This is a genomic window from Amycolatopsis sp. NPDC028719 (assembly GCF_055565395.1).
The window spans coordinates 155,153-207,165 of the sequence record NZ_JBVHUL010000016.1 but is presented as its reverse complement, the minus strand read 5'-3'; the positions used below and the strand labels follow the sequence as shown (position 1 = coordinate 207,165).

General features: G+C 71.3%; 46 protein-coding genes and 1 pseudogene. 27 read left to right on the top strand and 20 right to left on the bottom strand.

The features are described 5' to 3' along the window. Positions 1-139: 139 nt before the first annotated feature. Positions 140-1,063, bottom strand: coding sequence for an alpha/beta hydrolase fold domain-containing protein (locus ACZ4TR_RS46575; protein ID WP_465295246.1), 924 nt, complete (start codon positions 1,061-1,063; stop codon positions 140-142). Continuing rightward, complete coding sequence (locus tag ACZ4TR_RS46570) at positions 1,060-1,842, bottom strand: class I SAM-dependent methyltransferase (RefSeq protein ID WP_465295244.1); 783 nt, start codon at positions 1,840-1,842, stop codon at positions 1,060-1,062. The genes ACZ4TR_RS46575 and ACZ4TR_RS46570 overlap by 4 nt, the downstream gene beginning before the upstream one ends. A 200-nt stretch (positions 1,843-2,042) precedes the next feature. Here ACZ4TR_RS46570 and ACZ4TR_RS46565 point away from each other — a divergent pair, with 200 nt between their 5' ends. From ACZ4TR_RS46565 to ACZ4TR_RS46535, 7 genes are all read left to right on the top strand, one after another. Then, on the top strand, positions 2,043-4,304 hold the full coding sequence (locus ACZ4TR_RS46565; protein ID WP_465295242.1) for a discoidin domain-containing protein: 2,262 nt from the start codon (positions 2,043-2,045) through the stop codon (positions 4,302-4,304). A gap of 9 nt (positions 4,305-4,313) precedes the next feature. Then, on the top strand, positions 4,314-6,488 hold the full coding sequence (locus ACZ4TR_RS46560) for a discoidin domain-containing protein (protein ID WP_465295240.1): 2,175 nt from the start codon (positions 4,314-4,316) through the stop codon (positions 6,486-6,488). Positions 6,489-6,575: 87 nt separating this feature from the next. Then, positions 6,576-7,583 (top strand): LacI family DNA-binding transcriptional regulator, encoded by a 1,008-nt coding sequence (locus ACZ4TR_RS46555; RefSeq protein ID WP_465295238.1) that lies wholly within the window; start codon positions 6,576-6,578, stop codon positions 7,581-7,583. Positions 7,584-8,103: 520 nt separating this feature from the next. Next, positions 8,104-9,480 carry an ABC transporter substrate-binding protein gene (locus tag ACZ4TR_RS46550; RefSeq protein ID WP_465295236.1) on the top strand — a complete coding sequence of 459 codons (1,377 nt, stop codon included), beginning with the start codon at positions 8,104-8,106 and terminating at the stop codon, positions 9,478-9,480. Further along, positions 9,458-10,432, top strand: a complete 975-nt coding sequence (locus tag ACZ4TR_RS46545) for a carbohydrate ABC transporter permease (protein WP_465295234.1) — start codon at positions 9,458-9,460, stop codon at positions 10,430-10,432. The genes ACZ4TR_RS46550 and ACZ4TR_RS46545 overlap by 23 nt, the downstream gene beginning before the upstream one ends. Then, positions 10,429-11,298 (top strand): carbohydrate ABC transporter permease, encoded by an 870-nt coding sequence (locus ACZ4TR_RS46540; RefSeq protein WP_465295232.1) that lies wholly within the window; start codon positions 10,429-10,431, stop codon positions 11,296-11,298. The genes ACZ4TR_RS46545 and ACZ4TR_RS46540 overlap by 4 nt, the downstream gene beginning before the upstream one ends. Positions 11,299-11,332: 34 nt before the next feature. Then, positions 11,333-12,910: a glycoside hydrolase family 13 protein gene (locus tag ACZ4TR_RS46535; RefSeq protein ID WP_465295230.1), complete on the top strand. Its 1,578-nt coding sequence runs from the start codon at positions 11,333-11,335 to the stop codon at positions 12,908-12,910. A gap of 62 nt (positions 12,911-12,972) precedes the next feature. Here the strand turns inward: ACZ4TR_RS46535 and ACZ4TR_RS46530 are convergent, their stop codons facing one another. Further along, positions 12,973-14,307 (bottom strand): LVIVD repeat-containing protein, encoded by a 1,335-nt coding sequence (locus tag ACZ4TR_RS46530; RefSeq protein ID WP_465295228.1) that lies wholly within the window; start codon positions 14,305-14,307, stop codon positions 12,973-12,975. 96 nt (positions 14,308-14,403) lie between these two features. On the opposite strand from ACZ4TR_RS46530, the gene ACZ4TR_RS46525 reads away from it, so the two are divergent. Both ACZ4TR_RS46525 and ACZ4TR_RS46520 read left to right on the top strand, forming a co-directional pair. Beyond that, positions 14,404-15,858 (top strand): peptide ABC transporter substrate-binding protein, encoded by a 1,455-nt coding sequence (locus ACZ4TR_RS46525; protein WP_465295226.1) that lies wholly within the window; start codon positions 14,404-14,406, stop codon positions 15,856-15,858. Continuing rightward, the gene (locus tag ACZ4TR_RS46520; protein ID WP_465295224.1) at positions 15,855-16,436 is read left to right on the top strand and encodes a nucleotidyltransferase domain-containing protein; all 582 of its coding nucleotides are present in this window, start codon (positions 15,855-15,857) and stop codon (positions 16,434-16,436) included. Before ACZ4TR_RS46525 ends, ACZ4TR_RS46520 begins: the two co-directional genes overlap by 4 nt. A gap of 9 nt (positions 16,437-16,445) precedes the next feature. Here the strand turns inward: ACZ4TR_RS46520 and ACZ4TR_RS46515 are convergent, their stop codons facing one another. Continuing rightward, complete coding sequence (locus tag ACZ4TR_RS46515) at positions 16,446-17,324, bottom strand: LysR family transcriptional regulator (protein WP_465295222.1); 879 nt, start codon at positions 17,322-17,324, stop codon at positions 16,446-16,448. A gap of 70 nt (positions 17,325-17,394) precedes the next feature. Between ACZ4TR_RS46515 and ACZ4TR_RS46510 the strand changes: the two genes are divergently transcribed. After that, on the top strand, positions 17,395-18,399 hold the full coding sequence (locus tag ACZ4TR_RS46510; protein ID WP_465295220.1) for an SDR family oxidoreductase: 1,005 nt from the start codon (positions 17,395-17,397) through the stop codon (positions 18,397-18,399). Here the strand turns inward: ACZ4TR_RS46510 and ACZ4TR_RS46505 are convergent. Then, entirely contained in the window at positions 18,396-19,130 is a 735-nt protein-coding gene (locus ACZ4TR_RS46505) for an SDR family oxidoreductase (RefSeq protein ID WP_465295218.1), read from the bottom strand. The genes ACZ4TR_RS46510 and ACZ4TR_RS46505 overlap by 4 nt on opposite strands. A gap of 21 nt (positions 19,131-19,151) precedes the next feature. Between ACZ4TR_RS46505 and ACZ4TR_RS46500 the strand changes: the two genes are divergently transcribed. Beyond that, entirely contained in the window at positions 19,152-19,781 is a 630-nt protein-coding gene (locus ACZ4TR_RS46500) for a class I SAM-dependent methyltransferase (RefSeq protein ID WP_465295216.1), read from the top strand. A 45-nt stretch (positions 19,782-19,826) separates the two neighbouring features. On the opposite strand, the gene ACZ4TR_RS46495 is transcribed toward ACZ4TR_RS46500, so the two are convergent. Together ACZ4TR_RS46495 and ACZ4TR_RS46490 are read right to left on the bottom strand one after the other, a co-directional pair. Further along, a complete protein-coding gene (locus ACZ4TR_RS46495; protein ID WP_465295214.1) occupies positions 19,827-21,725 on the bottom strand; it encodes a S8 family serine peptidase in 1,899 nt (632 codons plus the stop codon). Between the two features lie 128 nt (positions 21,726-21,853). After that, positions 21,854-22,710, bottom strand: a pseudogene (locus ACZ4TR_RS46490) (NADP-dependent oxidoreductase). A gap of 59 nt (positions 22,711-22,769) precedes the next feature. Here ACZ4TR_RS46490 and ACZ4TR_RS46485 point away from each other — a divergent pair. Beyond that, positions 22,770-23,231: a GNAT family N-acetyltransferase gene (locus ACZ4TR_RS46485; RefSeq protein ID WP_465295212.1), complete on the top strand. Its 462-nt coding sequence runs from the start codon at positions 22,770-22,772 to the stop codon at positions 23,229-23,231. On the opposite strand, the gene ACZ4TR_RS46480 is transcribed toward ACZ4TR_RS46485, so the two are convergent. The 4 genes from ACZ4TR_RS46480 to ACZ4TR_RS46465 all read right to left on the bottom strand — a co-directional run bounded on the left by ACZ4TR_RS46480 (position 23,228) and on the right by ACZ4TR_RS46465 (position 26,544). Then, entirely contained in the window at positions 23,228-23,791 is a 564-nt protein-coding gene (locus ACZ4TR_RS46480; protein WP_465295210.1) for a nucleotidyltransferase family protein, read from the bottom strand. The genes ACZ4TR_RS46485 and ACZ4TR_RS46480 overlap by 4 nt on opposite strands. An 82-nt stretch (positions 23,792-23,873) precedes the next feature. Further along, positions 23,874-25,265, bottom strand: coding sequence for a dihydrolipoyl dehydrogenase (gene lpdA / locus ACZ4TR_RS46475; protein ID WP_465295208.1), 1,392 nt, complete (start codon positions 25,263-25,265; stop codon positions 23,874-23,876). 49 nt (positions 25,266-25,314) lie between these two features. Next, a complete protein-coding gene (locus ACZ4TR_RS46470) occupies positions 25,315-26,076 on the bottom strand; it encodes a lysophospholipid acyltransferase family protein (protein ID WP_465295206.1) in 762 nt (253 codons plus the stop codon). A 63-nt stretch (positions 26,077-26,139) separates the two neighbouring features. Then, complete coding sequence (locus tag ACZ4TR_RS46465; protein WP_465295204.1) at positions 26,140-26,544, bottom strand: nitroreductase family deazaflavin-dependent oxidoreductase; 405 nt, start codon at positions 26,542-26,544, stop codon at positions 26,140-26,142. Between the two features lie 229 nt (positions 26,545-26,773). On the opposite strand from ACZ4TR_RS46465, the gene ACZ4TR_RS46460 reads away from it, so the two are divergent. From ACZ4TR_RS46460 to ACZ4TR_RS46415, 10 genes are all read left to right on the top strand, one after another. Then, the gene (locus tag ACZ4TR_RS46460) at positions 26,774-27,814 is read left to right on the top strand and encodes a LacI family DNA-binding transcriptional regulator (RefSeq protein ID WP_364511819.1); all 1,041 of its coding nucleotides are present in this window, start codon (positions 26,774-26,776) and stop codon (positions 27,812-27,814) included. Between the two features lie 90 nt (positions 27,815-27,904). Further along, positions 27,905-29,038, top strand: coding sequence for a DUF993 family protein (locus tag ACZ4TR_RS46455; protein WP_465295202.1), 1,134 nt, complete (start codon positions 27,905-27,907; stop codon positions 29,036-29,038). After that, on the top strand, positions 29,038-29,850 hold the full coding sequence (locus ACZ4TR_RS46450; protein WP_465295200.1) for a sugar phosphate isomerase/epimerase family protein: 813 nt from the start codon (positions 29,038-29,040) through the stop codon (positions 29,848-29,850). Before ACZ4TR_RS46455 ends, ACZ4TR_RS46450 begins: the two co-directional genes overlap by 1 nt. A gap of 47 nt (positions 29,851-29,897) precedes the next feature. Next, positions 29,898-30,557 (top strand): IclR family transcriptional regulator, encoded by a 660-nt coding sequence (locus tag ACZ4TR_RS46445; protein WP_465295198.1) that lies wholly within the window; start codon positions 29,898-29,900, stop codon positions 30,555-30,557. 16 nt (positions 30,558-30,573) lie between these two features. Further along, positions 30,574-31,284 (top strand): response regulator transcription factor, encoded by a 711-nt coding sequence (locus ACZ4TR_RS46440; RefSeq protein WP_465295196.1) that lies wholly within the window; start codon positions 30,574-30,576, stop codon positions 31,282-31,284. Positions 31,285-31,286: 2 nt separating this feature from the next. After that, the gene (locus ACZ4TR_RS46435) at positions 31,287-32,585 is read left to right on the top strand and encodes a sensor histidine kinase (RefSeq protein WP_465295194.1); all 1,299 of its coding nucleotides are present in this window, start codon (positions 31,287-31,289) and stop codon (positions 32,583-32,585) included. Between the two features lie 234 nt (positions 32,586-32,819). Continuing rightward, positions 32,820-34,211 carry an amino acid permease gene (locus ACZ4TR_RS46430; protein ID WP_465295193.1) on the top strand — a complete coding sequence of 464 codons (1,392 nt, stop codon included), beginning with the start codon at positions 32,820-32,822 and terminating at the stop codon, positions 34,209-34,211. Then, entirely contained in the window at positions 34,208-34,963 is a 756-nt protein-coding gene (locus ACZ4TR_RS46425) for a carbon-nitrogen hydrolase family protein (RefSeq protein ID WP_465295191.1), read from the top strand. The genes ACZ4TR_RS46430 and ACZ4TR_RS46425 overlap by 4 nt, the downstream gene beginning before the upstream one ends. Beyond that, complete coding sequence (locus ACZ4TR_RS46420) at positions 34,960-36,651, top strand: flavin monoamine oxidase family protein (protein WP_465295189.1); 1,692 nt, start codon at positions 34,960-34,962, stop codon at positions 36,649-36,651. Before ACZ4TR_RS46425 ends, ACZ4TR_RS46420 begins: the two co-directional genes overlap by 4 nt. Positions 36,652-36,721: 70 nt before the next feature. Then, positions 36,722-37,366 (top strand): TetR/AcrR family transcriptional regulator, encoded by a 645-nt coding sequence (locus ACZ4TR_RS46415; protein WP_465295187.1) that lies wholly within the window; start codon positions 36,722-36,724, stop codon positions 37,364-37,366. Between the two features lie 108 nt (positions 37,367-37,474). Here the strand turns inward: ACZ4TR_RS46415 and ACZ4TR_RS46410 are convergent, their stop codons facing one another. Next, positions 37,475-38,206, bottom strand: a complete 732-nt coding sequence (locus ACZ4TR_RS46410) for a TetR/AcrR family transcriptional regulator (protein ID WP_465295185.1) — start codon at positions 38,204-38,206, stop codon at positions 37,475-37,477. A 67-nt stretch (positions 38,207-38,273) separates the two neighbouring features. Here ACZ4TR_RS46410 and ACZ4TR_RS46405 point away from each other — a divergent pair, with 67 nt between their 5' ends. Continuing rightward, complete coding sequence (locus tag ACZ4TR_RS46405) at positions 38,274-39,140, top strand: alpha/beta fold hydrolase (RefSeq protein WP_465295183.1); 867 nt, start codon at positions 38,274-38,276, stop codon at positions 39,138-39,140. Positions 39,141-39,489: 349 nt separating this feature from the next. Here ACZ4TR_RS46405 and ACZ4TR_RS46400 read toward each other — a convergent pair whose 3' ends face one another. Further along, on the bottom strand, positions 39,490-40,725 hold the full coding sequence (locus tag ACZ4TR_RS46400) for a PucR family transcriptional regulator (RefSeq protein ID WP_465295181.1): 1,236 nt from the start codon (positions 40,723-40,725) through the stop codon (positions 39,490-39,492). Positions 40,726-40,836: 111 nt separating this feature from the next. On the opposite strand from ACZ4TR_RS46400, the gene ACZ4TR_RS46395 reads away from it, so the two are divergent. Further along, positions 40,837-41,679, top strand: coding sequence for an SGNH/GDSL hydrolase family protein (locus ACZ4TR_RS46395; protein WP_465295271.1), 843 nt, complete (start codon positions 40,837-40,839; stop codon positions 41,677-41,679). On the opposite strand, the gene ACZ4TR_RS46390 is transcribed toward ACZ4TR_RS46395, so the two are convergent. The 5 genes from ACZ4TR_RS46390 to ACZ4TR_RS46370 all read right to left on the bottom strand — a co-directional run bounded on the left by ACZ4TR_RS46390 (position 41,669) and on the right by ACZ4TR_RS46370 (position 47,534). Then, complete coding sequence (locus ACZ4TR_RS46390; protein ID WP_465295179.1) at positions 41,669-42,187, bottom strand: pyridoxamine 5'-phosphate oxidase family protein; 519 nt, start codon at positions 42,185-42,187, stop codon at positions 41,669-41,671. The genes ACZ4TR_RS46395 and ACZ4TR_RS46390 overlap by 11 nt on opposite strands. Before the next feature lie 2 nt (positions 42,188-42,189). Continuing rightward, complete coding sequence (locus ACZ4TR_RS46385) at positions 42,190-43,173, bottom strand: LLM class F420-dependent oxidoreductase (RefSeq protein WP_465295177.1); 984 nt, start codon at positions 43,171-43,173, stop codon at positions 42,190-42,192. Further along, positions 43,170-44,363, bottom strand: a complete 1,194-nt coding sequence (locus ACZ4TR_RS46380; RefSeq protein ID WP_465295176.1) for an acetyl-CoA acetyltransferase — start codon at positions 44,361-44,363, stop codon at positions 43,170-43,172. Before ACZ4TR_RS46380 ends, ACZ4TR_RS46385 begins: the two co-directional genes overlap by 4 nt. 4 nt (positions 44,364-44,367) lie before the next feature. Then, entirely contained in the window at positions 44,368-45,987 is a 1,620-nt protein-coding gene (locus ACZ4TR_RS46375) for a class I adenylate-forming enzyme family protein (RefSeq protein WP_465295174.1), read from the bottom strand. A 74-nt stretch (positions 45,988-46,061) separates the two neighbouring features. Continuing rightward, on the bottom strand, positions 46,062-47,534 hold the full coding sequence (locus tag ACZ4TR_RS46370) for a carotenoid oxygenase family protein (RefSeq protein WP_465295173.1): 1,473 nt from the start codon (positions 47,532-47,534) through the stop codon (positions 46,062-46,064). Between the two features lie 138 nt (positions 47,535-47,672). Here ACZ4TR_RS46370 and ACZ4TR_RS46365 point away from each other — a divergent pair, with 138 nt between their 5' ends. Together ACZ4TR_RS46365 and ACZ4TR_RS46360 are read left to right on the top strand one after the other, a co-directional pair. Then, a complete protein-coding gene (locus ACZ4TR_RS46365) occupies positions 47,673-48,629 on the top strand; it encodes a winged helix-turn-helix transcriptional regulator (protein ID WP_364511865.1) in 957 nt (318 codons plus the stop codon). 82 nt (positions 48,630-48,711) lie between these two features. Beyond that, complete coding sequence (locus ACZ4TR_RS46360; RefSeq protein WP_364511867.1) at positions 48,712-48,897, top strand: DUF5302 domain-containing protein; 186 nt, start codon at positions 48,712-48,714, stop codon at positions 48,895-48,897. A 62-nt stretch (positions 48,898-48,959) separates the two neighbouring features. On the opposite strand, the gene ACZ4TR_RS46355 is transcribed toward ACZ4TR_RS46360, so the two are convergent. Beyond that, positions 48,960-49,913, bottom strand: coding sequence for an MBL fold metallo-hydrolase (locus ACZ4TR_RS46355; protein WP_465295171.1), 954 nt, complete (start codon positions 49,911-49,913; stop codon positions 48,960-48,962). Between the two features lie 84 nt (positions 49,914-49,997). Here ACZ4TR_RS46355 and ACZ4TR_RS46350 point away from each other — a divergent pair, with 84 nt between their 5' ends. Then, complete coding sequence (locus ACZ4TR_RS46350; RefSeq protein ID WP_465295169.1) at positions 49,998-50,945, top strand: LysR substrate-binding domain-containing protein; 948 nt, start codon at positions 49,998-50,000, stop codon at positions 50,943-50,945. Between the two features lie 224 nt (positions 50,946-51,169). Here the strand turns inward: ACZ4TR_RS46350 and ACZ4TR_RS46345 are convergent, their stop codons facing one another. After that, positions 51,170-51,955, bottom strand: coding sequence for a serine hydrolase (locus tag ACZ4TR_RS46345; RefSeq protein WP_465295167.1), 786 nt, complete (start codon positions 51,953-51,955; stop codon positions 51,170-51,172). Positions 51,956-52,013: the final 58 nt, after the last annotated feature.

The window sequence follows — 52,013 nt, the reverse complement described above, 5'->3', positions numbered from 1 at the left end:
GGACCTGGCTTTGGAACCTGGCCACCAACGCACCCAAGGGTGTGGGGGGGGACGCAAAAAAAAACAAGTGGGGGGGTGGGGCCTCCCAAAAAACCAACCGCCACATTGGGGCGCACGAACCGAGCCGGTGAACATCGCCCTAGCGGCCGAGCAGGTGGCGCAACCAGGTCAGCCGGGCGGCGCGCGCGGCCCGGCTGACCTGCGCTTCCGGGGCCAGCGCGTCGAAGCCGTGGAAACCCCCGGGCCACACGTGCAGCTCGGCCTCGCCGCCCGCCTGCCAGATCCGGCTCGCGTAGGCGACGACCTCGTCGCGGAACGTCTCCGCCGTGCCGACGTCCAGGAACGCCGGTGGCAGCCCGGAAAGGTCGGCGGCGCGGGCCGCGGCGGCATACGCCGGAACGTCGGCCGTGCCGCGGCGATCACCGAGGTAGGCCGTCCAGCCGACGTTGTTGGCCGTGCGGTCCCACAGGCCGCGACCGTCGAGGTCGACGGCGGACGGCGTGTCGTTGCGGTCGTCGAGCATCGGGCAGAGCAGCAGCTGGCCGGCGACTTCCGGACCACCGCGGTCGCGTGCGAGCAGGGCCGTGGCCGCCGCGAGCCCGCCGCCGGCGCTGATACCGCCGAGCACCACCGGGCCGGCGCGGTGCTCGACCGTCCACAAGAGACCGGTGTAGCAGTCCTCGACCGGCACCGGGTACGGGTGCTCGGGCGCGAGCCGGTAGCCCGGCGAGACGATCGTCAGGTCCGTTCCGCCCGCCCAGTCCAGCAGGTTCGGCACGTCCTGGCCGAGGTGGCTGCCGACGATCGTGCCGCCGCCATGCACGTAGTACAGGACACCCGCGCTCGTCGCCGGGGTCATCACCAGCAGCGGAACGTCCCCCGCGTACTCCTCGGTGACTTTGTACGCCGGGTACGCGGCGGCCAGCTCCTCGACGGTCCGGTGCTCGGCGGCGTTCAGCTCGCGGCGGCCGGGGATGTCCTCGAGCGAAGCCAGCGGCGGGCGGAGGGCGCGCAGGGTTTCGACGACCGGCGCCAGCTCCGGGTCGAACGGCGGCGGCGTCACGCCGTCGGGTCCGAAACGACGAGGACCAGCGAGCCTTCGAACGTCGGCTGCTCGCGCAGCCGCCCGTAGCGGCGTTCCCACGTGCCGTCGTCGAGGTCGTGCTGCAGCTCGGCGGCGAAGCGGTGGTGCACGCGGTCGTCGACGAAGCTCCACGCCGAGCACGACAGCCGCGCGCCCGGGTCGAGCAGGCGCTCCGGGCGGGCGTAGTAGGCCTCGTTGAAGCCGTCCGTGCAGTCGATCGGGATGGGCACGGGGACGATCGACGTGGGGCCGCCGAGGCCGTCGGCGATGTCGTCGACCGACGGGTAGCGGCGTGCCTCGGTCTCGATCACCTCGGGCGCGTAGTCGAGCAGCCAGAACCGCCGCAGCAGGGCCGGGTCGCAGGTCAGGATGGCGACCGGGCCGCGGGTGACCCGGCGCAGCTCCTTCAGCCCGGTCCACAGGTCGTTCCACTGGTGGACGCTGAACGTGCTCATCGCGCCCTCGAACGCCCGGTCCGGGAACGGGAGCTTCTCGGCGACGGCGTCGATCGCGGGCGGCAGGTCCGCCGGGCGCTGCGCGCGCATCGACGCGGACGGCTCGACCGCGGTCACTTCGCGGTCTTCGGGTTCGTAGGCACCGGCACCCGCGCCGACGTTGAGCACGGTCCGCGCGTCCCCGAGCGCGTCGAGGAGGTACTGGCCGATGCGGGGATCCGGCTTGCGGTAGTCGGTGTAGACCCCGCCGATCGCGCCGTAGTCCGCGTCCCCGGCGCTGCCGTCCGCACGTCGCTGGCTCATGACGGAAAACTATCAGCGCGCCTCCGAGCGCGAGATCGTTGCTCCGGCGGGCGTAAGCGAACGTCGGACATCCGGCGCAGCCGTCACTTCCTGTCGCAAAGTTGCGTAAGTTCGTTCAACTATTGCGATTTCTTGTCCAGGATTCGTATGATCCCGGTCACAGAGGTCCCCACCCTGCTGCGGAAAGGCCAGTGCCGCCCATGTCTCCCAGCTCTGTCTTCAGCGCGCCCGCAAACGCTCCGGATCGCTTCCGGGCCAAGAGATTCGCCACTCTCGCCGCCGCCGTGACCGCCGCGGCCGGCCTGACGATCGCCGCCGTGCCCGCCGGTGGATCGGCCCTCGCGGCCGGCCGCGGCGCGACCGTGCCCTTCCTCGAACAGGAAGCGGAGAACGCCGCGACGAACGGCTCGGTCATCGGCCCGAACCGCGCCGCGGGCACGCTCGCCGGCGAGGCGTCCGGCCGCAAAGCCGTGACCTTGTCCGGCCAGGGCCAGTACGTCGAGTTCACGCTCACCGCCCCGGCGAACTCGATCGACTTCCGCTACAGCCTCCCGGATGCGGCGAACGGGACGATTTCGCTGTACGTCGGCGGTGCCCACAACCGGGACATCGCGCTGACGTCGAAGTGGGCCTGGTACTACGGCTCGTACCCGTTCACCAACAACCCGGGTGACGGTCACGCGCACCACTTCTACGACGAGACCCGCGCGCTGCTCGGCACGTCCTACCCGGCCGGCACCAAGATCAAGCTGCAGGTCGACGCCGGCGACGTCACGCCGGCGACGATCGACCTGGCCGACTTCGAGCAGGTCGGCGCCGCGGCCACCCGGCCGGCGAACTCGGTGTCCGTCACCGACTACGGCGCCACCGCGGGCGACACGAGCGACGACGCTTCGGCGTTCGACTCGGCCGTCGCCGCGGCTCGCGGCCAGGGCAAGGAAGTCTGGATCCCGTCGGGAACCTTCACCCTCGGCCACCACATCACGGTCGACCAGGTGACGATCCGCGGCGCCGGGCCGTGGTACTCGGTGCTCACCGGGCCGCGCGCCGGCATCTTCGGCAAGGGCGAACCCGAGAGCTGCGGTACCTCGACCTACCCCGGCAACCCGGCCGTGCCCGGCACGAGCAGCGCCGTGAAACTCTACGACTTCGCGATCATCGGCCAGGTCGACGCCCGCGTCGACTGCGACCAGTCCAACGCCATCGGCGGGGCGCTGGGCGGCGGCTCGGTCGTGCAGAACCTGTGGCTGCAGCACACGAAGGTCGGGCTGTGGCTCGACGGGCCGTTCGACGGGCTCACCGTGGCCGGCAACCGGATCCTCGACCAGACCGCCGACGGGCTGAACCTGCACCAGGGCATCAGCAACGCCACGGTGACGAACAACTTCCTGCGCAACACCGGTGACGACGGCCTGGCCATGTGGTCCGAGCACGACGCCGACCACCACAACACGTTCTCCTTCAACACCGTGCTGCTGCCGATCCTCGCCAACAACATCGCGATCTACGGCGGGCACGACAACACGGTGTCCGACAACGTCGTGGCCGACAACCAGGACCAGGGCGGCGGCCTCCACATCGCCAACCGGTTCAGCGCGGTGCCGCTCTCCGGCACCACGACCGTCGCGCGCAACACCGCGATCCGCACCGGCGTCCTCGACTCGAACTGGCAGTTCGGCGTCGGCGCGCTGTGGTTCGACGGCCGCGACTCGGCGATCACCGGCCGGATCGACGTCACCGACCTCGACCTGCAGGACAACAACTACGAGGCCATCCAGTTCATCGACAGCGCCACCACGGACGTCCACTTCACCAACGTGCGGATCACCGGGGCGGGCACCTTCGCGTGGCAGATCCAGGCCAAGCCTTCGGGGTCCGTCAAGAACGTCGTCGCGACGGGGGTCGGGCGGGCCGGGGTCTACAGCTGCATGGGTCCGGACGCGCTCACCGGCCTCGCCGATCAGGGTGGCAACTCGGGCTGGTCGACGACGTTCTGCGGCTCGTGGCCGACGCCGGTCTACGGCTCGGACAACGGCGGCACGACCACTCCCCCGACCACCACGCCGACTCAGCCGACGGGGAACCTCGCGTTGCACAAGAGCGTCAGCGCGTCCGGTTCGCAGGGTGGGTTCCCGCCGGGCAACGCCGTCGACGGCGACGCGAACTCGTATTGGGAGAGCACGAACAACGCGTTCCCGCAGTCGCTGACCGTCGACTTCGGCGCCACGGTCAGCGTCTCGCGGCTGGTGCTGAAGCTGCCGCCCTCGTGGGGCTCGCGCACGCAGACGCTGTCGGTCGACGGCGTCAAGGCGTCGGCGACGTACGCCTTCGATCCGGCCTCGGGCAACGCGGCGACCGTGACCTTCCCGGCCACCTCCGCGCGAACCCTGCGCCTGACCTTCACCGGCAACACCGGCTGGCCCGCCGGGCAGCTGTCCGAACTCGAAGCCTATTCGTCCTGAGAGGTGATGATGTCCCGCATTCCCGCTCTCCTTGCCGCCGCGCTCGTCGCGTCCGGCCTGGCTGTGCTGTCCGGCAGCACTCCGGCCACGGCCGCGACCTGCCCGGCGACCGCGCCGGGCGGCGCGAGCGTGCCGTTCCGCACCGTCGAAGCCGAGTGCTCAGCGACGAACGGCTCGGCTGTCGGTCCCGACTACACGCAGGCGTCGATCGCCTCGGAAGCCTCCGGACGGCAGGCCGTGCGCATCACGACCGGCCAGTACGTCGAGTTCACGCTGCCCGCGGCGGCGAACTCGATCAACGTCCACTACAACCTGCCGGACGGCTCGTCCGGGCGGCTTTCGGTGACGGTCAACGGCACGAAGCTCGCGCTTCCCGTGACGTCGCGGTATTCCTATGTGGACACCAGCTGGATCCCCGGCGCGAAGACCCACCACTTCTTCGACGACGCCCGGCTGCTGTTCGGCCAGAACGCCGCGGCCGGCGCGAAGGTCCGGGTGTCCGCCGATTCCGGTGACGTCGGCCAGGCGACCATCGACCTCGCCGACTTCGAGCAGGTCGGCGGCGCGGGGACGAAGCCGTCGGCCGCTTTGTCGGTGACGGACTACGGCGCCACGGCCAACGACTCCTCCGACGACACCCAGGCGTTCCGCAACGCGCTTTCGGCGGCGCGCTCGCAGGGTCGCGAAGTCTGGGTTCCGTCGGGCCGGTTCGAGATCGGCTCGGCGCTGCAGATCGACCAGACCACCGTCCGCGGCGCGGGACAGTGGTACACCGTGCTGCACGGCAACAACATCTTCAACAACGGCAGCGCCTCCGGGAACATCAAGCTGTACGACTTCGCGGTGTTCGGCGACGTGACCGAACGCAACGACGGCAGCCCGGACAACGCGTTCCACGGTGTCCTGGGCAACGGCTCGGTCGTGTCGGGTCTCTGGATCCAGGACACGAAGTGCGGGCTGTGGCTGATGAACGGCGCGTCGTCGAACGTCACCATCGAGAACAACCGCATCCTGGACACGCAGGCCGACGGCGTGAACTTCGACGGCGCCGTCACGAACTCGACGCTGCGCAACAACTACCTGCGCAACAACGGTGACGACGGGCTCGCGCTGTGGTCCAACGGCCAGGCCGACTCGGGCAACTCGCTGGTCAACAACACGATCGTGCAGCCGAACCTGGCCAACGGCATCGCACTGTACGGCGGGTCGAACAACACGGTGAGCGGCAACCTCGTCCAGGACACCAACGCTCTCGGCGGCGGGTACCTGGTGGCGAACCGGTTCAACTCGGTGCCGCTTTCGGGCACGGTGACGCTGTCGAACAACACCGCGCTGCGGGCCGGCGCGCTCGACCCCAACTGGCAGTTCGGCGTCGGCGCGCTGTGGTTCGACGCGCGTGACCAGGCGATCACCGGCGTCACGATCCGGGTCACCGGGTTCACCGCGATCCAGAGCCCGTACGAGGCGATCCAGTTCATCGACGGCAACGGGCAGGGCAAGCAGATCCAGGGCATCACGATCGACGGCGTGACGGTGCAGGGCGTCGGGACGTTCGTGGCGCAGTCGCAGACGCAGGGGTCGGTGTCGATCAGCAACCTGACCGCGTCCGGCGTCGGCGTGACCGGGACGTACAACTGCCCGTACCCGACGTCGATCCCGCGGATGACGTTCGGCGGGTCGGGCAACAGCGGCTGGACCGGCACGTGGAGTGACTGCTCGAGCTGGCCCGCGCCGAACTCGGGCCCGCCGCAGCCGACGCAGCCGGGCACCAACATCGCGAAGGGCAAGGCGATCAGCGCGTCGGCTTCGCAGGGCGGGTTCCCGCCGTCGAACGCCAACGACGGCAATGCCGACACGTACTGGGAGAGCGCGAACAACGCGTTCCCGCAGACGCTGACGGTGGACCTGGGCGCGGCGGCGTCGATCAACAAGGTGACGCTGCGCCTGCCGCCGTCGTCGGCGTGGGGCGCGCGGACCGAGACGGTGACGATCTCCGGCAGCACGGACGGCGGTTCGTACACGACGCTGGTCGGTTCCCGCGGGTACGCGTTCGACCCGGCTTCCGGCAACACGGCGTCGGCGTCCTTCACGGCGACGTCCCAGCGTTTCGTGCGGCTGACGTTCACCGGCAACACCGGCTGGCCCGCCGGTCAGGTGTCCGAGTTCGAAGTGGCGGCTTCGTAGCTCGGTCGTCCGGCAAGCCCGTATCGGTCCCCGGGACCGGTACGGGCTTGTCATACTTTTGCGCGCAGTTGCTGTAAAGTTTCACGCATGACGCGTCGTCTTGCCGAAGTCGCCCGCCAGGTCGGGGTCAGCGAAGCCACGGTCAGCCGGGTGCTCAACGGCCGCTCCGGGGTGTCCGCCAGCACCCGGGCCGCCGTGCTCACCGCGCTGGACGTGATGGGCTACGAACGCCCCACCCAGCTGCGCGGCGAGCGGGCCCGCCTGGTCGGGCTGGTGCTGCCGGAGCTGCAGAACCCCATCTTCCCCGCGCTGGCCGAGATCATGGGCAACGCCCTCGCGCAGCAGGGGTTCACGCCGGTGCTGTGCACGCGGACCGCGGGCGGGGTGTCGGAGGCGGAATACGTCGAACTGCTCCTTCAGCAGCAGGTGTCGGGCGTGGTGTTCGCCGGCGGGCTGTTCGCCCAGGCGGACGCGGTGCACACGCACTACCACCACCTGGTGGAGCGCCGGCTCCCGACGGTGCTCATCAACGCGGCGGTCGACCACCTCGGGCTCCCCCAGGTCTCGTGCGACGACGCGGTGGCCGTCGAGCAGGTCGTCGGGCACCTGAGCTCGCTCGGGCACGAGAAGATCGGGCTGGTCCTGGGGCCGTCGGACCACGTGCCGTCCCGGCGCAAGCTCGCGGCGTTCCAGTCGTACGCGGCGAAGCTCGGGCTGCCGGTGCTGGACGAGCTGGTCGAGCACGGCATGTTTTCGATCGAGGGCGGCCACGCGGCGGCGGCCAGGCTGTACCCCCGCGGCGCGACGGCGGTGCTGTGCGCGAGCGACCTCCTGGCCCTGGGAGCGATCCGCGCGGCGCGTCGGCAGGGGTTGTCGGTGCCGGAGGACGTCTCGGTGGTCGGCTACGACGACTCGGCCTTGATGAACTGCACCGACCCACCCCTGACGACCACCCGCCAGCCGATCGAGGCAATGGGGCGCGCGGTGGTGGAGCTGCTGGTGAAGCGGATCAACGGGGGCGAGGTGGCGGCGGAGGAGCTGCTGTTCGCACCGGAGCTGGTGGTCCGGGGCTCGACGGCCCGCCGCACGGCTTAGCCCGCACCTTCCAGAGCGCGACGGCTTCCGAGCCGTCGCGCTCTTTTCGCGCCCGGCCGGGGCCCGCCCGCCCCCAAGCAGCCTCCGCCCTCTCCGGCAGGTTCCGGCAAGGTCACCCAGCCTGGCTGCCCCGGCGCCTGCCATAGGCGCGGCGCCCTGGGCAAACGTCTTGAATGGGTCATTCAGGACCTCTGGAGTCGGCTGCGGCGGTCGAGGCGGGCCCTGCCGAGGCGCGCAGCACCTGCGTCGCTTCGCGCGCCCGCCCGGCCACCACCTCGAGCGCCCCAAGGCGGCCTTGGTTGCGTCAGACGCACCCAAGGCCGCCTTCGGTGCGTCTGACGCACCGAAGGCCACATTGGGGCGTTCGGGCGTACCCACTCAACCCCGGACTCCGCAGCAGTCCACTCGCGGCCTGTTCGTAACTTGCAACTTCTCGTCGTCTTATTGCGTCGATCTGCTCTCACACTTTAGAGTGACCGCAATCACGTGACAGCCGTCGCGACCCGAGAAGAGGCTTGAGATGAGCAGTCCCTGGTCCCGAACCGTGCCCCGCCGGATCTTCTGCATGCTGGCCGCAGGTGGCCTCGCCCTGGGGGTGGCCGCCTGCGGCAGCGACTCCGGCACGGAGACCGCGGGGGGCAAGGTCAAGATCACGGTCACCGGGCAGCCGCCGACCAGCCAGCCGTTCGAGCGCAGCGTGTTCGACGCCGACGTCAAGGAGTTCGAGGCTTCCCACCCGAACATCGACATCGATCCGCACGAAGGCTTCATGGACCCGAAGACCTTCTCCGCGAAGCTCGCCGGCGGGCAGCTCGAGGACGTCTACTACGTCTACTTCACCGACCCCGCGCAGATCATCGCGCGCCGTCAAGCCGCCGACATCACGGAAGCCGCGAAGAGCGTTCCGCACATCAGCGACATCAAGCCGGAACTCCTCGACAACTTCCGTGACGCGAACGGCAAGCTCTACGGCCTGCCGACGATGAACTACACGATGGGCCTGGTCTACAGCCGCCCGCTGTTCCAGAAGGCCGGGCTCGACCCGGACAAGCCGCCGCAGACGTGGGACGAGGTCCGCGACGCCGCGAAGAAGATCTCCGCGCTGGGCAACGGCGTCGTCGGGTACGCCGACTACAGCAAGAACAACCAGGGCGGCTGGCACATGACCGGCTGGCTCTACTCGATGGGCGGCGACATCGCCCGCAAGGACGGCGACAAGTGGGTCGCCGACTTCGCCAACGACAAGGGCAAGCAGGCCCTGCAGTACCTGCACGACATGCGCTGGACCGACAACTCGATGGGCGCCAAGCAGCTCCTCGAAGCCACGGACGTGCAGCGCATGATGGGCGCCGGCCAGCTCGGCATGTACATGGCCGCCCCGGACAACGTTCCGGTGCTGGTCAAGCAGTTCAACGGCAAGTACGAGGACTACGGCATCGCCGGCATGCCCGGCGGCCAGGGCACGCTGCTCGGCGGCGAGGGCTACATGATCAACCCGAAGGCTTCCCCGGACAAGGTCAAGGCCGGCCTCGAGTGGATCCAGTGGAAGTACCTCAACCCGGACCGCTTCGAAAAGCACATCCAGCAGTACGTCGACGGCAAGCAGCCGGTCGGCCTCCCCGCCGAGCCGACCCCGGACGTCTGGACGGGCTCGGTCCGCGAGCAGCAGCTGGCGCTGAAGGCCAAGTACGCCAACGTTCCCGCGAAGAACTACCAGTCCTACGTGGACACGACCAGCAAGATCAAGGGCAGCATCGAGCCGCCGAACGCGCAGCAGATCTACGCCGCGCTCGACAGCGTCATGCAGGCGGTGCTCACGGACCAGAACGCGAACATCGACCAGCAGCTGTCGTCGGCTTCGGCGAAGGTCAACAGTGTCCTCGCCCAGGTCAAGTAGCCTTCTCGCCTGGCCCGCGACGTCTTCGTCGCGGGCCAGGCGGCCGGTCACCTCCCCCGGGGAACGCCGCCGGACCCGGATCAGGCGCAAGCTCAAGGAGAACCTCACCGCGTACGGCCTGCTCTGCGCCGCGCTCGTGGTGTTCGCCCTCTTCTCCTGGTACCCGATCGTGCGCGGTGTGCTGCTGAGCTTCCAGCAGGTCGACTTCGTCAACGCGCCGACGTGGGTCGGGTTCGACAACTTCAGCCGGCTCTTCGCGGACCCGCTGTTCGGCGTCGCCTGGCGCAACACGCTGCTGTTCACCGGGCTGGCGCTGGTCTTCGGCTTCGCCGTCCCGTTCCTCACGGCCGTGCTGCTCAACGAGCTCCGGCACGCGAAGGCGTTCTTCCGGCTCGCCGTCTACCTGCCGGTGATGCTGCCGCCGGTCGTGACGGCGCTGATGTGGAAGTGGTTCTACGACCCGGGTCCCGGTCTCTTCAACTCCGCGCTCGGCGCGGTCGGCCTGCCCGGCGGCCAGTGGCTCGACTCCTCCACGACGGCGATGCTGTCGCTGGTGTTCGTCTCGACGTGGGCCAACATGGGCAGCACCACGCTCATCTACCTGGCCGCGCTCGGCACCATCCCCGGCGAGCTCTACGAAGCCGCGGAGCTCGACGGCGCCGGGCTGTGGAAGCGGCTGCGGCACGTGACGTTCCCGCAGACGCGGTTCGTGCTGCTGGTGCTCCTGCTGCTGCAGATCGTCGCGACGATGCAGGTGTTCACCGAGCCGTACGTGATGACCGGCGGTGGCCCGGACGACTCGACGGTCACCGTGCTCCTGCTGCTGTACCGCTACGCCTTCGTCTACAACGACTTCGGCTCGGCGAGCGCGATGAGCCTGCTGCTGTTCGTGGCGCTCGGCGTGTTCTCGGCGTGGTACGTCCGGCTGACGCGGAAGGCGGACCAGTCATGAGGACCCTCGTCTCGCCCGGCGCGTTGCGCAGCCCGCGCGGCAAGGTCGTCTACGGTGTCGTCTTCGCGTGCACGCTCGCGGTGTTCGTCGTGGCCTTCATGTTCCCGCTGTACTGGGTCGTCACCGGCGCGATGAAGTCCCCGCAGGAGCTGGCGCAGACGCCGGCGACGCTCGTCCCGCACGAGTGGCACCCGGAGACCTTCGCCGACGCGTGGGACCAGCTGAGCCTGGGCAAGTACTTCCTCAACACGCTGATCGTCGCCGGCGGCGCGTGGCTGGCGCAGCTGGCCATCGACGTCCCGGCCGCGTTCGCGCTGTCGAAGCTGCGGCCGAAGTTCGGCAACGTCGTGCTCGGGCTGATGCTGGCCACGCTCATGCTGCCGGCCACGGCCCTGCTCGTCCCGACGTACGTGACGGTGACGGACCTGCCGCTGCTGCACCTCAACCTGATCAACTCGCCGACCGCGGTCTGGCTCCCGGCGGCGGCGAACGCGTTCAACATCTACCTGCTGAAGCGGTTCTTCGACCAGATCCCCGACGAGCTGATCGAAGCGGCGCGCATCGACGGCGCCGGGCCGGTGCGCACGCTCTGGCGGATCATCCTGCCGATCTCGCGGCCGATCCTGGCCGTGGTGTCGATCCTCGCGGTGGTCACCGCGTGGAAGGACTTCATCTGGCCGCTGCTGGTGTTCCCGGACACCGAAAAGCAGACGCTCTCGGTGATGCTGCAGCGGGTGGCGATCGACATGCCGCTCAACGTGCTCGTCGCCGGGATGGTGCTGGCCAGCCTGCCGATGGTGGCGCTGTTCCTGGCCTTCCAGCGGCAGATCCTCGCCGGGCTGACCGCCGGCAGCATCAAGGGCTGAGCCGGGTTTTCACGACGACTAGGAGGGCACTTTCGTGACCGACAAGACCGGCTGGTGGCGGAGCGCGGCGATCTACCAGGTCTACATCCGCAGCTTCGCGGACGGCAACGGTGACGGCGTCGGCGACCTCGCCGGCGTCCGCGCCCGGCTGGACCACCTGGCCGACCTGGGGATCGACGCGATCTGGTTCACCCCGTGGTACCCGTCGCCGATGGACGACGGCGGCTACGACGTCGCCGACTTCCGCGACATCGAGCCGCTCTTCGGCACACTCGCCGAGGCGGAGGACCTGATCGCCGAGGCGCACGCGCGCGGCATCCGGGTGATCATCGACATCGTGCCCAACCACTGCTCCGACGAGCACCGGTGGTTCCAGGCCGCGCTCGCGGCCGGCCCGGGATCGCCGGAGCGGCAACGGTTCTGGTTCCGGCCCGGCCGCGGGCCGGACGGCGCCGAGCCGCCGAACAACTGGAAGTCGCGCTTCGGCGGGTCCGCCTGGACGCGCGTGCCGGACGGCGAGTGGTTCCTGCACCTCTACAGCTCGCGTCAGCCGGACTTCAACTGGGAGAACCCGGACATCCGCCAGGAGTTCGAGGACGTGCTGCGGTTCTGGTTCGACCGCGGTGTCGACGGCTTCCGCATCGACGTCGCCGACGGGCTGGTCAAGGACCCGCGGCTGCCCGACGTCGACGACGGCGACGAGACGCCGTTCTCCGACATGGAGGGCCTGCACGAGATCTACCGGTCGTGGCGCAAGATCGCCGACAGCTACGGCGGCGAGCGCGTGCTGGTCGGCGAGATGTGGCTGCCGGACATGTCCCGCGCGGCGCGCTACCTGCGCCGCGACGAGCTGCACTCGGCGTTCAACTTCGACTTCCTGGTCTGCCCGTGGGAGGCGTCGCGCTTCCGGGACGTCATCACCCGGACGTTGCGGGCGCACGACGAGGTCGGCGCGCCGGCCGCGTGGGTGCTGTCGAACCACGACGTCACCCGGCACGTCACGCGCTACGGCCGCGCACGCGACACCGGGTTCAGCTTCGCGAACCGGCTGCACGAGCTGCCGGTGGACCGGGAGCTGGGCACCCGGCGGGCCCGGGCGGCGGCGTTGCTGACCCTCGCGCTGCCCGGCGGTCTGTACGTCTACCAGGGCGAGGAGCTGGGACTGTGGGAGGTCCTGGACATCGCGGACGAGCTGCGCCAGGACCCGGTGTGGGCCCGCACGAACGGCGCCGACCCCGGCCGCGACGGCTGCCGGGTGCCGATCCCGTGGTCGGGTGACGAGCCGCCGTTCGGCTTCGGCTCCGGGGGCGCGTGGCTGCCGCAGCCCGAGGAGTGGAAGGCCTACACGGCGGAAGCGGAGGCGGCGGACCCGGCGTCGATGCTGTCGCTGTACCGCGACGGCCTGCGGATCCGGCGTGACCTGCCCACGGGCGAGCTGGAGTGGCTCTCCCTCGGCGAGGGTGTGCTGGCGTTCCGGATCGGCCCGGACTTCACGTTCGCGCTGAACTTCTCGGCCTCGCCGGTGCCGCTGCCGGACGGCGAGGTCCTGCTGGCCAGCGGCCCGCTCGACGGCTCCCTGCCCACGGACACCGCGGTCTGGCTGCGCTCCTGAGAAAAGCCGTGAATGTCGCATTGAGGGACTTGGAGTCCCTCAATGCGACATTCACGGACTTGCTACTTCGTCAGCTGCAGGACGTCGATGCCGCGGGCGTTGTCGGCGACGTAGACGTACTTGCCGTGCCAGTACGGGGCCCACGCGCTCGCGTCGCCCGGGCGGTAGTACGCGATCTGACGCGGGTTCGTCGGGTCGCTGACGTCGAGGAACCGGGTGCCCTGCGCGTAGAACGACTGCACCAGGATCTTGCCGCGGACGTCGAAGTAGTGCGCGGAGCAGTCGTCGGACGCCGGGTCGCTGCCCTCCTGGCCGTTGACGCCCCACGTGCCGACGCTCTGCAGGCGGAACGGCTGCTCGGGCGTCGAACGCCAGCCTTCACCGTGGTACGAACCGGCGAGCGAAGAGATCGTCAGGACGCCGTCGCCCGCGCAGCCGTCGACGAAGTTCTCCTCCGTCGTGTAGATCAGGTCCTGGCCGCGCCAGGCGCCGTCGCCGACGCGGTGGCCGGCCGGGTGGAAGCTGTTGTGCATGAACCGCGAGGGCGCCGCCGTCTCGGCGATGCCGCCACCGGCGTACGGGATCGGCTCGTGCGCCGTCGCGCGGCGGACCTTGTTCGTCAGCGGGTCGCGGTGCACCCCGTCGGTCCAGTAGCCGCGCACGCCGCCGCGCCCGGACACCCAGGCCACGCCGTTGCCGTCCACCTGGACGTCGTGCACGTAGTCGGTCTTGCCGTCGTTGCGGGCCAGCTCGATCGGCTCCGGGTTCACCTTCGGGTGCCGCGGGTCGCGGATGTCGGTGACCCAGATCGGCCGCCCGCCCCAGTCGGCCGGCTGGTCGGCGGCCTTCGACGGGCCACCCGTCCACAGGTAGCGGCACCCGTCGACGCAGCTGGTGGTGTGCCCGCCGGGCGCCTTCACGTAACTGATGATCTTCGGCGCTTCGGGCTTCGCGACGTCGACGACGTAGATGCCGGACTCGCCGGTCTGCGTGGTGCCCCCGAACGCGCGCGGGTCGCGGGAGAGGAACACCAGCTTGCGGTCCTGGTCGACCTCGGTGTCCTCGGTCTCCCACAGGCCGGGCAGGCTGACCTGCCCGACCAGCTTCGGCGCGGCCGGGTTCTTCGTGAGGTCGTAGACCTTCAGCCCGAACTCGCCGGACACGACCATGACGTCGCGGCGGCCGTAGTCGAGGAAGTTGATCGAGATGGCGCCGGCGGCGTCCGGCACGCTGCCGACGGCCTTGACGTTCTTGATCGCCCCCGGATCGCCCAGGGTGCGGGCGGCCGGAGCAGCGGGTTTGTCGTCCTCGCCGCAGGCGGCGGCCGGGAGCCCGGTCGCGACCAGCGTGGCGCTGACGGTGACAGCGGCGAAGCACGACCGGAGCCAGGTGCGCACGAAACCTCCCAGAAGGCGTGTTCCCCGGGAACGGTACGACGGAGATCAACCGGACACAAGCGCCTTTGGTTGGCGGCTGACTGGTAGGACTGGCGCATGCGCATGCTCACCCTGCTCGCCGCTGTGGCCCTCGCCGTCACGGGCTGTTCCGCTGCCGACCCGGCCCGGCCGGGTGTCCTGTCCGCCGGGATCCGCGAGCCCGCGACGCTGCTGCCCGCCGACGTCGCCGACCAGGCGGGCCGGCTGGTGACCGGCGCGCTGTGGACCCCGCTCGCCGACTACGACGCCGCGGCCGGGAAGCTCACCCTGCGCGCGGCCGCATCGATCGAGAGCGCCGACCGGGTGCACTGGACGGTCAAGCTGCGCCCGGCGACGTTCCACGACGGCACCCCGGTCACCGCTCAGTCCTATGTAGACACCTGGCGGACGATCGCGGCTTCGCAGTGGGCCGCCGCGCCGGTGTTGACGAAGTTGTTGCGGGCCCGCGAAATCGTGGCGTCCGCTCCGGACACGATCACCCTCGTCCTGGACCGCCCGTCCGGACAGGTGCCGGCCTTGCTCTCGGCGCCGGGCCTGATGCCGCTGCCCGCGTCGGTGCTCGCCTCACGGGACTGGAAGGGCTTCGCCGTGGCACCGGTCGGGAACGGCCCGTACCGGCTCGACGGCCCGTGGCGGCCCGGCTCGGGCGGCACGCTGAAGCGCGTCGGCTCCGGCGTCGGCAAGACCGAGGAGATCGAGCTGCGCGTCGCCGATCCGGCCACCCAGTACGACGCGGTCAAGGCGGGCGCGCTCGACCTGGCCACCGAGGTGCCCGGCGAGAAGCACGACGCGATGCACGCCGACTTCGGCGACGACCACCACGCGACCTGGGCGCTGCCGCGCGCGGGCTACCTGGCGTTCCCGGTGGCGAACCCGCGGTTCGCCGACGCGACGGTCCGCCACGGCTTCGCCCTCGGCATCGACCGCGCGGCCCTCGAAGCGGGTCCGCTGGCCCACCAGGTCGACCCGGCGAAGGCGCTGCTGCCCCCGGCGGACGCGCCCGGCGAGCGGTCGGGCACGTGCCGGCCGTGCAGCTTCGACGCGGCAGCGGGCAAGGCACTCCTGCAGCAGGCCACCTTCCCCGGCGGGGCGACCGTCTACCTCGGACCTTCGACCGAAGCTTGGACCCGCACCCTGGTGGTCGGCCTGCACAAGTCCCTGGACGTCTCGGTGACGGCTCAAGCTGCTCCGGCCGCCGGGCAGCCGGATGGTCCGTCCACCCTGGACGTGTCGCTCGCCACCGCGAGCCCGTACGAGCTGTTGTCGACGCTGGCATCGGAGTCCGGCTACACCGACGAGGTGTTCCGCCAGAACCTGGCGCTCGCGGACGCGGCGGCGAGCCCGGCGGAGTCGGGCGAGCTGTACCGGCTGGCGGAGAACCAGCTGCTGCGCGACCTCCCGGTGGCCCCGCTGTGGTCCGGCCACGGCCACGCCGTCTGGTCGTCGCGCGTCCACGACGTCGTGACGACGCCGTTCACCGGCCCGGTATTGACGGGAATCGGAGTCTCGTGACGTGGGACCCGGCGCCCCTGTCCGAAGTGGCCTCGCTGTTCTCGGCGGCCGCGGTCCCGTGGTGGATCGCCGGCGGGTACGCGATCGAACTCGCGGTGGGGCGGGCGTTTCGTGAACACGCGGACGTCGATGTCCTGGTCCTGCGGCGCGACCAGCTCACGGTCCAGGAGGCGCTGGCGTCGTGGGAGTGGTGGGCGGCGGACCCACCCGGCACGCTCCGGCCGTGGCGCCGCGGCGAGGTGCTGCCGGCCGGCGTCGACGACGTCTGGTGCCGGCCGTCGGCGTCCGCGCCGTGGCGGATCCAGATCATGCTCGACGAGACGGAGGGTGACGAGTGGGTCTCCCGGCGGAACCCCGCCGTGCGCCGCGCGGTCACGGGTCTCGGCGACGTCTCGGCGGACGGGATCCCTTACCTGCAACCGGAAGTACAGCTGTTCGCCAAGGCCCGCGACAGCAGGCCGAAGGACGAGCAGGACTTCGCCGCCGCGCTGCCGGTCCTGGACGCTTCCCGACGGCAGTGGCTCGCGGACGCCCTCCGGACGACGTTCGGTGCGCACCCCTGGCTCGACCGCCTCTAGCGACGCGCTTCAGACCGCGGCGTGCTCGACCAGAGTCTCGATGAACGCCGTGGTCAGCGGGTCCGGCGCCGCTCGCGTGTAGGCCGCCAGCGTCCGGCGCACCGGCACGCTCGGCCGCAGGACCCGGCCCTCGAAACGAGCCGGCAGCACGTTCGCCGGGACCAGCGCCGGACCCAAACCGGCCGCTGCCAGGATCGGGGCCGCCGCCGTCTGCTCGGTGCGGACCGCCGCCCGCGGGCGGAACCCGGCCGCCGCGCACGCCGCGTCGACCAGCTCCGCCAGGCCGTTGCCCGGTGCGTAGTGCACCCACGCGCAGTCGGCGAGCGTCGCCAGGTCGACCTCGCCGGATGCGTCGTCCTCCGAAGCGCCGTCGGCGGGCAGCACGACCACGAACTCCTCCACGCCCAGCTCCCGCACCGGCCCCGGCCAAGCCGGCGGCAGCGGGCCGAGCGCGACGTCGGCCTCGCCCGCCGTCATCGCCTCCCGCAGCTCGTCCGCGTGCCGGAACTCGATCAGCCGGACGTCGACGCCGGGCCGGTCGCGGCGCCACACGCGCAACGCCGGTGGCAGCACGCCGAGGCTCATCGAGTAGACCGTCGCGACCTGCAGCTCCCCCGCCGTCGTGCCGGACGCCAGGCGGGCGGCGCAGCGCGCGCGTTCGGCGTCGGCCAGCGCCGCCCGCGCGTGCGGGAGCATCGCCCGGCCCATCGGCGTGAGCCGGACGGCCCGGGGCAGCCGTTCGAGCAGCGGCCCGCCGAGGCCGTGTTCGAGGGCCCGCATCTGGTGCGACAACGCGGGCTGGGTCACGTGGAGCTGCTCGGCCGCGCGCGTGAACGAGCCGGTGTCGACCACGGTGACCAGGTACTCGAGCTGCCGCAGACTGGTCATGACGAAAGCTTATCGCAGCCGTGAGAACCAAGCCTTGGACTTATCGCGAGCGCGTGAGCAGCCTGGAGACATGGAACGCAAGACAGCCCTGGTCGCCGGGGCGAACGGGATCATCGGCCGGAACCTCGTCGAACACCTGCGGGCGGACGGGGGCTGGGACGTCATCGGCCTCTCCCGGCGCGGCGGGCTCGCCGTCGACCTGCTCGACCTGGCGGACACCCGGGCCGAGGTCGGGGCGCTGACCGGCGTCACGCACGTCTTCTACGCGGCGTACCAGGACCGGCCGACGTGGGCCGAGCTGGTGCCGCCGAACCTGGCGATGCTGACGAACCTCGTCGACGCCGTCGACCCGGCCGCCCTCGAACACGTCAGCCTCATGCAGGGCTACAAGGTCTACGGCGCGCACCTCGGCCCGTTCAAGACGCCCGCGCGCGAGACCGACGCCGGGCACATGCCGCCGGAGTTCAACGTCGACCAGCAGCAGTTCCTCGAGCGCCGCGCGGGCTCGTGGACGTGGTCGGCGATCCGGCCGTCGGTGGTCGGCGGCACCGCGCTCGGCAACCCGATGAACCTGGCGCTGGTGATCGCGGTGTACGCGTCGATCTCGAAGGAGCTCGGCCTGCCACTGCGGTTCCCGGGCAAGCCCGGCGCGTACGACAGCCTCCTGGAGATGACGGACGCGGGCCTGCTGGCCGACGCGACGGTCTGGGCCACCGGCCGGGAAGGCGCGTTCAACATCGCGAACGGCGACCTGTTCCGCTGGAGCGAGCTGTGGCCGAAGCTGGCGGCGTACTTCGGGCTGGAAGTCGCGCCGCCGCTGCGGATGTCCCTGGTGGACGTCATGGCCGACAAGGGTCCACTATGGACCGAGATCGCCGCGGAACACGGGCTGACCGCGTCCTATCAGGACGTATCGGCGTCGTGGGCGTTCGGCGACTTCGTGTTCGGCTGGGACTACGACATGTTCGCCGACACGTCGAAGTCCCGGCGCGCGGGCTTCCACACCTACGTCGAGACGGAGCAGATGTTCTACCGCCTGTTCGACGAGTTCCGGAAGGCGCGGGTGATTCCCTAGCCCCGGCCGATGAACGGCATGGTCGTCGCGGTGACGGTGAGGAACTGGACGTTGGCGTCCAGCGGCAGGCCCGCCATGTACCGCACCGCGTCGGCGACGTGCCGGACGTCGAACGTCGGCTCGGCGAGGATGCGGCCGTCGGCCTGCGGGATGCCGGCGGCCATCCGCTCGGTCATCTCCGTGGCCGCGTTGCCGATGTCGATCTGCCCGCAGGCGACGTTCCACGCGCGGCCGTCGAGCGAAATCGACCGGGTCAGGCCGGTGACCGCGTGCTTGGTCGCGGTGTAGGCAACGCTGGCGGGCCGCGGGGCGTGCGCGGAGATCGAGCCGTTGTTGACGATCCGGCCGCCGCGCGGGTCCTGGTCCTTCATCAGCCGGACGGCCTGCTGCGCGCAGAGGAACATGCCGGTGAGGTTGACGTCGACGGTGCGCTTCCAGTCCTCGACGGACAGATCGGCGACGGTCCCCGCGGCCCCGATCCCGGCGTTGTTGACCAGCAGGTCGAGCCGCCCCCACCGCTCGCGGACCGCGGCGAACAGCGCGGCGACCGACTCTTCGTCCGCGACGTCCGTGGGCACGACGAGCGCGCCGTCGCGGTCGCCGGCGGTTTCGGTGAGGGCGCCGGAGCGCCGACCCGCGAGGGCGACGGACCAGCCGTCTTCGAGCAGCGCCCGCGCCACCGCCCGCCCGATGCCCGATCCGGCCCCGGTCACCACCGCCGTCTTCACCATCACCCCTCCTACACTGCCCACATGGGTCTTCGCGAGCGCTTCCAGGCCGGTCTCGCCCGGCAACTCGGCCACCCTAGCGGCCTGCGCGGCCGCTTCGTCGGCTCTGCACTCAACCGCAGGAACCGCGAAGCGGTGGTGAAAGCCGTCGCGGCGCTGGAGCTGTCGGGCGCCGAACGGGCCCTGGACATCGGCTTCGGCGGCGGTCTGGGCCTCGGCCTGCTGCTGCGGAAAGCCGCCACCGTGCAAGGGGTGGAGATCTCGAAGACGATGCTCGACCGGGCACGCGGGGCCTTCCGCCGGGAGATCACGGGGGGCAGGCTGATCCTGAGCGAGGGGTCGATGACGGCGTTGCCCCTCGACGACGGTTCGGCCGACGCGATCGTCACGACGAACACGGTCTACTTCGTCGACGACCTCGCCCCGGCGTTCGCCGAGGTCGCCCGGGTGCTCGCGCCGGGCGGGCGGTTCGTGCTGGGCATCGGCGACCCCGAGCTGATGGGCCGCGCCCGGATGCTCACCGACAACGGCTTCCGCATCCGCCCGATCGCCGAGATCGAAGCGACTTTGGCCGCGGCGGGGCTGGCGTTGTCGCGGCACGAGCGGTTCGCCCACAGCGGGCTCGGCTTCCACCTGCTGGTCACCGGGAAATGACGAAACGGGGGCCCGGCCGGTGCCGGACCCCCGTTTCGCAGGTGCTTACCTGGCCGCGACACCCAGCGCCGCGAGCGCCGGGCCGGCCATGATCACGCCGTTGCCCGTCACCGTGTCGAACCCGGGCGCGCCCAGGTCGATCGCCGAAGACACCAGCGCCGAACGGATCTGCGCCGGCGTCGCCGTCGGCTTGCCCGACAGCAGCAGCGCCGCGATCGCCGCCGCGTGCGGGGCCGCCGCCGACGTCCCGAAGAACGGCTGGAAGCCCGCCACCGACGTCGCCACGCCGTCCGCCGCCGTGATGTCCGGCTTGTTGCGGGTCGTGCCCCCGGTCGAGGACACGTTGCCCGGCGTGATCGCCGTGCCGTCCGCGTTGTAGAACAGGTGACGCTTGCCGTCGGAGGAGAAGCGCTCCCACTTGCTCGACGCGCTGAACAGGCCCGGGTACGGGCCCGCCGGGTTGGCCGGGTCACCGGTCTCCAGCGGCCGCGTGAACGCCGGGCCGGCCGGGGCCGCCGCCACGCTGAACGCGTTCGCCGCCGACGAGTGGCCGTTCGTGACGCCGTTGGTGCTGAACGCCTTGAGCGAACCCGAAGCCACGAACCGGCCGCGGATCACGTTGAGCGCGATGAACCGGTCCGCGCCGCTGTACTTCACCACCGCGACCTTGTAGCCGGAGCCGGTCGTCGGCACGCTCGCGATTTCGTACGGGTTCTGCGAACCGGACTGACCGTTTTCGCTCGACGCCACGACGCTGCCCGAGGAGTTCAGGATGAACAGGTCGTAGTCGTTGGCGGACTTGCCCCACGGGTCGGACCAGAACAGCGTCACGGGCTTGCCGAGCGAACCGGCCGAAAGCGCGTCGAAGTTCTGCGTCGTGCTGCTCGGGTCGAAGTCGTGCGGAGTGCCGGTGACGCCGCTGATCTTCGACGACGAAGCGCGGAAGTCACCTTCGTAGTAGCCGCTGGTGCCGTCGGTCGCGTTGCCCGAGTTGCCGGCCGAGGAGAAGTACAGGACGCCGGCCGCGGTGACGTCGTTGACGGCCTGCGCGACCTGCGTGTCCTGGAACGGCGACTCGTCGAAGTAGGCGACGTCGTCGACGATGATCGTGCAGTGGCCGGTGGTGCGCAGCGCGCGGATGTTCGCGGCGAAGCTGGCCTCGCTGGTGAACGCGGTCGCGAAGCCGAGCGCGGCGTTCGGCGCGAGGTCGTGGATGATCTCCAGCATCGCGGTGCCTTCGTCGCCGCTGCCCTTCTGGCCGGACAGGACGTCCACCGCGGGCAGCTCGCCGGCGCTCTGCGACTTGGCCAGCGAGTCGACGCCGTCGGAGAGCACGCAGACCTTTACGCCGGAACCGCTGACGCCGTAGGTGGCGCGGGCGGTGTCGGCGCCGTGCGCCTTGTCGCCTTCGGAAACCTGGGTCGCCGCGGCGGCCTGCGCGGCCACCCGGAAGTCCCGGTTGCCCTGCTCGCTCCAGGTGGTCGCCTGCGCGGCGGGCTTGACCTCGGCGACGTCGGCGCGGCCGGCGATCGCGTCCACGGCGGACAGCGGGAGGTCGGCGCGGACGGCGCCACCCGCGGCGTAGCGGACGACGCCGCCGGCCGCCTTGACCGCGTTCGCGACGGCCTGGTCACCGGCGGCGGCGATCTCGACCGCGACGGTGCCGGCGCTGCTGACGCCGACGCCCGAGCGGTAGTCGGGCAGCTTCGCGGCGAGGGACCGGTCGGCCCGCAACCGCTTCTCGACGACGAGCTGGCTCGATTGCTTGCGCTCGGCGGGGGTCAGGCTCTTCTTGATGCTCTGGAGCGCGCTGATGCCCGCCTCGGTGCGCGCGGCCGCCGCGTCCACCGTGGACGGCTGCGCCACCGAAACCCCCGTCGTCAGCAGCAACGCGCCGACCGTCAGCGGAACCGCGTGCGCGGCGACCCGGCTGAATCTCACCATCGATTTCTCCCTGAGCCACTCGGCCGTATGACACCCAACCGGGTGTAATGGGGAGAATCTAAGTAGTGACCAGGCGGTGGTCCACCGACCAAAGTCGGGAACGTCCGGCCGTCCACATACTGGAACGCTCAGGGGAACATGAGAACTATTTTTCCGCGGCCGTGCCCGGTCTCGATTTCGCGATGAGCCGCCTCGGCCTCGGTGTACGGGTAGGCGCGCCGGACGTGGAACCGCAAGTCGCCCTTCGCGTAGAGGGCCGCCAGCTCCGCAAGCCGCGCGGCGGAGCGTCCGGACTTCGAGACGAGCACGCCGAGCCCGGCGGCCCGGCCGTGGTCGACGAGGGTGAGGATCCGGGTCCGGTCCGTCACCATTTCGAGTGACAGATCGAGGGCAGCGCCACCGGCACCGTCGAGCACGGCGTCGACCCCCAGCGAGGCCACGCGGTCCTTGAGCCCTTCGCCGTAGACGACGGGGGTGGCGCCCAGTTCGCGCAGGTAGTCCTGGTTGACCTCGCTCGCGGTGCCGATCACATGGGCGCCCCGGAGTTTCGCGAGCTGCACGGCGGCGGTACCGACCGACCCGGCGGCGCCGTGGACGCGTCCAGGGCGATCGACGCGGTCTGCGAGCCGGCGGTGAACCCACCGGCGACCTCCCACGGCATTTCCGGCGGCTTCGGCGTGACATCGGTGGCGGGCACGACGATGTATTCGGCGGCGGCTTGCACGGCGGTGAAGCCGAGAACTTCGGTACCGGCCTCGAAATCGCCTTCGTCGACGACGCCGGCGAACTCGTTGCCGGGCACGCGCGGCCAGGTGAGCTCCAGGCCGGGCGGCTCCCACCCGGCCCGCACGGCGGCGTCGTACGGCTGCACACCGGCGGCCTTGACGCGCACCCGCACTTCACCCGGCCCGGCGTGCGGCTCGGGGAGGTCGAGGACTTTCAGGACTTCGGGCCCGCCGAATTCGGTGAACGCTACGGCTTTCATGACGTCAGCCTGAAACTTCGAGTAGTCTTGAAGTCAAGGGTTCACCGTAGGCTGGCGGTATGGGCCAGCCCGAAATCCTCGCAGCCACGCCCGCCCAAGCCGGCGAGTTGACCGCACTGATGCACGCTTCATCGGCGTACCAGGGCGACTACGCATCCATCCTCGACGGCTACGAGGTCACTCCCGGGTACATCGAAAGCAACCCGACCTTCGCAGCCATGACCGGCGGCGAGGTCATCGGCTTCTACGCACTGCTCGAAGATCCCCCGGAGCTGGACATCCTGTTCGTGGCGGACCCAGCACAGGGTCTCGGCCTCGGAGCGCGCCTGGTCAAGCACATGTTCGAGGAGGCTCGCAAGCGAGGAATGCGCAGCATCCGCGTCGTCTCACACCCGCCGGCGCTGCAGTTCTACCTCCGCATGGGAGCAAGGCGCACCGGCACGATCCCACCGGTCCCGCCGAAGGTCCGCTGGGCCCGGCCAGAGCTCCACTTCGACGTACCACAGGTCGCACACTGCTAAGCCAAGGTCAGCTCCGGCCACTGCCGTTTCCACCGGGCGGCCTTGCGTTCATAAACCTCACGCGGAGCGAGCACCAGATTGGGACGGACCACCAAGGCGAAGAGGTCATCAAGCCCGCGCGGAGCGTAGAAGTGCCAGGAGCCATCAAGTTCGAGGCGGACACCGACGCACGAACAGATAGCCGGGAAGGCATCGATCGCCTCCTCTGTGGTCGCGAAGGGTCGGCAGGGAACGCCGAACTTGGTTTCGTACCAGAGGTGCACACGCGCTTCGTTGCGAACTTCGACGTCGATCGGAAGACCCCGGCAGGCATCGGCAACGGTCCGGATGACCCGGTCTTCAGCATCCCAGCTCAGGTCTCCACCGTCGAAGTAGAAGAGGTCGTAGTCCTTGATGCCGGCCGTGGCTTCACGACCGGTGAGAACATTCCACACGGTCTGCACAACACAACCGGCGGTGAGGTACCACTGCGGTAGCCCGAGTTCCCGCGCCACCACGAGCAGGCCGACCAGACTTTCGTTGCTCGACAGAACACCCTGCAACCGCGCAAGATCCGCCAAGTGGCACCGCCCGCACTTCCCCCGCCGCCCCGATCCGAAGCCGCCGTACTGACGATTCAGGCATCGGGGCGACGACCGGCAATCACATATTGATCATGTGCCCGGCCAGCCCGTGAAGAGCTTCCTTGACAGCCTCACCCAAGGTCGGATGAGCATGCACGTTCCGAGAAACCTCATGCACGGTCAAATCCCACTGCTGGGCCAAAGTGAGCTCCGGAAGCAGCTCCGTGACATCCGGCCCGATCAAATGCCCCCCGATCAGTTCCCCATACTTGGCATCACTGATCAGCTTGACGAACCCACCGGCATCCCCCAGCCCCTGAGCCTTCCCATTGGCGGTGAAGGGGAACTTCGCCACGCGAACGTCGAAACCCTTCTCCCGGGCCTGCTCCTCGGTCCACCCGAAACTGGCGATCTGAGGCTGGCAGTAAGTAGCCCGCGGAATCATCGGGAAGTCCAGCTCCATGGTTTCCGCACCGGCGATGGTCTCCGCCGCCACGACACCCATCGACTCCGACGCGTGCGCCAGCATCAGCTTCGCCGTGACATCACCGATCGCGAAGATGTGCGGGACATTCGTCCGCCCCCGGCCGTCGATGGCGATCGCGCCCCGGTCGGTGAGGGAGACGCCGGTCTTCTCCAGCCCATAGCCCTCGACCCGCGGCTGGAACCCGATGGCCTGCAAAACCTTGTCAGCGGAAAGAACCCGCTTCCCCTCCTTCTCCGAGGACACCGTCACCTGCACCGACGAACCGGAATCGTCGATCGACTCGACCCGCGTCGACGTCAGCACCTTGATCCCGAGCTTCCGGTACCGCCGGAAGAGCTCCGCCGACACCTCGGCGTCCTCCAGCGGCACCATCCGGTCGAGGAACTCGACGATCGTGACGTCGACGCCGTAGTTGTGCAGCACGTAGGCGAACTCGACGCCGATCGCGCCCGCGCCCGCGATGATGATGCTCGACGGCAGCTCACTCGAGAGGATCTGCTCTTCGTAGGTCACCACGCGCGAGCTGCGCGACGTCCCCGGCAGCAGCCGGGTGGTCGCCCCCGTGGCGATGATGCAGTGGTCGAAGGTCACCTGCGAGCCGTTCACCTCGAGGGTGTGGTCGTCGACGAACGTGCCGTGCCCGTCGATTTCGGTGATCTTGTTCTTCTTCATGAGGAAGTGCACGCCCTTGACGCGCCCGTCGGCGACCTTCCGGCTCCGCTCGTAGGCGGCCGTGTAGTCGACGCGGATCGGGCTGTCGGACGAGATGCCGAACGCCTTCGCCTCCTGCGTCACGACGTGCGCCAGTTCGGCGTTGCGCAGCAGTGCCTTCGACGGGATGCACCCGACGTTCAGGCAGACGCCACCCCAGTACTTCTCCTCGACCACCGCGGCGCTCAGCCCCAGCTGGGACGCGCGGATCGCCGCGACGTAGCCGCCCACTCCGGCCCCCAGCACGACGACATCAAAGTGTTGTGCACTCATACCTCCGAAACTACCCCTTCGGGCAGGTCCGGGCGGGGTGACGCGGCCCTCAGGCGGCCGCCGGGCGCTCCTCGCCGCGGATCGTTTCGAGCAGCGCCGTCACCGCCGCCATGATCCGCGCCGTCGCCTCTTCCAGCACCTCGCGCGTGAGCGGCCGGTCGCGCAGGTCCGAGAGGTCGACCGGCGGTCCCGCGACCAGGTCGACCGTCTTGCGCGGCAGCCCGCGGGGGAACCACGACGTCGACGGCAGCAGGTGGTGGGTGCCCCAGTTGGCCACCGGGATCACCGGCGCGCCGGTCTCCAGGGCCGCGCGCACGATGCCCGTCTTGCCGCGCATCGGCCAGCCGGCCGGGTCCTTCGAGAACGTGCCCTCGGGGAAGACCGCGACGCACTCGCCGGCCCGCACCGAGGCGACCAGGTCGCGATAGGCCTCGGCCGCCGTCGCCGCGCCGCGGTACACCGGGATGTGGCCGCCCGAGCGCATCACGCGGCCCACCACCGGCAGCTTCCACAGCGACGCCTTCGCCAGGTACCGGGGCACGCGGCCGGCGGCCAGGCAGAACGCCGTCAGCGTCGTCGGGTCGGCGAACGACAGGTGGTTCGACGCCACCAGCACGCCCCCGGACTGCGGGATGTGGTGCGAGCCGCGCACCCGGAAGCGGGTCGTCTGGACGAGGAACTGCCAGACCACCTCGATCGCGAAGCTGTACCAGGCGCCCCGGCCGGCGCGGGCGAAGCGCCGGCCGTAGGCGATCATCTGGCGTCGGGTGAGCAGCTCACCCTCGAGGTCCAGGGCGGTCCAGCGGTTCATGAATGTCATTCGTAGCCGACGACCGGCCGGATCGGCTCGCCCTCGCGCCGAACGCGGCGCAGATCACACGCGCTCGAGCACGACCACGGGGATGTCGCGGTCGGTCTTCTTGAGGTACTCGTTGTAGTCCGGCCAGACGGCGGCGAGCTTCTCCCACAGCCTCGCCCGCTCCTCGCCCTCGGCCGTGCGGGCGCGGGCCTTGAACTTCTCGGCCTTGATCTGCACGCCGACCTCGGGCGTCTCGACGAGGTTGAGGTACCACGCGGGATGCTTCGGCGCGCCGCCGGCGGAGGCGACGACCACGGGGTTGCCGCCGTCCTCCTGGTAGATCAGGGCGAGCTTGCGCTCCTGGCCGGTCTTGCGGCCCTTCGTGGTCAGCAACAGCGTCGGGACGCCTTCCTGCCACTCGTGGCCGACCTCGCCGTCGGTTTCCTCGTAGCGGCGGATGTGCTCGTCACCGAACAGCATGCGTGCGTCCTTTCGCGGTCGGTCGAAAGTGGCGTACTCACCACTCGAGGATCCTCCTTGTTACCAGGACACACGCCCGCGCCGATCCTCCCGAGTGCTGCCCCCGTGCTTTTCACTCGAACGGGTCAGGTCCCCCAGCCAGCGGCTTCTCCCGGCCCACCCCCCTCCCAGTAGATTGCACCGACCGAGCACGCGGAGACACCCGAGACCGACCTTGGAGGAGCCAGCCATGAAGGCCCGGCCGCACGTGACACTCGAAGATGTGGCACGCAGCGCGAACGTCTCGCTCGCGACGGCGTCGAGGGTGCTCAACGGCACCGCGTCCGTCCGCGCCGACCTGCGGGAGCGGGTTTCCGCCGCCGCGGCCGAGCTGGCCTACGCCCCGAACGCGCACGCGCAGGCGCTCGCCGGCGGCACGCACCGCACGGTCGGCGTGATCTGCCACGACGTCAGCGACCCGTACTTCGCCGCGATCGCCGGCGGGGTGATGCGGGTGGCGACCGACAACGGGCTGCTCGTGATGCTGGCCGGCACCTTCCGCGACCCGGACCGCGAGGTCGCCTACGTCTCGACGCTGCGCGCGCAGCGAGCCGCGGCGATCCTGCTGATCGGCTCGGCGTTCGAGGACCGCGCGTGGGAACGCGCGATGGCGGCGGAGCTGGAGCCCTACCGCCGCGGCGGCGGGCAGGTCGCGGCGGTCAGCCGCCACCGCGGGCTCAAGATCGACACCGTGCAGCCGGACAACAAGGGCGGCGCCGCCGCGCTGGCGGAGGCGCTGGCCGGGCTCGGCCACAAGCGGTTCGCCGTGCTGGCCGGGCCGCGGAAGCTGAGCACGGTCGTCGACCGGCTCGCCGGGTTCACCGACGGGCTCGCCGACCACGGCATCAGCCTGCACGAAGACGACGTCGTCGAGGCCGCCTTCACCCGGGACGGCGGCTACGAAGGGATGAAGCGGCTGCTCGCCGGCCGCAAGCGCAAGCTGCCGACCTGCGTCTTCGCCGTCACCGACGTGATGGCGATCGGCGCGATGACGGCGTTGCGCGAGGAGGGACTGTCCGTGCCCGGGGACATTTCGCTCGCCGGGTTCGACGACATCCCGGTGGTCCGCGACCTCGCCCCCGCGCTCACCACCGTCCGGCTGCCGCTCGAGGAACTCGGCGAACGCGCGATGGACCTGGCGATCAAGGGCGCCGGCGGCACCCGGCCGCGGACCGTCCGGCTCTCCGGCGAGGTCGTGCTGCGGGAGAGCACCGCGCGCCCCAAGCGCTGACGCCACCCACTCGGTCGGGCCTTGTCGCACCTCGGCACAGGTCCTACCGTGGAGCGGAGAAAGCGCTTTCTGACTCCCGGAGGTCTTCCGATGCTCCTGCTCCCGGTCCCCGGCGGCGGGCTCGTGCACTGGTCACCGTCCGGGCCGCCGCCGCCCGGGCCACCGGGCGAACCGCCGGCGTCCCGGCTCGCCTACGCCGCCGCGCACGTCGTCGCGGACGCGCTCGCCGACGAACCCGGCGCCGTCGACTGGGACACCACGCTGGCCTTCCGCGAGCACCTGTGGGCGCACGGGCTCGGCGTCGCCGAGGCCATGGACACCGCGCAACGCGGCATGGGCCTCGACTGGGCCACGACGCGGGAGCTGGTCACCCGCACCGGCGCGATCGCTGCCGGCCGCCGGTGGTGCGCCGGCGTGGGCACCGACCAGCTGCCGGCCGGGCCGGCCACTCCGGCGTCCATTGTGGACGCCTGGCGCGAGCAGCTGGACCTGGTCGGCGGCGCGGGCGCGGTGCCCGTCGTCATGGCGAGCCGGGCGCTGGCCGCGGCGGCCAACGGCCCCGGCGACTACCACGCGGCCTACGGGAAGCTACTGTCCGAAGCAGGCGGCCCGGTCCTGCTGCACTGGCTGGGCGAGCAGTTCGACCCCGCGCTGGCCGGTTACTGGGGCCACCAGGACGTCCGCGCCGCGGCCCGTGAGCTGGCAGCCCTGTGCGCCGAGCACGCGGGCACCATCGCCGGGGTGAAGGTCTCGGTGCTGGACGCCGGCGTCGAGACCGAGTTCCGGCGCGCGCTGCCCGACGGCGTCGCCTGCTACACCGGCGACGACTTCCACTACCCGGAGCTCATCGCCGGCGACGAGCAGGGCCACAGCGAAGCCCTGCTCGGCATCTTCGACCCGATCGCGCCGGTCGCCGCGGCGGCGCTGCGTCGTCTGGACGACGGCGACCGCGCGGGATTCCACGCCCTGCTCGACCCGACCGTGCCACTGGCGCGCGAAATCTTCCGCGCCCCGACCCGGCACTACAAGACCGGCGTCGTCTTCCTCGCCTACTTGAACGGCCATCAAGAGCACTTCCGGATGCTCGCCGGGAGCGAGTCCGCACGCACGATCAGCCACCTCGCGACGCTGCTGCGGCTGGCCGACGCGGCCGGCGTGCTGACCGACCCCGAGCTGGCCGTCGCCCGGATGCGACCCCTGCTGCAGGTCGCGGGGGTGGCGTGATGGACCCGCGGTTCAGCCTCAACCAGATCACCACCAAGGCCTGGTCGCTGCCCGAAGCGGTGGCCGGGTGCGCCGCGGCCGGCGTCGGCTGGATCGGGTTGTGGCGCGACAAGGTCGCGGAAACCGGCGTCGGCGAAGCCGCGCGCCTGCTCGAAGAGCACGGTGTCCGGGTCTCTTCGTTGTGCCGCGGTGGGTTCTTCACCGGCGTGACGCCGGAAGGGTCCCCTGTGGACGGTGTGGCGCGGACGCGGGAGGCGATCGACGAAGCCGCCGCGCTGGGCGCCGGCGTCCTCGTGCTGGTCGTGGGCGGGATCGCGGGCAACGACCTCGCCGCGTCCCGGCAGCGGGTCGCGGACGCCGTGGGCGAGCTCGCGCCGTACGCCGGGGAACGCGGGGTCCGGCTCGGCCTCGAGCCGCTGCACCCGATGCAGTGCGCGGACCGGTCCGTGCTGTCCACTGTGGACCAGGCACTGGCGATCGCGGTGGACCATCCGCCGGAGCAGGTCGGGGTGATCGTCGACGAGTTCCACGTCTGGTGGGACCCGCGGATCGAGGAGTCGATCGCCGCGGCCGCCGGGCGGATCGCCGGGTTCCACGTGTGCGACGTCCTCGTGCCGCTGCCCGATCCGCTGCTGGGCCGCGCGCTGCCGGGCGACGGCCCGATCGACCACCGCCGGCTGCGCGCCCACGTCGAGGCGGCCGGCTACACCGGCCCGATCGAGGTCGAGGTGTTCAACGCCGCGCTGTGGGCCCGGCCGGGCGCGGAGGTGCTCGCCGAGAGCGTCGCGGCGTTCGAGCGTCACGTGGCCTGACGCGGGCGCCGGTACGCTGGACCCATCAGGCGGACGGGGGTCGCTCGATGGCGGAAGACGACGGAGCGGTCCGGAGCGTGCTGCGCGCCTTCGACCTGCTGGCTCTCTTCACCGAACGCCGCCGGACCTGGGCGGTCAAGGACCTCACCGCCGCGAGCGGGCTCGCGAAGACGACCGTGCTGCGGCTGGTCGCCACCTGCGAACAGCGCGGCCTGCTGTGGACGCGTCCCGACGGGCGGGTCACTGTCGGGCCGGGGATGCTGCGCTGGGCCCAGCTCGCGAACACCGCGTGGCAGCTGCCCGAGCCGGTCCGCCAGGTCCTGCGCGACGTCGCCCGCGAACACGGCGAGACGGTCTCCCTGTACGTCCGCAGCACCGAAGTGCTGGTCTGCGTGGCCCAGGAGGAGGGCTCGCGGGCCATCCGGCACGTCGGGCACGCCGGGGACGAACTGCCGCTCGGGTGCGGGGCCGCCGGGCAGGTGCTGGCCGGCGCCGAGGGCACCGCGGTCAGCCACGGTGAGCCGGAACCGGGCGCGTCGAGCGTCGCCGCACCGGTGTCCGACGCGGACGGGCGGCTGCTGGCCGCGCTGGCCGTCACCGGCCCGACCACGCGCTTCACGGCCGAGGCGGTGGCGAGGCTGAGCGCGGGAGTGACGGACGCCTCACGCCGGATTTCGCGGATCGGTTTCGGTGGGCGGCCGGACTAGAACGTAGGCTCCCGGCATGCCGAACCTGCTGGTGGTGGAAGACGACGCGGCGATCGGCAGCGTGCTCGAATCGACCCTGCGACTGCACGGTTACCAGGTGTGCTGGCGCCGCGACGGCCGCACCGCCCTGCAGGCGGCGGAGACCGGCGACTTCGACCTCGTGCTGCTCGACCTCGGTCTGCCCGACCTCGACGGCGTCGAGGTCTGCCGCCGGTTGCGGGCCGCGCTGCCCGCCGCCGTGCTGGTCATCCTCACCGCGCGGCAGGAGGAGATGGACGTCGTCGTCGGCCTCGACGCCGGCGCCGACGACTACCTCACCAAGCCGATCCGGCTGGGCGAGCTGCTGGCCCGGGTGCGCGCGCACCTGCGCCGCGGCGCGCCGGCCGCGGCCCGGCCCCCGGTGACCGTCGGCGAGCTGACCGTCGACATCGCGGGCCGCCGCGCCACCCTGGGCGGCCGCGAGGTGGTGCTGCGGGCCAAGGAGTTCGACCTGCTGGCGCGGCTGGCCGAGCAGCCCGGGATCGCCGTCAGCCGCGAGACGCTGATGGCCGAGGTCTGGGACGCGCACTGGTACGGCTCGACGAAGACCCTGGACGTGCACATCGCGGCGGTGCGCCGCAAGCTCGCGGCGGCGGCCGGTCCCGGCGCCGAACTGCCCCGGATCGCGACCCTGCGCGGCCACGGGTACCGGCTGGAGGACCCCTCCCGGTCGCTCGCCGAAGGCTGACCGTGCGCCGCCGGATCATCTCCCTGACGGTGCTGGCCGCCCTGGTCGCGACCGTGCTGTTCGCGCTGCCGCTGGGCATCGCGGTGTGGCAGTACCACCACGACGACGCGAAGGTCGATCTGGAGCGGGCCGCGGACGCCACCGCACTCGCCGTGTCGGAAGACCTGAACGCCGGACGGCGGCCGGGCGTGCCCCCGCTCGACGAGGAGGACGGCGAAGCCGAGGGCGAGGTCGGGGTCTACGCCCCGGACGGGCGGCTGCTCGCCGGGCGCGGGCCCGCCGTCGGCGGCCCGGTCGAGCGGCAGGCGGCCGAGGCCGCGGAGGACGTCGTCATCGGCCGTGAAGGCGACGAAATGGCGCTGGCGGTGCCGGTGGTCAGCGGCTCCCGGGTGACCGGGGTGGTCCGGGCCGCGCTGCCGCTGTCCCAGCTGCGGCTGCGGATCTTGCTGACCTGGCTCGGCATGGCCGGGCTCGCGGTCGCGGCGATCGGGGTGAGCTGGCTGCTGGCCCGGCGGTTCGCCGCACGGCTGGTCCGGCCCCTGGAAGAGCTGGCCGCGGTGGCCGGGCAGCTCGGCGACGGCGACTTCACCGTCCGCGGCCCGCGCGCCGGGATCGCCGAGATCGACCGGGTCGGCGAGGCACTGGACGCCACCGCGGCCCGGATCGGCGAGACTCTCGAGCGTGAGCGCGCGTTCTCCGCGGAGGCGTCCCACCAGCTGCGCACCCCGCTGACCGGGCTGCGCCTCCAGCTGGAAGCGGCGCTGGAGACGCCGGGCGCGGACCCGCACGCGGCGATCCGCGCCGGGATCGCTTCCGCCGACCGGCTGGAACGCACCATCGAGGACCTCCTGGCGCTGGGCCGCGAACGCCGGGCACCGCGGGCCGAGCTCGATCTCGACGCCCTCCTGGAGGAGATCCGGCAGGCCGGCGAGGCGCTGCTCGCGCCGCACGGGCGCACGGTGCGGATCGTTCGCCAGGACCCGCCGCCGGCGCGGGTGGCGGCCGCGGCGGTCCGCCAGGTGCTCGGCGTCCTGCTGGACAACGCGGCGACGCATGGGCGGGGCACGGTGACGCTGATCGCCCGCGACGCCGGCGAGGCACTGGCCATCGACGTCACCGACGAGGGCCCCGACCTGGGCGAGACGGACCCGTTCGCGACGGCGGCGTCCGGGCACGGCATCGGCCTGCGGCTGGCCCGCAGCCTGGCCGAAGCCGAAGGCGGCCGGCTCCGCCTGAGCCGTCCCGACCCGCCGACGTTCACCCTCCTGCTCCCGACCGCCGAACCCCCCACCCCGGCGTGACGAACGGGGCATCAAGCGTGCTTGAGCAGGCATCACCTGTGTCTGGAGGGGCATCGAACGTGATGCCCCTCCAGACACAGGTGATGCCCCGCTGAGCACGTGTGATGCCTCTTGGCGCACGCGGAATGATTCGCCATGGCCTGTGTGATCTGTGCAATGAATCACCTGTGATTCATCTGTACGCGCAATGTTCCCCTGTTTTGCGTGCCAGGGGCGGCAGATACCGTCGTCGGCATGAACCTGCGGGCCGCGACGGTGCGGCGTAAACCAGTGGCCGATCTGGTCGCCGAGAGTGATCATGGCACGTTGAAGCGGACGCTCGGGCTCGGGCAGCTGACCATGCTGAGCATCGGCGCGACGCTGGGCAGCGGCATCTTCGTCGTCCTCGGCGAAGCCGTGCCGGTGGCCGGGCCCGCCGTGGTCGTCTCGTTCGTGCTCGCCGGCGTCACCGCGCTCTTCTCCGCCCTGTCCTACGCCGAACTCGCCGGGATGATCCCGCTGTCCGGTTCGTCCTACTCCTACACCTACGCCACGCTCGGCGAGCTGGTCGCCTGGGTCTGCGGCTGGTGCCTGGTCCTCGAATACGGCGTCTCGGTGGCGTCGGTCGCGGTCGGGTGGGGGCAGTACCTCAACGAACTGCTCCGGCTCGCCTTCGGATTCGCCATCCCGGACGCGCTGAGCCGGCCGCCCGGCTCCGGCGGGATCGTCAACGTGCCCGCGATCGTCGTCGTGGTGCTCGCGATGCTCCTGCTGCTGTCCGGCGCGAAGGAGAGCGCACGGGCCAACGCGGTCATGGTCGCGGTCAAGATCGCCACGCTCGTGCTGTTCTGCGCGATCGCGTTCACCGCGGTGCAGGCGCGCAACTTCACGCCGTTCCTGCCGCTCGGGCTGGCCGGGATGAGCGCCGGCGCCGCCAAGCTCTTCTTCTCCTACATCGGGTTCGACGCCGCGTCGACCGCCGGCGAGGAGGCGAAGAACCCGCAGCGCGACCTGCCGCGGGCGATCCTGCTCTCGCTCGGCATCGTGACCGTGCTGTACTGCCTGGTCGCGGTGGCCGCCGTCGGCGCGCTGCCGTGGCAGGAGTTCGACGGCCAGGAGGCGGCGCTGTCGCACGTGCTGGGGGTCGTGTCGGGCAACCCGTTCTGGGCCGGCCTGCTCGCCGTCGGCGCGCTCGTGGCGATCTCCAGCGTCGTGCTGACCGTCCTCTACGGACAGACGCGCATCCTGTTCGCGATGTCCCGCGACGGCCTGGTGCCGCCATCGCTGTCCAAAGTGGATCCGAAGTCGGGCTCGCCGCGGATCAACACCCTGGTGGTTTCGGCCTTCGTCGCCGTCCTGGCCGCGTTCATCCCCATGGGCAAGCTCGCCGACGCTACCAGCATCGGGACGCTCTTCGCGTTCCTGCTGGTCAACATCGCCGTCCTGCTGCTGCGGCGGCGCCAGCCCGACCGGCCGCGCTCGTTCCGTGTGCCGCTCTCCCCGGTCACACCGCTGCTCGGCGTGCTGTGCTGCGGCTACATGATGATCAGCCTCGACGGCGCCACCTGGGTGGTCTTCGGCGCCTGGATGGCACTGGGCCTGCTGATCTACTTCGGCTACGGCATCCGGCGGTCGAGGCTCGCATGAGGGTCGCGATCCACCAGGGCCCGTTCGACGCGCTGCCCGCCGCGGTCGAAGCGGCCGGCGCCGACCTCGTCGTCACGGCCGAGATGAGCACCACCGGCTACCACATCGGCGCCCGGACGCACGAGCTGGCCGAACCGGCCGACGGCCCGACCGCGGCCAGGATGTCCGCACTGGCGCGGAAAACCGGCGTCGCGCTCGCGTACGGCTACCCGGAGGCCGACGGCGGGACCGTCCACAACAGCGTCCAGCTCGTCGACGCGACCGGCCGGCGGCTGGCGAACTACCGCAAGACGCACCTGTTCGGCGACCTCGACAAAGCGTGGTTCACCCCGGGCGACGAGCCGGTGGTGCAGGCCGATGTCGGCGGCGTCCGCGTCGGGCTGCTGATCTGCTACGACGTCGAGTTCCCCGAGCTGGTGCGGGCGCACGCGCTGGCCGACACGGAGCTGCTGGTCGTGCCGACCGCGCTGATGACCCCGTACGAGCTGGTCGCCGACGCGCTGGTGCCGGCGCGGGCCTACGAAAGCCAGCTGTTCGTCGCCTACGCCAACCGTTGTGACGTCGAACAGGAACTGACCTACTGCGGGCGCTCCTGCGTGGTCGCCCCGACCGGCGAGGTACTGGCCCGCGCCGGGGCGGATCCCGTGCTGATCACCGCCGAAGTCACTCGCGACGCGCTCGCCGCGTCACGCCTGGAGAACACCCACCTGGCCGACCGGCGGCCCGAACTGTACCGAGGAACCACCGCATGACCTCCGCTGTCCCGACCGCGATCCACCACGACGAGCCGGCGGGCCGCCCGATCACGATGTTCGGCCCGGACTTCCCGTTCGCCTACGACGACTACCTCGCCCACCCCGCCGGGCTGGGCTCGGTGCCCGCCCACCGGCACGGCACCGAGGTCGCGGTGATCGGCGGCGGCCTGTCCGGCATCGTCACCGCGTACGAGCTGATGAAACTCGGCCTGCGGCCGGTGGTCCACGAGATCGCCGAGATCGGCGGCCGGCTGCGCACCGTGCGGTTCCCCGGCTGCCCGGACGACGTCGTCGCCGAGATGGGCGCCATGCGCTTCCCGCCCGCGTCGACCGCGCTGTTCCACTACATCGACAAGGTCGGCCTCGAGACGACGCCGTTCCCGAACCCGCTCGCCCCGGAGACGCCGAGCACCGTCGTCGACCTCAAAGGACAGAGCCACTACGCGCGGACACCGGCCGACCTGCCCGCGGTGTTCGCCGACGTCGCCGCCGCGTGGGACCGGACCTTGGCCGAGCACGCGTCGTTCGCCGAGATGCAGACGGCGATCCGCGACCGCGACGCGAAGACGATCAAGCGGCTGTGGAACGAGCTCGTCCCGAAGCTGGACAACCAGACGTTCTACGGGTTCCTCTGCGACTCCCCCGCGTTCGCCTCCTTCCGCCACCGCGAGATCTTCGGGCAAGTCGGCTTCGGCACCGGCGGCTGGGACACCGACTTCCCCAACTCGATCCTGGAAATCCTGCGCGTCGTCTACACCGGCGCCGACGACGAGCACCGCAGCATCACCGGGGGCAGCCGGCAGCTCCCCTTGCGGCTGTGGGACCACGCGCCTTCGGAAATCGCTTTCTGGCCCACGGGAACGTCGCTGGCTTCCCTGCACGAAGGCGGGCCGCGGCCGGGCGTCACGCGGCTGCACCGGACGGCGCCGAACAACATCACGGTGACCGACGCGTCCGGGCACATCCGGACGTACCCGGCGGCCGTGTTCACCGCGCAGAGCTGGATGCTGCTGTCCAAGATCGAATGCGACGAAGCGCTGTTCCCGATCGACCACTGGACGGCGATCGAGCGCACGCACTACATGGAGTCGTCGAAGGTGTTCGTGCCGGTCGACCGGCCGTTCTGGCTCGACCGCGACCCGGCGACCGGCCGCGACACGATGAGCATGACGCTGACCGACCGGATGCCCCGCGGCACCTACCTGCTCGGCGACGACCCCTCGAAACCCGCCGTGATCTGCCTGTCCTACACGTGGGCGGACGACTCGCTGAAGTGGCTGCCGCTTTCGGTGTCCGAACGCGTCGAGGTGATGCTCGGTTCGCTGCGCGAGATCTATCCCGGCGTCGACGTCCGGCGGCACATCATCGGCGACCCGGTGACCGTGTCGTGGGAAGCCGAACCGCACTTCATGGGCGCGTTCAAGGCGAACCTGCCCGGGCACTACCGCTACCAGCACCGGCTCTTCACGCACTTCATGCAAGACGAGCTAGCGGAGCGTCACCGCGGCCTCTTCCTGGCGGGTGACGACGTGTCGTGGACGGCGGGCTGGGCCGAGGGCGCGGTGCAGACGGCACTCAACGCGGTTTGGGGCGTGCTGCACCACTTCGGCGGCGAGACGCACCCCGCGAACCCAGGCCCCGGCGACTGTTTCGCGGACCTCGCCCCGATCACGCTGCCGGACTGAGCGTGCCCCGATCGTGCCACCCCGGGAGACTGAGCTGCCCGGCACCACCGGCCGTGCGACGATGGGGACCATGAACACCGAGCCGGCGCCGAGATGGCGAAGACTGGAACCGGACGAACGGAAGGAACAGATCTACGCCTGCGCGGCGCGGCTGTTCGGTGAACGCCCCTACTCCGAAGTGTCCACTTCGGACATCGCCGCGGCGGCCGGCGTCGCGCGGGGGTTGATCAACCACTACTTCGGCACGAAACGCGAGCTGTACCTGGAAATCATCCGCCGGGCGCTGACCGTGCCGCGCCTGGCCGTCGAAATCCTGCCGGACGGGCCGCTCGAACTGCGGGCCGACGTCGCCATCGAGTGGTTCCTCGACATGGTCACCAGCCAGGAGCGGATGTGGCTGGCCGCGATCGCGCCGGAGGGCATCGGGCGCGACCTCGAGGTGGAGCGCATCCTCGAAGAGGCCGACCGGGAGTCCGCCGACCGCGTGCTCGAAGCCGTCGGGCTGTCCAGCGAAAGCGAGCACGGCCCCGAGCTCAACGCGCTCGTGCGGGCGTTCGGCGGGATGGTGAAGTCCGCCGGCCGGGAATGGCTCGTGCGCGGATCCCTGACCCGCGCCCAGGTGCACCTGCTGCTGTCCAAGTCGCTCGTCACGCTGGTCGGCGAGATCTTCCCGGCCATCCAGGCGGAACCGCCGGCCCCGGACGCCCGCGGGTAGACCGAAGCCCCCGGCGCCACGAGGGGGAGGAGGGCGCCAGGGGCTCCGGGTCAGCGGACGAACCGCCGACGCACGCTCACGGTACGCCGGAGCGCTGTCAAGTCGCTGTCAACCTTCGCCGTCCGATTCGCGAAGTTCTTCGAGCCGGTGGGCGAGCCCGTCGAGGCACCTTCGGACCGCGTAGTCGTACAACTGCGCGTAGTACCCGGCGGCGAGGTCGGGATCGCCCATCAGGTCGTGCATCGCCGCGCCCAGCTCGGCCATCCCCGGCAGGTCGGCCCGCTCGCGGTACTTCGCGTACTCCTCGGTGTTGTCGATCCGCAGCGCGAGCGCGCCTTCGCGGTCGTCCTCCATGGCGACGAACTGGCACGCCGTCATCACCAGCAGGTTGTAGGCCAGCACGCTTTCGCGGCCGAAACCGGCCCTCAGGAGCACGCCGACGCCCGCGTCGATGCTGCGCGTGGCCGCTTGGACGGACGGGCCGAACAACGCGAGCCGTCGCGCGCAGCCCGGGTAGGCCCGCAGCACCGCGCGCAGGCCGGCCAGCAGGTCGGTGAACCAGTCCTGCCACGGCAGGTGCGGCTCGGGCAGCTCCAGCAGGCCGACCACCCGGTCGACCACGGCGTTCACCACCGCGTCCCGGTCGCCGACGTGGTGGTAGATCACCGCCGGATAGGCCTCGACGGCGCGGGCGAGCTCCCGCAGCGTCCAGTTGTCGAGGCCGCGTTCGCCGGTCAGGATCGTCGCCGCGCCGATGATGCGGTCGGCCGTGAGCGCCGGCAGTCCCGCCGCGGCTCGCGACCGGGGGCGCTGTCCGGTACCCGAGGATGAGGTCGGCATGGGGCGTAACGGTAACCGCACGGGTACGGCCGGTGCCAGCTCCGCACGGGTACGGCAGGATCGGGGTATGGCACGCGCACAGGCCAACGGTCTCGAGCTCGAGTACGACACCTTCGGCGATCCGGGCGATCCGCCGCTGGTCCTGGTGATGGGCCTCGGCGCCCAGATGATCACCTGGGAGGACGGTTTCTGCGAGCTGCTCGCCGGCCGCGGGTTCTTCGTCGTGCGCTACGACAACCGGGACGTCGGGCTTTCCACCTGGCTCGACGACCTTCCCGCGCCGGACCTGGCCGCGCTGGCCGGCGGCGACCTGACGACGGCGCCGTACCGCCTGTCGGACCTGGCCGACGACGCCGTCGGGCTGTTCGACGCGCTCGGCATCGCGCGGGCGCACGTCGTCGGCGCGTCAATGGGCGGGATGATCGTGCAGCAGCTGGCCATCGACCACCCGGACCGGCTGCTGTCGCTCACGTCGATCATGTCGACCACCGGCGACCCGGCGGTCGGGCAGGCCGAGCCGTGGGCGCTGGCGTTGCTGACGCGGCCGCCGGCGACGACCCGCGAGCAGGCCCTCGCCGACAGCGTCGACGGCTACCGGAAGCTCGGGTCGCCCGGCTACCCGGACGACGAGGCGTTCCTGCTGGCCAAGGCGGCGTTGCACTACGACCGCGCCCGCCACCCGGTGGGCACGCTCCGCCAGGCGGCGGCGGTGGTGGCGTCCGGCGACCGGACGGCGGGGCTGCGTTCGGTGCGGCTGCCGGCGCTGGTCGTGCACGGCGACGCCGACCCGCTGATCGACGTCAGCGGCGGCAAGGCGACGGCGGAGGCGATCCCGGACGCGGAGCTGCTGGTGATCCCGGGCATGGGCCACAACTTGCCGCGCGCGGTGTGGCCCACGCTGGTGGAAGCGATCGAGCGCGTGACGGCCCGCTAACCCGCTCACCACCTGCTGCCTCGCCCCGGCTCGGCCTCCCGGCCTGCGGAATCGGAGGCCGCCGGCCGTGTCGACTCCCCGATCACGCGAGTTCGCTCCCCAATCACGCAAGTTCCGCCTTCAATCACGCGAGTTCCGCGCCCGGTCACACGAACCGACTCTCCAGGTACGCGAGTCGACCGTCTGGGTACGCGAGTTCGCCGTTCCGGTACGCCGAACTCACGTGACCGGGTCCGGAACTCGCATGATCAGGGACGTAACTCGCGTGATTGGAGGGGTATCTCGCGTGATTGGAGAGGCATCTCGCGTGATTGGGAGGGCATCTCGCGTGATGGGGGGTCGACACGGGTCAGCTGGGTGGGGTGGCGCGGCGGGCCGCCAGGGCCGCGATGATGCGCGGGAGGCCGGCCGGGTGGAGGGGGTCGATGTCCGTCAGGTCGCGGACCCGGCGCAGGCGGTAGTCGACCGTGTTGGGGTGGACGTGCAGGCGAGCCGCCGTGCGGCGGCGGTTCGTGTCCAGCTCCAGGTACGCCGACAGCGTCTCGACCAGCTCCGGGTGCGCGTCCAGCGGGGCGAGCGCCGCCGCGAGCCGGTCGCGGGCCTCGCCAGGGCGGGTCAGCTGGTACTCCACCAGGACGTCGTCGAGGCGGTACAACCCCGGCGGACGCCCGAACCAGCGCAGCACCTCCAGCACCTCGCCCGTCCGCGCCGCCACGAGCCGGACCTCCGGCGGCGTCGCCGTGTCGGCCGCCGCCAGCACGTCCACCCCCGCCGCGCGCCCGGCCGTGTCCAGCAGCGCACCCCACTCCGAGACCGCCGACAGCCGCCCGGTCAGCGGCAGCAGCACCAGCCCGCCCGGACCGTCCAGGGACGCGAGAACGCCGTCGCCGCAGGACTGTTCGAACGCGGCCAGGAACCGCCGCAGCTTCCGGCGGATCGCGATGTCCGCGTCGACGCCCGGGGACGCCTCGTCGGCGTGCGGCCCCAGCTCGACGCTCAACACCAGGTACCGCGCCGGCAGCGTGATCCCGGCGCTGCGGGCGACGACGTCGACCGGGCCGCCGTCGGCCAGCACGGAAAGCAGCGTGCGACGCGCGGTGTGCTCCTGCCCGACCTTCGTGCGCAGCTCCTCGAGGTACCCCCGCGTGACGGCGCCGGTGATGGTGCCGACGAACGCGAGCACGCGGTCCGCGACGTCGAGCAGGTCGGCGACGTCCGCACTGCCCGCCTCGGCCGAGCCGACGGCGAAGATCTCCCGCGCCCCGACGTGGTACGCGGTCAGCACGGCCTCCAGCGGGAAGCCCTCCTCGGCGCGCCGCACCGCGGACGCGCCGATCTGCCGCAGTTCGGCGTCGTTGAGCTGCCGGTCTTCACGCAGGCTCCGGGCGAACGCGCGGACGGCCTGCTGCGTGATCCGCACGATGTCGCCGGCGAGCTCTTCCACCGGCAGCCGCCGGTAGTCCGCGACGTCGGCCTGGATGCGCGTCAGCACCCGCGCGATCAGCTCCGGCTCCTCCCGGGTGAGCCGTTCGTGGACGCGCTGGCCGCCGAGGGCCAGGTCCCCGCCGGCCTTGTGCTCCGTCACAACCGATCCCCTTGTTCTCTGCCCGGATTCCCAGTCAATCCCGGCACCCTCGGTGCCGATGGTGTCACGGAGACCAACCATCGGCACAACGTCAAGGAGGACGGCGTGCGAGTGAGGACAACGGCGTTCATCACGATCTTGGTCGCGGCACTGGCGACGACGGCGGGTACGGCGGAAGCGAGCACCGCCGGGGAGTACGTGGCGCTCGGGGACTCGGCCGCGGCCGGCCCGCTGATCCTGCCCCCGGACCTCTCGTCCCCGGGCTGCCTGCGGTCCCTGGCCGACTACCCGCACGTCGCCGCGAAGCAGCTCGGCGTCCCGCTCGAGGACGTCACCTGCTCCGGCGCGACGACCGCGGACATGTACGCGCCGCAGTCGACGGAGACCGGCCCCGTCCCGCCGCAGCTGGACGCGCTCGGCGCGGCCACCAAGACGGTCACGCTGACCATCGGCGGCAACGACGTCGGCCTGGTCGGCGCCGCGACCAGCTGCATCAACCTGCTCCCCGGCATCAACCCGGACTGCGTGGACCGCTACACCGCAGGCGGGCACGACCAGCTGGCCGAGAGGATCGCCGCGTTCGAACCGACGTGGGGCGCGCTGCTGGACGCGATCCACGCGCACGCGCCGAACGCGGACGTCTTCGTCGCCGGCTACGGCACCTACCTGCCGCGCAACGGGTGCTGGCCGGTCGCGCCGCTCACCCCGCGCGACGCGAACTACATCCAGGGCAGCATCGACAAGACGAACGCCGCCCTCGCCCGGCAGGCCGCCGCGCACGACGCTCGGTACGTCGACGTCCGGACGGCGTCGATCGGGCACGACGTCTGCAAGCTGCCCGGCGTCAAGTGGTTCGAGAGCGTGATCCCGACGGCGGTCGCGGCCCCGCTGCACCCCAACGCGACCGGCATGCGGCACATCGGCGCGCTCGTCGCGGCGGCGATCAGCGGGTGAAGTCCCAGCGGCTCGCGCCGTACGGCTCGGCACAGGCGACGCCGATCGCCCGGGTGGGCACGAGCCGGTACAGGAGCCACGGCGCGGGCCCGGCGCTCGGCGCCATGAACGGCGCCGTGTACCCGCCGCCGGTCACCGTCGCGGGCCAGCCGCCCTCGCGGTAGACGGCCGCGACTCGTTCGAGGGTCGCGGGATCGGCGACGCGCTCGGCCTCGCCCTCCAGGGTCAGGTCGAGGCCGTTCAGGCGCACCGAGACGGTGCACGCCGGGTTCGCCGCCAGGTTGCGGGCCCGGCGGGTGCCCGGCCCGCTGACGAAGTAGAGGGCGTCGTCCACCCAGATCGCGCCGACGCCGGCGGCGTGCGGCCGGCCGTCGGGGCGGACGGTCCCGACGAAGAACGTCAGGTCCTCCTTGGGGGTCTGGGTCGCGAGGAGATCGCGCGCCCTGCTCCACGGCAGCGCCGCGGACCCATTCCGGTCGAGGTTCTTGGTGTTCGTCGGCTCACTCATGCTTACGCGTCGAACGGGACGACGGCGGATCGACACGCGACGAGAGTTTTCGCGCCGCCGGGATCGTCGTCGCTGGTCGCGGGCACGATCGCCAGCTCGTCGATCCCGGCCTCCGCGTACTCCCGCGCCTTCGCGGCGACGTCCTCGCGCGAGCCCAGCAGACCCACTGTCGCGATCGCCTCGACCGGCACCGCGGCCAGCAGCTCACGCGGGTGCGGCCGCGTGTGCGCGAAGTCGACCAGGTCACCGAACCCCGCCGCGCGGAACATCTCGCAGTAGCCAGGCGCCGCCAGGTAACCCACCACGCCGCGGCGCAGCTGTTCGAGCGCCGCCGGGTCCGGATCCACCGCGCCGACCACCCACGCGGCGACCGGCGGTGGCGTAGTGCCGGCCCGCGACGCGGCCGCACGGAGACCACGCACCAGATCTCCGGCCGCGGCCGGGCTGACGAGGTTCACCACCATCCGGTCGGCGTGCCGCGCGGCGACGTCGAGCGCACGCGGGCCGAACGCCGCGATCGTCAGCGGCGACTTCGGCGCCGCCAACCGCAACCGGTAACCCTGCGAACCCACCACGGATCCGTCCACAGTGGACTTCTCGCCGGAGACCAGCTGCCGGACGGCGATCGCGGACTCCGCCAGCGCGGTCGCCGCGCGCGAACGGGACCGGCCGTGCCAGCCGCGCACCACGACGTCGCTGGACGTGCCGAGCGCGACCCCGGTGGTCCGGCCGGTCAGCGCCGCCACCGACGCGACACCCATCGCGATCGTCGCCGGATCCCGCACGGTCACCGCCAGCGGCCCGAAGGTCAGCGAAAGAGACGACGTCGCCGCACCGATCGCGGTCCCCAGAGCGAACGCGTCCCACGTCGCCATCTCGCCGATCCACAGCTCCGGGTACCCGGCGGCCTCGGCGGCGCGCGCGGTTTCGAGGGCCTCCTCCGGCGGGCGGTCCTGCCAGAGCCCCAGCGACACCGAAAGCCTCATGCGGACGCCTGCACGATCATGGTCACCACCGTAGTGAACGAGCCGCCGACGTTGAGCGTCAACGCCGTCCGCGCGCCTTCGACCTGCGTCTCGCCCGCGGCGCCACGCACCTGCCTGGCCGCGTCGCGCAGCATCCGGACGCCGGTCGCGCCGACCGGGTGACCGAGCCCGATCAGGCCGCCACCGGGGTTGATCCCGGCCGCGTCGAGGCCGCCGTCGGCGACGAACCGGCCGCCGTCCCCAGGCGGTGCGGCCCCGAGGTGCTCCAGCGCGACCAGCCCGGTGATCGTGAAGCAGTCGTGCAGTTCGACGACGTCGAGCGCGTCCGGCCCGGCCACGCCCGCACGCTCGTAGGCGTCGACGACCGCGCCGCGCAGGTGCGGGAACAGGTACTCGCCGTCAGACGCGAGCTTCTCCGCGAGCCCGATGTGGGACGTCCGGTGCCCGAACCCCGCGATGCGCGGGAACCCGCCACCGAGCCGCTGCGCGAACGCGGGCGAGGCCAGCAGGACCGCCGCGGCGCCGTCGGTGATCCGGCCGCAGTCCTGCTTGCGCAGGCTGCCTTCGATCACCGGATTGAGGTCGTCGTCGGCTCCGAAGGCTCCGGCGGGGAAGCGCCAGTCGCGGGCCTGGGCGAGCGGATTCCGTGTCGCGCGGTCGAAAGCGTGCGAAGCGAACTGCCCGAGGTGATCGGGGTCGAGTCCGTACCGCTCGTCGTACGCGGAAGCGACGTCGGCGAAGAGCGCGGGCCACGGGAACTTCGCGGCGACGGCTTCGTGCCCCGCCCAGGCGGCGGAGCCGAGGTGCTCGGCGGCCCGCTGGCCGTCGACGTTGCGCATCAGCTCGACCCCGACGACCAGCGCCAGGTCGTAGCGACCGGCCTCGATGTCCGCGCACGCGGCGAGGACGGCGGTGCTGCCGGACGCGCAGGCGGCCTCGTGCCGGGTCGACGGCACGCCGTCCAGCTCCGGGACGGCGGCCACGAGCAGCCCGCCGAGCTGGGCCTGGCCGGTGAACAGCTCCGCCGCGAGGTTGCCGACGTGCGCGACCTCGACGTCTTCGGCCGCAACGCCGGCGTCCGCGAGGGCGGCCGGGACGACCTCGGCGAACAGCTCGAGGATCCCGCGCCCCTCCTTCGCGAAGTTGCGCGCGAAGTCGGTCTGCGCCCCGCCCAGCACGAACACGCTCATGGCCTCACTCCATACTTTCCCGCAGCCGCCGCTTCAGGATCTTCCCCACCGGGTTGCGGGGCAAGGCGTCGGCGTACTCGAGCCGTTCCGGCAGCTTGAACGCGGCGACCTTCTTCTCGCGCAGGTACGCGACCAGTTCGTCGAGCGAGGGCTTCCGCGAGCCCGGCACGACGACCGCGCACACCCGCTCCCCCAGGACGTCGTCGGGCACGCCGACGACCCCGACGTCGGCGACGTCCGGGTGCCCGGCGAGCAGGCCTTCGACCTCGGCGGGTGAGATGTTCATCCCGCCGCGGATGACCAGGTCCTTCATCCGGTCGACGTACCGCAGGAACTCCCCGCGCTCACCGGCGATCTCGAAGACGTCACCGGTGCGGAAGTGCCCGTCGTCGTCGAACGACGACGTGTCCAGCGGCTCGCCCACCCGCGTCAGGTAGCCGGCGAACACCGTCGGCCCGGCGATGCGCAGCTCACCGGGGTGCCCGCGTTCGGTGACCTGCTCACCGGTGACCGGGTCGTGCAGCCGCACCGACGTCCGGCCGGCGACGGGTGTCGACCAGGTGACATCGGAGGCGTAGTGGGGGAAGTAGCTCGCCCGCTGGTCCGGGTCCGGGATGTCCACGGGACCGGACAGCAGCGCCGTGCCTTCGTTCGAGCCGAAGAAGTTGACGATGTCGATGCCGTACCGCTCGGCCCAGGTGCGCACGAGCCACGGCGAGAGCGGCGCCGATCCGGACCCGATCTTCCGCAGGGCGGAGAGGTCCACTCCGGACAGGATCTTTTCGTTGTGCAGCAGCATGGTCAGCAACGCGGGCGGCGCGAGCGTGTACGTCACGCGTTCGGCCGCCAGCTGCCCCAGGAACACCGGCAGGTCGAACGGGTGGTGCGGCACGAACACGGCGCCGGTCAGCAGCCACGGCAGGAACATCCCGCCGATGCCGGCCATGTTCGTCATCGGGAACGGGGACAGCAGGACGTCGTCGCGGGTCATCCCCGCGGCCTGGACGCAGCCACCCGCCGTCGCGAGCCAGTCGCCGTGACAGCGCGGGACGGCTTTCGGCTCGGCTTCGGTGCCGGACGTCCAGCAGATCGTCACGCAGTCGTTGACGTCGGTTTCGAGCGTGCCGAGGTAGGAGTCCAAAGTGGATCGCTCCGCTTCGGACAGTGGATCTTCGGGCCAGGCCAGGGCGCCGGCCGGTTCGTCGTCCCCCCGGGCGACGACGAACCGGACCGACGGCGCCGAAGCGCCTTTGAGCCCAAGGGCCGCCCCGGCGAGCTCGTGCTCGCCGTATCTGGATGCGGTCACCACCGCGACGGCCCCGGTGCGCCGGCACATCGGACCCATCTCGTGTTCCCGGTAGGACACCGGGAACGGGGTGACCACGGCACCGATCCGCACGATCGCGAGGAACGCCTGGACCAGGGCCGAGCAGTTCGGCAGCTGCACGGCCACTACGTCCCCTGCTCGCACCCCTCTGGCGAGCAGGAACGCGGCCAGGACGTCGACGCGTTCGTCGAGCCGGTTCCAGGTCCACCGCACCGGGTCGCGTCCGACCAGTGCGGTGGTGTTCGGTGGATCGACCAGCGCGAGACCCTCCGGGCCGGCACTGACCCGCTCCTTCACGAGCCGGTCGATCGTCTCCGCACTCCACCATCCCCGCGTCCGGAAGTCCCGGGCGCGACCCTCTCGATGGCATCTCATGAACGGAGGTTTTCCAGCTGGTCCGCCCGGACCCAGGTCGCGTGAAAACCGAGCGGAACCCGCTGGGGCAACAGGACCCTGGCCACGGGTCCGGCAGCGAGATCGGCGGCGCCGAAGATGTCCAGTTCCGAGCGTCCCTCACGCTCGTCCTGCACGAACGTCACCAGATAACCGTCCGCCGAATCGACGGATGCGCCATCGCGGGGTGCGAAGGGCGCCTCACTGCCCCACCGACCTGGACCGAACCGGTATTCGGTCTTGGAGCCGGCAAGATTGTCGTAGCGCACGAGCCCGTCGAACTTCAGTGTCGACTCGGGCGAGATGTGCACCGCGTAGGAGTACCGGTTCCCCCGGCCGACCCGGCGGGAGTCGACGGTCGGGAACTCGGTGTTGGCGTCGTCGAGCGGCGCCTCATGACACGCGCCGGTCCGCAGATTGAAGCGGTACCGGTGCAGCTGGGCGTCGAGCCGCAGGTAGGAGAGCATTTTCGCGAGCGGCGTGTGCGCGTCGGCCCGCGGGGCGGGCTTGCGCACTCGGCAGACGTCGAGGATGACCTCTTCGCCCTCTTCCCAGGCGTTGACGACGTGGTAGATGTAGCACGGGCTAGCTTCGAACCACGTGATCTGGCTACCGTTCCCGTAGCGTGGCAGAACGCCGAAGCGGCTCGGCATCGAACGGTCGAAGTGCAGCTTGTGGCGGCCCTGTTCCGCCGCGTGGAGGTCCTGGACCAGCGGCAGGTCCATCAGCACCGCGTGGTGCTCGGTGATGGCCATGTCGTGCGGCAGGCGCGGGCCGGGCAGCTCGATCTCCGTGGTCTTCACGACCCGGCCGTCCGCGCTGATCACGCCGTAGCGCAGGTACGGCGGGCGCGGGCCGTAGTCGAACCAGAACAGCTCGCCGGTGGCCTCGTCCACCTTGGGGTGGGCCATCATGTCGCCGACCAGCGTGCCGAGGAAGTCTTCGGCGCCCAGTGTCTCCAGGGAGAGCGGGTCGACGCCGTACGGCGAGCCGCACAGGTACCAGGTGGCGAGGATCCGGCCGCGGTGGAAGACGACGTCGGTGTTGGCGTTGTCCTTGAGGCCCAGGCCGTGCGTGTTGCCGAAGGGGTTGCCCTTCGGGCTCTCCATGACGCCGGTCCAGAGGCCCTTGCCGGCTTCGGACTCGGCCTCGAAGGCCTTCGTGCGGACCCAGCGGTTGCGGTAGCGCGCCTTGCCGTTCTCCAGGTGGACGGCGTGGATCATGCCGTCGCCGTCGAACCAGTGGTAGCGGCCTTCCGGGGCGAACCGCGGGTTGGGGCCGTTGCGCAGGTAGACGCCGTTGAGGTCCTTCGGGATTTCGCCGATGACCTGCAGGTCTTCCGCGTCGATCTCGGCGCTGACCGGGGCGTAGACGCCGAGCAGGTAGGGGTTGGCCTCGTCCGCGTCCGCCGTCCTGGCCACCATCAGCGGCTGTTCGGAGGTGCTGGTCATCGGGCTTCTCCCTGGATGTCGGGCTCACCGCGCTGGCTGATGGGGATGAGACTATGATTTGTGTAGTCAGGTGTCAATAGGCTTCTTCTGCTGTAGCCAGGTGTACGCTGAGGCCGCTAGTAACAAGGGGGAACGACGGTGACCGAGGCGACTGCACAGCGCGTGAGGCCCGCGGGGGATCCGCTCCGGAGAGCACTCGAACTGGTCGGTGACCAGTGGACGCTGTTGATCCTGCAAAGCTTGTTTCTTCGCTTTCGCCGCTACGAAGAACTCCGCCTGCGGCTGGGCATCTCGCCGACGGCGTTGTCCGGGCGGCTGCGGGACATGGTGGACGCGGGCATGCTCACGCGCGAGCCGTACCGGGACGCGCGGCGCACGCGCCACGAGTACCGGCTCACCGAGCGCGGCCTGCAGCTGTGGCCGCTGCTGATTTCGATCTGGGCGTGGGAGCGCGAGTGGGTCGAGGGCCGCCGCGCGGTGCTGCCGACGCTGATCCACCTCGACTGCGAGCTGGCTACATCAGCGCCCCTCGGCTGCGGGGCGTGCGGCCGCCGGGTCGACGCGCGGGATGTGCGGGCTTCGCGGCTGGACAGCACCGGTGTCGCGGCCGCGACGGCGTCCAAGCGCTTCCGCCGCAAGGACGCGGAATCCCTGGCCGGCGACCCGATGATGTTCTTCCCCGACACGATGGAACTGCTGGGCGACCGCTGGTCGACGGGGCTCTTGGTGTCCGCGTTGCTCGGCTGCCGGCACTTCTCGGAGTTCGAGCGGGAGCTGGGCATCGGGCCGAGCGTGCTGTCGGCCCGGCTGAGCAAGCTCGTCGAGGTCGGCGTGCTGCGCACGGGCACGGCGGCCACGCGGACCGACGCCCGCGACTACCGGATGACCGCGAAGGGGCTGGCGTTCTTCCCGGCGCTGGCGTTCATCGCGGAGTGGTCGCGCGGGTTCGAGGTGGCCGGCCAGGAGCCGGACATCACGCTGCACCACGTCGAATGCGGCAACCGGCTGCAGCCGATCCTGCTGTGCGACCACTGCGGCCGCCCGCTGACCCGCAAGTCGGTGCAGTTCGGCGGGGTGCCGTCCCCCCAACGCTGACGGGGTGACCAAATCGACTCGCCAAGCGGTTTGTCTGATGCCAGGCTGGAGCGGTCACACGTCGTCAGTTCCGGAGGTAAGCATGAGTGAACCGAATCCTTCGCCCAGCGGCGAGGAGGACGACGTCAAGCGCAAGTTCCGGGAGGCGCTGGAGCGCAAGCAGGCCCACAGCCGCTCGGGCGCGTCCCACGAGAACGCCGGCGGCAAGAACCAGCACGCCCACGGCCCCGCGGCCAACAAGCGGACGTTCCGCCGCAAGAGCGGCTGACCCCCAGCCTCCGAAGGCCACCGTCAGGGCACTGGATGTCCCGGCGGTGGCCTTCAGAGCGTTCAGGGCGTGAACTCGCCCAGGTGGTCCAGCACCACGAACTCGCTCGCCGGACTGGCCGCCGCCACCGCCTTCCGCAGCAGCTCCAAGCCGCCGTTCGGGTCCTTCGCCTGGCCCAGCGGCAAATCGAAGTCGTCCCAGTGCGTCGCCGCCACATGGGCAGGGTTGCCCAGCGTCCGGAGCAGGCGCGGCACGTACTGCGTCACCTTCGCGCCGCCCACCGGCACCAAAACCACGTCCGGGCGCAACCCCGCCAGCTCGGACTCGACGTAGTTCGAGCCGCCGAAGTCCAGGACGCTCGCCCCGCCGCCGGTCACCTGGTACGCCAGCGTGCCGCCCTCGACCAGGTCTTCGATCACCTTCGGACGGTCGCGGCGGGACAGCGGCCGCGAACCCGGGAACGGCACCCGCGCCCGCTCGCCGGTCGCCGAGTGCAGGGACCTCAGGACGCGGATCGAGTAACCGTCGAACGTCAGGTCCTCTCCGCCGCTCGCGATCGACAGCTGGTCTTCCGGCGCGCCCAACGCCGCCATGAGACTCAAATGGGTCTCGGTCCCGAGCACCGTCGCACCGGTGCGTTTGGCCAGGTAGGGGACGTCGGTGAGGTGGTCGTAGTGGCCGTGGGTGACGAGGATGTGGTCCGCGCGCAGCTCGCCGCGGTCGAGGTAGCCGTCGATGAGCGCCTTGTTCACCGAGAGCGGGGTGCGGGGGTCCGCACCCGCCGGCGTGTACGTGCCGGTCTTGAACCGCGTCAGCCACGGGTCGATGAGGACCGTCTTGGTCCCGGCCGAACCCGGCACGCGGATCTCCCAGCCGTTGTTCCCCCACCACCGCAGCGTCATCCGCGACGTTCCCCGGGGCGCCGAAGCCGCCGAAGCTGCCGAAACGCCGGCGAGGATCGTGGCCGCCGCCGCGCCCGCGCCGAACAGCCCCCGTCTGCTGAGTCCTGTGTTCATGACGGGCACTCGATCACGGCCTCGGCGGCGCTGTCCAAGATCGAGACGTCGGCATGTCGATATGCGGACGAGTATCGTCGCAGCGTGGACCACCTTCGTTCGCTGCGGTACTTCCTCGTCGTGGCCGAGGAACTGCACTTCGGCCGCGCCGCCGACCGGCTCGGCATCGCGCAGCCACCGCTGAGCCAGCGGGTGAAGCGGCTCGAAGCCGAGCTGGGCGCGAAGCTGTTCGACCGCGGCCGCCGCGTCACGCTCACCGAAGCCGGCGAAGTGCTGCGCGCCGAGGCCCGCGACCTGCTGAGCCGGTGGGACCGCATGACGGCGCTGGTCGCGAAGGCCGAGCGCGGCGAGATGGACGCCCTGCGCGCGGGCGTGCCGCCGGAGCTGCCGGGGCGGGTGCTCGCCGCGCTCCTGACCGCGTTCGCGACGCAGTACCCGGCCGTCCGGCTCGACCTGCAGGAGCTCACCACGGCCGAGCAGGTGCGGCTGCTGGCCGACCGCTCGCTGGACGCCGGGCTCCTGCAGCTGCCGGTGGACGTCGTCGGGCTCGACCTCGGGCCGGCCGTCGACACGCCGCTGGGCGTGGTCCTCCCCCGCGATTCACCGCTGGCGCGCCGGTCCGAGCTGACGCTGGCCGACCTCGCCGGGGAAGGCTTGGTGCACGCGCCCCGCGCGGCGGCGCCCGGGAGTTACGACGCGCTGCTGCGCACGTGCTGGGACCACGGCTTCCGCCCGGCCTCGATCCGGCACGCGCGCAACCCGGAGTTCGTGCTCGGCCTGGTCCTGGCCGGGCACGGGGTGGCGTTCGAGCCGCGGGCCCGCAAGGAACCGCGCGTGGTCTGGCGGCCCCTGGAAGGCGAGGTGCTGCGGGCGCGGACGACGTTCGCCTGGCCGTCGTCGAGCCCGCACCCGCAGGCGGCGAAGCTGGCGGAGATCGCGGCGGGGGTGCTCAGGGACGATGGGGTTTCGCGGCTGGTACCGCCGGACCCAGGTGGAGCGCGGCCGTGGGACGTGTTCTACGAACGCAGCTGATCACCGCCGCGTGAGCCGCGTTCACCCGTCCCGGTCCCGGCGCCGGCAGACCCGGCCACCGACTCCGCGCCGGATCGCCGCGATGCAGTGAATGACTCATTCCTGGCGTCCGGCGCCAGGAATGAGTCATTCACTGCGGCGAAAGCCGGACTACGCGACCGACCCGAGCCCGTCGCGGGTGCGATGCGCCGTTCGAGGAGCAGGCCGGGACAACCGCCGCAGTGCTACGAGCGCAGCTGATCCACCGCCGCGCGGGCCGCGTCGCCGATCGCGCGGTCGATGTCCGGGCGCCGCAACGTTTCCGCTCCGCCCACCGTGAACACCGCCACCGCGTACGCCCCTCCGTCCGGGTACGTCACGACCCCGATCTCGTTGCGGATTCCCGGCATCGTGCCCGTCTTCGCCGCCACCACCGCCTCCGGCGGGAACCCGGCCGTCAGCCGGTGCCAGCTCACCTGGGCCGACATCCACTCCAGGACCTGCGCGCCAGGACCCGGGTCGCGCCAGATCGCCGACAGCAACGCAGTCATCTCGCGCGGCGTAGTCGACGAAGTCCGCAGAGGATCCAACGCCCGCAACGGGATTCCGGCCGCGGTGTCGTCGATGATCGTGCGCAGCAGATCGCGCGGTGCGCCGATGACGGACGTCCGCGACAAGCCCAGCTCCGCCAGCAGCGACCGCACGTTCTCCACGCCGACCCGGTCGAACAGCAGGTCCGCGGCCGTGTTGTCCGATACCGACAACGCCAGCAACGCCGCGTCCCGCAAGCTGTACGAAACGTCGTCGGCGAAACCCGCCGAGCCGGTGCCGCCGAGCCGGTCTGCCGCCGACGCCCGCACCCGGTCCGTCGGGTCGAGCTGGCCCGCCGCCACCTGCCGGGCGAACTCGAACGCCAGCGCCACCTTCACCACGGACGCGAGCACGACCAATGAGTCGGCGTCGACCTCGACCGAACCAGGGGAATCGAGGCGGGGGGGGGGGGGGGAAAGCCCCCCCCCCCCCCCCCCCAAAAGGGCCGGAAAAAGCCCCCCAGCATGGAGGGCCAGCAACCACCCACACCCCCCCCCC

Coding starts and splice junctions, on each gene's coding strand:
- ACZ4TR_RS46425 (WP_465295191.1), top strand. CDS start 34,208: ATGAGGGTCGCGATCCACCAGGGCCCGTTCGACGCGCTGCCCGCCGCG.
- ACZ4TR_RS46515 (WP_465295222.1), bottom strand. CDS start 17,324: ATGACCAGTCTGCGGCAGCTCGAGTACCTGGTCACCGTGGTCGACACC.
- ACZ4TR_RS46570 (WP_465295244.1), bottom strand. CDS start 1,842: ATGAGCCAGCGACGTGCGGACGGCAGCGCCGGGGACGCGGACTACGGC.
- ACZ4TR_RS46460 (WP_364511819.1), top strand. CDS start 26,774: ATGAAGGCCCGGCCGCACGTGACACTCGAAGATGTGGCACGCAGCGCG.
- ACZ4TR_RS46455 (WP_465295202.1), top strand. CDS start 27,905: ATGCTCCTGCTCCCGGTCCCCGGCGGCGGGCTCGTGCACTGGTCACCG.
- ACZ4TR_RS46380 (WP_465295176.1), bottom strand. CDS start 44,363: ATGAGCGTGTTCGTGCTGGGCGGGGCGCAGACCGACTTCGCGCGCAAC.
- ACZ4TR_RS46525 (WP_465295226.1), top strand. CDS start 14,404: ATGCGCATGCTCACCCTGCTCGCCGCTGTGGCCCTCGCCGTCACGGGC.
- ACZ4TR_RS46450 (WP_465295200.1), top strand. CDS start 29,038: ATGGACCCGCGGTTCAGCCTCAACCAGATCACCACCAAGGCCTGGTCG.
- ACZ4TR_RS46540 (WP_465295232.1), top strand. CDS start 10,429: ATGAGGACCCTCGTCTCGCCCGGCGCGTTGCGCAGCCCGCGCGGCAAG.
- ACZ4TR_RS46410 (WP_465295185.1), bottom strand. CDS start 38,206: ATGCCGACCTCATCCTCGGGTACCGGACAGCGCCCCCGGTCGCGAGCC.
- ACZ4TR_RS46370 (WP_465295173.1), bottom strand. CDS start 47,534: ATGACCAGCACCTCCGAACAGCCGCTGATGGTGGCCAGGACGGCGGAC.
- ACZ4TR_RS46355 (WP_465295171.1), bottom strand. CDS start 49,913: ATGAACACAGGACTCAGCAGACGGGGGCTGTTCGGCGCGGGCGCGGCG.
- ACZ4TR_RS46430 (WP_465295193.1), top strand. CDS start 32,820: ATGAACCTGCGGGCCGCGACGGTGCGGCGTAAACCAGTGGCCGATCTG.
- ACZ4TR_RS46495 (WP_465295214.1), bottom strand. CDS start 21,725: ATGGTGAGATTCAGCCGGGTCGCCGCGCACGCGGTTCCGCTGACGGTC.
- ACZ4TR_RS46510 (WP_465295220.1), top strand. CDS start 17,395: ATGGAACGCAAGACAGCCCTGGTCGCCGGGGCGAACGGGATCATCGGC.
- ACZ4TR_RS46420 (WP_465295189.1), top strand. CDS start 34,960: ATGACCTCCGCTGTCCCGACCGCGATCCACCACGACGAGCCGGCGGGC.
- ACZ4TR_RS46485 (WP_465295212.1), top strand. CDS start 22,770: ATGGGCCAGCCCGAAATCCTCGCAGCCACGCCCGCCCAAGCCGGCGAG.
- ACZ4TR_RS46415 (WP_465295187.1), top strand. CDS start 36,722: ATGAACACCGAGCCGGCGCCGAGATGGCGAAGACTGGAACCGGACGAA.
- ACZ4TR_RS46405 (WP_465295183.1), top strand. CDS start 38,274: ATGGCACGCGCACAGGCCAACGGTCTCGAGCTCGAGTACGACACCTTC.
- lpdA (WP_465295208.1), bottom strand. CDS start 25,265: ATGAGTGCACAACACTTTGATGTCGTCGTGCTGGGGGCCGGAGTGGGC.
- ACZ4TR_RS46470 (WP_465295206.1), bottom strand. CDS start 26,076: ATGAACCGCTGGACCGCCCTGGACCTCGAGGGTGAGCTGCTCACCCGA.
- ACZ4TR_RS46360 (WP_364511867.1), top strand. CDS start 48,712: ATGAGTGAACCGAATCCTTCGCCCAGCGGCGAGGAGGACGACGTCAAG.
- ACZ4TR_RS46550 (WP_465295236.1), top strand. CDS start 8,104: ATGAGCAGTCCCTGGTCCCGAACCGTGCCCCGCCGGATCTTCTGCATG.
- ACZ4TR_RS46445 (WP_465295198.1), top strand. CDS start 29,898: ATGGCGGAAGACGACGGAGCGGTCCGGAGCGTGCTGCGCGCCTTCGAC.
- ACZ4TR_RS46560 (WP_465295240.1), top strand. CDS start 4,314: ATGTCCCGCATTCCCGCTCTCCTTGCCGCCGCGCTCGTCGCGTCCGGC.
- ACZ4TR_RS46500 (WP_465295216.1), top strand. CDS start 19,152: ATGGGTCTTCGCGAGCGCTTCCAGGCCGGTCTCGCCCGGCAACTCGGC.
- ACZ4TR_RS46440 (WP_465295196.1), top strand. CDS start 30,574: ATGCCGAACCTGCTGGTGGTGGAAGACGACGCGGCGATCGGCAGCGTG.
- ACZ4TR_RS46505 (WP_465295218.1), bottom strand. CDS start 19,130: ATGGTGAAGACGGCGGTGGTGACCGGGGCCGGATCGGGCATCGGGCGG.
- ACZ4TR_RS46555 (WP_465295238.1), top strand. CDS start 6,576: ATGACGCGTCGTCTTGCCGAAGTCGCCCGCCAGGTCGGGGTCAGCGAA.
- ACZ4TR_RS46565 (WP_465295242.1), top strand. CDS start 2,043: ATGTCTCCCAGCTCTGTCTTCAGCGCGCCCGCAAACGCTCCGGATCGC.
- ACZ4TR_RS46385 (WP_465295177.1), bottom strand. CDS start 43,173: ATGAGGCTTTCGGTGTCGCTGGGGCTCTGGCAGGACCGCCCGCCGGAG.
- ACZ4TR_RS46390 (WP_465295179.1), bottom strand. CDS start 42,187: ATGAGTGAGCCGACGAACACCAAGAACCTCGACCGGAATGGGTCCGCG.
- ACZ4TR_RS46465 (WP_465295204.1), bottom strand. CDS start 26,544: ATGCTGTTCGGTGACGAGCACATCCGCCGCTACGAGGAAACCGACGGC.